This is a genomic window from Marinobacter salarius (assembly GCF_032922745.1).
GTDB lineage: Bacteria > Pseudomonadota > Gammaproteobacteria > Pseudomonadales > Oleiphilaceae > Marinobacter.
The window spans coordinates 4,303,250-4,359,892 of the sequence record NZ_CP136693.1; the positions used below are offsets into that span (position 1 = coordinate 4,303,250).

57 protein-coding genes and 1 tRNA gene (2 of these 58 only partly in view) are annotated in these 56,643 nt (G+C 57.8%); 24 read left to right on the forward strand and 34 right to left on the reverse strand.

Annotated features, from left to right (window positions below; translation table 11 throughout):
- Positions 1-86, forward strand: the end of a protein-coding gene (ylqF, locus tag R1T46_RS20025) for a ribosome biogenesis GTPase YlqF (RefSeq protein ID WP_041333456.1). 802 nt of this gene lie to the left of the window's left edge; only the last 86 of its 888 coding nucleotides appear in the window; its start codon lies off the left edge, out of view; it ends in the stop codon at positions 84-86.
- On the opposite strand, the gene R1T46_RS20030 is transcribed toward ylqF, so the two are convergent.
- Together R1T46_RS20030 and R1T46_RS20035 are read right to left on the reverse strand one after the other, a co-directional pair.
- On the reverse strand, positions 59-880 hold the full coding sequence (locus R1T46_RS20030; protein WP_278366785.1) for a helix-turn-helix transcriptional regulator: 822 nt from the start codon (positions 878-880) through the stop codon (positions 59-61). The two genes, ylqF and R1T46_RS20030, sit on opposite strands and share 28 nt — an antisense overlap.
- Positions 881-920: 40 nt before the next feature.
- Positions 921-1,445, reverse strand: a complete 525-nt coding sequence (locus R1T46_RS20035; protein WP_278366784.1) for a DUF962 domain-containing protein — start codon at positions 1,443-1,445, stop codon at positions 921-923.
- Positions 1,446-1,663: 218 nt separating this feature from the next.
- On the opposite strand from R1T46_RS20035, the gene fabB reads away from it, so the two are divergent.
- On the forward strand, positions 1,664-2,872 hold the full coding sequence (gene fabB / locus R1T46_RS20040; protein ID WP_075194951.1) for a beta-ketoacyl-ACP synthase I: 1,209 nt from the start codon (positions 1,664-1,666) through the stop codon (positions 2,870-2,872).
- Between the two features lie 13 nt (positions 2,873-2,885).
- On the opposite strand, the gene R1T46_RS20045 is transcribed toward fabB, so the two are convergent.
- Entirely contained in the window at positions 2,886-3,764 is an 879-nt protein-coding gene (locus R1T46_RS20045) for a sugar nucleotide-binding protein (RefSeq protein ID WP_041333454.1), read from the reverse strand.
- Between the two features lie 253 nt (positions 3,765-4,017).
- On the opposite strand from R1T46_RS20045, the gene R1T46_RS20050 reads away from it, so the two are divergent.
- The gene (locus tag R1T46_RS20050; protein ID WP_041333451.1) at positions 4,018-4,377 is read left to right on the forward strand and encodes a hypothetical protein; all 360 of its coding nucleotides are present in this window, start codon (positions 4,018-4,020) and stop codon (positions 4,375-4,377) included.
- 4 nt (positions 4,378-4,381) lie between these two features.
- Here the strand turns inward: R1T46_RS20050 and alr are convergent, their stop codons facing one another.
- The 8 genes from alr to rnr all read right to left on the reverse strand — a co-directional run bounded on the left by alr (position 4,382) and on the right by rnr (position 12,687).
- A complete protein-coding gene (gene alr, locus R1T46_RS20055; protein WP_317306769.1) occupies positions 4,382-5,482 on the reverse strand; it encodes an alanine racemase in 1,101 nt (366 codons plus the stop codon).
- Entirely contained in the window at positions 5,482-6,879 is a 1,398-nt protein-coding gene (gene dnaB, locus R1T46_RS20060) for a replicative DNA helicase (RefSeq protein WP_199448260.1), read from the reverse strand. Before dnaB ends, alr begins: the two co-directional genes overlap by 1 nt.
- A gap of 184 nt (positions 6,880-7,063) precedes the next feature.
- A complete protein-coding gene (gene rplI, locus R1T46_RS20065; protein ID WP_041333449.1) occupies positions 7,064-7,510 on the reverse strand; it encodes a 50S ribosomal protein L9 in 447 nt (148 codons plus the stop codon).
- Between the two features lie 20 nt (positions 7,511-7,530).
- Positions 7,531-8,397: a hypothetical protein gene (locus tag R1T46_RS20070; RefSeq protein ID WP_036203901.1), complete on the reverse strand. Its 867-nt coding sequence runs from the start codon at positions 8,395-8,397 to the stop codon at positions 7,531-7,533.
- A gap of 27 nt (positions 8,398-8,424) precedes the next feature.
- The gene (rpsR, locus tag R1T46_RS20075; RefSeq protein WP_007154918.1) at positions 8,425-8,655 is read right to left on the reverse strand and encodes a 30S ribosomal protein S18; all 231 of its coding nucleotides are present in this window, start codon (positions 8,653-8,655) and stop codon (positions 8,425-8,427) included.
- A 29-nt stretch (positions 8,656-8,684) separates the two neighbouring features.
- Positions 8,685-9,101: a 30S ribosomal protein S6 gene (rpsF, locus tag R1T46_RS20080; RefSeq protein WP_036203898.1), complete on the reverse strand. Its 417-nt coding sequence runs from the start codon at positions 9,099-9,101 to the stop codon at positions 8,685-8,687.
- A 232-nt stretch (positions 9,102-9,333) separates the two neighbouring features.
- Positions 9,334-10,071 (reverse strand): 23S rRNA (guanosine(2251)-2'-O)-methyltransferase RlmB, encoded by a 738-nt coding sequence (gene rlmB, locus R1T46_RS20085; RefSeq protein WP_041333445.1) that lies wholly within the window; start codon positions 10,069-10,071, stop codon positions 9,334-9,336.
- A gap of 3 nt (positions 10,072-10,074) precedes the next feature.
- A complete protein-coding gene (rnr, locus tag R1T46_RS20090; protein WP_317306771.1) occupies positions 10,075-12,687 on the reverse strand; it encodes a ribonuclease R in 2,613 nt (870 codons plus the stop codon).
- Between the two features lie 273 nt (positions 12,688-12,960).
- Between rnr and R1T46_RS20095 the strand changes: the two genes are divergently transcribed.
- A tRNA-Leu gene (locus R1T46_RS20095) sits at positions 12,961-13,047 on the forward strand.
- Between the two features lie 123 nt (positions 13,048-13,170).
- On the opposite strand, the gene R1T46_RS20100 is transcribed toward R1T46_RS20095, so the two are convergent.
- The 4 genes from R1T46_RS20100 to mpl form a co-directional block, all read right to left on the reverse strand.
- Positions 13,171-15,024 carry a hypothetical protein gene (locus R1T46_RS20100; RefSeq protein ID WP_317306772.1) on the reverse strand — a complete coding sequence of 618 codons (1,854 nt, stop codon included), beginning with the start codon at positions 15,022-15,024 and terminating at the stop codon, positions 13,171-13,173.
- Positions 15,025-15,177: 153 nt separating this feature from the next.
- Positions 15,178-16,323: an acyl-CoA dehydrogenase family protein gene (locus tag R1T46_RS20105; protein WP_036203889.1), complete on the reverse strand. Its 1,146-nt coding sequence runs from the start codon at positions 16,321-16,323 to the stop codon at positions 15,178-15,180.
- 118 nt (positions 16,324-16,441) lie between these two features.
- Entirely contained in the window at positions 16,442-17,089 is a 648-nt protein-coding gene (locus tag R1T46_RS20110) for a flavin prenyltransferase UbiX (protein ID WP_036203886.1), read from the reverse strand.
- A 42-nt stretch (positions 17,090-17,131) separates the two neighbouring features.
- Positions 17,132-18,526, reverse strand: coding sequence for a UDP-N-acetylmuramate:L-alanyl-gamma-D-glutamyl-meso-diaminopimelate ligase (gene mpl, locus R1T46_RS20115; protein ID WP_075194946.1), 1,395 nt, complete (start codon positions 18,524-18,526; stop codon positions 17,132-17,134).
- A 154-nt stretch (positions 18,527-18,680) separates the two neighbouring features.
- On the opposite strand from mpl, the gene R1T46_RS20120 reads away from it, so the two are divergent.
- Positions 18,681-19,943, forward strand: a complete 1,263-nt coding sequence (locus R1T46_RS20120; RefSeq protein WP_036203882.1) for a 6-phosphofructokinase — start codon at positions 18,681-18,683, stop codon at positions 19,941-19,943.
- Between the two features lie 64 nt (positions 19,944-20,007).
- Here the strand turns inward: R1T46_RS20120 and R1T46_RS20125 are convergent, their stop codons facing one another.
- Both R1T46_RS20125 and R1T46_RS20130 read right to left on the reverse strand, forming a co-directional pair.
- Positions 20,008-20,259: a GrxA family glutaredoxin gene (locus R1T46_RS20125; protein ID WP_036203869.1), complete on the reverse strand. Its 252-nt coding sequence runs from the start codon at positions 20,257-20,259 to the stop codon at positions 20,008-20,010.
- A gap of 184 nt (positions 20,260-20,443) precedes the next feature.
- On the reverse strand, positions 20,444-22,570 hold the full coding sequence (locus R1T46_RS20130; RefSeq protein ID WP_317306776.1) for a methyl-accepting chemotaxis protein: 2,127 nt from the start codon (positions 22,568-22,570) through the stop codon (positions 20,444-20,446).
- 105 nt (positions 22,571-22,675) lie between these two features.
- Here R1T46_RS20130 and R1T46_RS20135 point away from each other — a divergent pair, with 105 nt between their 5' ends.
- The gene (locus tag R1T46_RS20135) at positions 22,676-23,116 is read left to right on the forward strand and encodes a YqaA family protein (RefSeq protein ID WP_041333438.1); all 441 of its coding nucleotides are present in this window, start codon (positions 22,676-22,678) and stop codon (positions 23,114-23,116) included.
- Here R1T46_RS20135 and R1T46_RS20140 read toward each other — a convergent pair.
- Positions 23,059-24,501 carry an ABC1 kinase family protein gene (locus R1T46_RS20140; RefSeq protein WP_041333436.1) on the reverse strand — a complete coding sequence of 481 codons (1,443 nt, stop codon included), beginning with the start codon at positions 24,499-24,501 and terminating at the stop codon, positions 23,059-23,061. The genes R1T46_RS20135 and R1T46_RS20140 overlap by 58 nt on opposite strands.
- A 259-nt stretch (positions 24,502-24,760) precedes the next feature.
- Here R1T46_RS20140 and R1T46_RS20145 point away from each other — a divergent pair, with 259 nt between their 5' ends.
- On the forward strand, positions 24,761-25,849 hold the full coding sequence (locus R1T46_RS20145) for a GGDEF domain-containing protein (protein ID WP_317306777.1): 1,089 nt from the start codon (positions 24,761-24,763) through the stop codon (positions 25,847-25,849).
- Between the two features lie 36 nt (positions 25,850-25,885).
- Here the strand turns inward: R1T46_RS20145 and lipB are convergent, their stop codons facing one another.
- The 11 genes from lipB to R1T46_RS20200 all read right to left on the reverse strand — a co-directional run bounded on the left by lipB (position 25,886) and on the right by R1T46_RS20200 (position 35,925).
- Positions 25,886-26,524 carry a lipoyl(octanoyl) transferase LipB gene (gene lipB, locus R1T46_RS20150; protein ID WP_126810550.1) on the reverse strand — a complete coding sequence of 213 codons (639 nt, stop codon included), beginning with the start codon at positions 26,522-26,524 and terminating at the stop codon, positions 25,886-25,888.
- Between the two features lie 4 nt (positions 26,525-26,528).
- The gene (locus R1T46_RS20155) at positions 26,529-26,798 is read right to left on the reverse strand and encodes a YbeD family protein (protein WP_036203854.1); all 270 of its coding nucleotides are present in this window, start codon (positions 26,796-26,798) and stop codon (positions 26,529-26,531) included.
- A gap of 32 nt (positions 26,799-26,830) precedes the next feature.
- The gene (locus tag R1T46_RS20160; protein ID WP_075194943.1) at positions 26,831-27,997 is read right to left on the reverse strand and encodes a D-alanyl-D-alanine carboxypeptidase family protein; all 1,167 of its coding nucleotides are present in this window, start codon (positions 27,995-27,997) and stop codon (positions 26,831-26,833) included.
- A gap of 31 nt (positions 27,998-28,028) precedes the next feature.
- Positions 28,029-28,898, reverse strand: coding sequence for a septal ring lytic transglycosylase RlpA family protein (locus R1T46_RS20165; RefSeq protein ID WP_317308345.1), 870 nt, complete (start codon positions 28,896-28,898; stop codon positions 28,029-28,031).
- Entirely contained in the window at positions 28,898-29,923 is a 1,026-nt protein-coding gene (gene mltB, locus R1T46_RS20170; RefSeq protein ID WP_317306781.1) for a lytic murein transglycosylase B, read from the reverse strand. The genes R1T46_RS20165 and mltB overlap by 1 nt, the downstream gene beginning before the upstream one ends.
- Before the next feature lie 145 nt (positions 29,924-30,068).
- Positions 30,069-31,211: a rod shape-determining protein RodA gene (rodA, locus tag R1T46_RS20175; RefSeq protein ID WP_036203842.1), complete on the reverse strand. Its 1,143-nt coding sequence runs from the start codon at positions 31,209-31,211 to the stop codon at positions 30,069-30,071.
- Complete coding sequence (mrdA, locus tag R1T46_RS20180; RefSeq protein ID WP_036203839.1) at positions 31,211-33,103, reverse strand: penicillin-binding protein 2; 1,893 nt, start codon at positions 33,101-33,103, stop codon at positions 31,211-31,213. The genes rodA and mrdA overlap by 1 nt, the downstream gene beginning before the upstream one ends.
- Before the next feature lie 14 nt (positions 33,104-33,117).
- Positions 33,118-33,588, reverse strand: coding sequence for a 23S rRNA (pseudouridine(1915)-N(3))-methyltransferase RlmH (rlmH, locus tag R1T46_RS20185; RefSeq protein ID WP_036203836.1), 471 nt, complete (start codon positions 33,586-33,588; stop codon positions 33,118-33,120).
- Positions 33,589-33,590: 2 nt separating this feature from the next.
- Positions 33,591-33,941 (reverse strand): ribosome silencing factor, encoded by a 351-nt coding sequence (rsfS, locus tag R1T46_RS20190; RefSeq protein ID WP_036203834.1) that lies wholly within the window; start codon positions 33,939-33,941, stop codon positions 33,591-33,593.
- An 88-nt stretch (positions 33,942-34,029) separates the two neighbouring features.
- Positions 34,030-34,662, reverse strand: a complete 633-nt coding sequence (gene nadD / locus R1T46_RS20195; protein WP_317306782.1) for a nicotinate-nucleotide adenylyltransferase — start codon at positions 34,660-34,662, stop codon at positions 34,030-34,032.
- Positions 34,663-34,668: 6 nt separating this feature from the next.
- Entirely contained in the window at positions 34,669-35,925 is a 1,257-nt protein-coding gene (locus R1T46_RS20200; protein WP_317306783.1) for a glutamate-5-semialdehyde dehydrogenase, read from the reverse strand.
- A gap of 179 nt (positions 35,926-36,104) precedes the next feature.
- On the opposite strand from R1T46_RS20200, the gene R1T46_RS20205 reads away from it, so the two are divergent.
- The 3 genes from R1T46_RS20205 to R1T46_RS20215 are packed head-to-tail and all read left to right on the forward strand — an operon-like array spanning position 36,105 to position 39,561.
- Positions 36,105-37,115: a GGDEF domain-containing protein gene (locus R1T46_RS20205; RefSeq protein WP_036203822.1), complete on the forward strand. Its 1,011-nt coding sequence runs from the start codon at positions 36,105-36,107 to the stop codon at positions 37,113-37,115.
- Positions 37,112-38,110, forward strand: coding sequence for a GGDEF domain-containing protein (locus R1T46_RS20210; RefSeq protein ID WP_075194936.1), 999 nt, complete (start codon positions 37,112-37,114; stop codon positions 38,108-38,110). Before R1T46_RS20205 ends, R1T46_RS20210 begins: the two co-directional genes overlap by 4 nt.
- Complete coding sequence (locus R1T46_RS20215) at positions 38,107-39,561, forward strand: bifunctional DedA family/phosphatase PAP2 family protein (RefSeq protein ID WP_317306786.1); 1,455 nt, start codon at positions 38,107-38,109, stop codon at positions 39,559-39,561. Before R1T46_RS20210 ends, R1T46_RS20215 begins: the two co-directional genes overlap by 4 nt.
- Positions 39,562-39,571: 10 nt before the next feature.
- Here R1T46_RS20215 and R1T46_RS20220 read toward each other — a convergent pair whose 3' ends face one another.
- Positions 39,572-40,150 carry an LON peptidase substrate-binding domain-containing protein gene (locus R1T46_RS20220; protein ID WP_317306788.1) on the reverse strand — a complete coding sequence of 193 codons (579 nt, stop codon included), beginning with the start codon at positions 40,148-40,150 and terminating at the stop codon, positions 39,572-39,574.
- A 56-nt stretch (positions 40,151-40,206) separates the two neighbouring features.
- Positions 40,207-41,463 (reverse strand): HDOD domain-containing protein, encoded by a 1,257-nt coding sequence (locus R1T46_RS20225; protein ID WP_286748490.1) that lies wholly within the window; start codon positions 41,461-41,463, stop codon positions 40,207-40,209.
- Positions 41,464-41,609: 146 nt separating this feature from the next.
- Here R1T46_RS20225 and ilvD point away from each other — a divergent pair, with 146 nt between their 5' ends.
- Complete coding sequence (ilvD, locus tag R1T46_RS20230; protein WP_317306789.1) at positions 41,610-43,445, forward strand: dihydroxy-acid dehydratase; 1,836 nt, start codon at positions 41,610-41,612, stop codon at positions 43,443-43,445.
- Positions 43,446-43,515: 70 nt separating this feature from the next.
- Here ilvD and R1T46_RS20235 read toward each other — a convergent pair whose 3' ends face one another.
- Both R1T46_RS20235 and R1T46_RS20240 read right to left on the reverse strand, forming a co-directional pair.
- The gene (locus R1T46_RS20235) at positions 43,516-43,938 is read right to left on the reverse strand and encodes a peptidoglycan-binding domain-containing protein (RefSeq protein WP_317306790.1); all 423 of its coding nucleotides are present in this window, start codon (positions 43,936-43,938) and stop codon (positions 43,516-43,518) included.
- An 81-nt stretch (positions 43,939-44,019) separates the two neighbouring features.
- A complete protein-coding gene (locus R1T46_RS20240; RefSeq protein WP_286748493.1) occupies positions 44,020-45,135 on the reverse strand; it encodes an AI-2E family transporter in 1,116 nt (371 codons plus the stop codon).
- Positions 45,136-45,285: 150 nt separating this feature from the next.
- Between R1T46_RS20240 and R1T46_RS20245 the strand changes: the two genes are divergently transcribed.
- The 3 genes from R1T46_RS20245 to R1T46_RS20255 all read left to right on the forward strand — a co-directional run bounded on the left by R1T46_RS20245 (position 45,286) and on the right by R1T46_RS20255 (position 47,038).
- On the forward strand, positions 45,286-45,630 hold the full coding sequence (locus R1T46_RS20245; protein ID WP_286748494.1) for a hypothetical protein: 345 nt from the start codon (positions 45,286-45,288) through the stop codon (positions 45,628-45,630).
- 137 nt (positions 45,631-45,767) lie between these two features.
- Positions 45,768-46,016 carry a hypothetical protein gene (locus R1T46_RS20250; protein ID WP_317306791.1) on the forward strand — a complete coding sequence of 83 codons (249 nt, stop codon included), beginning with the start codon at positions 45,768-45,770 and terminating at the stop codon, positions 46,014-46,016.
- 122 nt (positions 46,017-46,138) lie between these two features.
- The gene (locus tag R1T46_RS20255; protein ID WP_317306792.1) at positions 46,139-47,038 is read left to right on the forward strand and encodes a haloalkane dehalogenase; all 900 of its coding nucleotides are present in this window, start codon (positions 46,139-46,141) and stop codon (positions 47,036-47,038) included.
- Positions 47,039-47,078: 40 nt separating this feature from the next.
- Here R1T46_RS20255 and R1T46_RS20260 read toward each other — a convergent pair whose 3' ends face one another.
- Positions 47,079-47,672 carry a phenylacetic acid degradation protein PaaY gene (locus tag R1T46_RS20260; protein WP_317306793.1) on the reverse strand — a complete coding sequence of 198 codons (594 nt, stop codon included), beginning with the start codon at positions 47,670-47,672 and terminating at the stop codon, positions 47,079-47,081.
- A 404-nt stretch (positions 47,673-48,076) separates the two neighbouring features.
- On the opposite strand from R1T46_RS20260, the gene paaG reads away from it, so the two are divergent.
- From paaG to paaE, 10 genes are all read left to right on the forward strand, one after another.
- On the forward strand, positions 48,077-48,868 hold the full coding sequence (gene paaG, locus R1T46_RS20265; protein ID WP_317306794.1) for a 2-(1,2-epoxy-1,2-dihydrophenyl)acetyl-CoA isomerase PaaG: 792 nt from the start codon (positions 48,077-48,079) through the stop codon (positions 48,866-48,868).
- Between the two features lie 3 nt (positions 48,869-48,871).
- Positions 48,872-50,392 carry a 3-hydroxyacyl-CoA dehydrogenase PaaH gene (gene paaH / locus R1T46_RS20270; RefSeq protein ID WP_317306795.1) on the forward strand — a complete coding sequence of 507 codons (1,521 nt, stop codon included), beginning with the start codon at positions 48,872-48,874 and terminating at the stop codon, positions 50,390-50,392.
- Complete coding sequence (paaI, locus tag R1T46_RS20275; RefSeq protein ID WP_317306796.1) at positions 50,389-50,820, forward strand: hydroxyphenylacetyl-CoA thioesterase PaaI; 432 nt, start codon at positions 50,389-50,391, stop codon at positions 50,818-50,820. The genes paaH and paaI overlap by 4 nt, the downstream gene beginning before the upstream one ends.
- 29 nt (positions 50,821-50,849) lie before the next feature.
- The gene (pcaF, locus tag R1T46_RS20280) at positions 50,850-52,079 is read left to right on the forward strand and encodes a 3-oxoadipyl-CoA thiolase (protein WP_407070116.1); all 1,230 of its coding nucleotides are present in this window, start codon (positions 50,850-50,852) and stop codon (positions 52,077-52,079) included.
- Positions 52,080-52,140: 61 nt separating this feature from the next.
- Entirely contained in the window at positions 52,141-53,451 is a 1,311-nt protein-coding gene (paaK, locus tag R1T46_RS20285; protein WP_317306797.1) for a phenylacetate--CoA ligase PaaK, read from the forward strand.
- 305 nt (positions 53,452-53,756) lie between these two features.
- Entirely contained in the window at positions 53,757-54,749 is a 993-nt protein-coding gene (paaA, locus tag R1T46_RS20290; RefSeq protein WP_007155011.1) for a 1,2-phenylacetyl-CoA epoxidase subunit PaaA, read from the forward strand.
- A gap of 16 nt (positions 54,750-54,765) precedes the next feature.
- Entirely contained in the window at positions 54,766-55,047 is a 282-nt protein-coding gene (paaB, locus tag R1T46_RS20295) for a 1,2-phenylacetyl-CoA epoxidase subunit PaaB (protein ID WP_085681551.1), read from the forward strand.
- A gap of 12 nt (positions 55,048-55,059) precedes the next feature.
- Positions 55,060-55,824, forward strand: a complete 765-nt coding sequence (gene paaC, locus R1T46_RS20300) for a 1,2-phenylacetyl-CoA epoxidase subunit PaaC (protein WP_075194923.1) — start codon at positions 55,060-55,062, stop codon at positions 55,822-55,824.
- Positions 55,808-56,377, forward strand: a complete 570-nt coding sequence (paaD, locus tag R1T46_RS20305; RefSeq protein WP_317306803.1) for a 1,2-phenylacetyl-CoA epoxidase subunit PaaD — start codon at positions 55,808-55,810, stop codon at positions 56,375-56,377. The genes paaC and paaD overlap by 17 nt, the downstream gene beginning before the upstream one ends.
- A 13-nt stretch (positions 56,378-56,390) precedes the next feature.
- A protein-coding gene (gene paaE / locus R1T46_RS20310; RefSeq protein WP_075194921.1) for a 1,2-phenylacetyl-CoA epoxidase subunit PaaE crosses the window boundary here: on the forward strand, positions 56,391-56,643 show its beginning. 827 nt of this gene lie beyond the right edge of the window; only the first 253 of its 1,080 coding nucleotides appear in the window; it begins with the start codon at positions 56,391-56,393; its stop codon lies beyond the right edge, outside the window.

Genomic DNA, 56,643 nt, shown 5'->3' on the forward strand with positions numbered 1-56,643 from the left:
GAATTTCGCTGGAGACGCCCGCCATGGTCGAGCAGGAAGCCCGGGAAGAGGCTGAACGTCAACGCGAGAAATCCGACAAAGCCTGATCATCGATACCACAACGGCATACGTTGAACCATCCCGCCGCCACATAGGCGGACGGCAGTGCGTCGAACATATCACGTGCCGTGCGAACCAGATGGGGCTGATCGTAGAATCCGGCCTCCGTCGCCAACCGGGAGACGGATATACCCGGCTCCCAGAACGCCAATGCCCGGTTGATCTTCAGGTGCAGGAGAAAACGTCGCAGCGGCACGCCCGTTTCCTGGCGAAACAGATGCGTCAGCCGTGACGAAGACAGCCCGACACTTTGAGCCAGAGAGTTCAGTTCCAGGCGTTCCGGCAGTTCTGCCCTCAGCTTCCTGCAAATGCCCGCTATACGGTCGTCCAGCGCAACGGGCGCGTGCCCGCTCTGAGAGATCACTCTTGCCAGCGCGCAGGCCATGGCCTCGCAGTCTGTCTCCCCGGGATCAGGCAGACCCACACCGGTCAACGAAAGATCCGTGGAGGCCATGCCTGCCGTAACGGATTTCAGGGACCGCCAGCAAACGCTGTCGGGGTCGAGCTGGACGCTCCAGATTCTGGCCTCCCCAGGCTCCAGTGCCTGGGGAACGTCAGGGGCTACGATGGCGGCGCGGGTTTCCCGCCATTCACCGTCCACAGCCAGCCGAAAGGGACGGTCGAGCCCGACCAGCAAGGAAGCGCTTATGTGGCGGTGGGAGCGGTTGGGCATCAACTGTCCGAGTACCTGCCAGTGATCCTGCCACAAGAACAAGGTGCCCTTGTGGCCCTGACCGCTGGTTGGCGTTTTGAAGGGCGGTGCCTGCATGGTGTCACTCAACTCTGCATTTCCCTGCAAGCATACCTCAAGCAGCCTTGGTTCAGTGACTCTGAGGCTGGCGCCCACCGTCATGGCCACCCTGGGCATGAGGTACCGGTATGCCCAGCTTCGCCGCAAACTCAATGCTAACGAAGATCGGCCCGATCAGCAGGAACACCAGGTCTTCCACGAACGACGGCTTCTTGCCTTCAATTTTATGGCCGACCACCTGGACCGCCCAGGCAACGATCCAGACCACAAGACTGGTCCAGAACAGGGACAGACCACTGGCCAGCACACTCTGTATGGCCCACAAAGACAGTACAAACCAGCCCGCCATCAATACGAACACCCAAAGCGACAAGCGCAGATAGACGATACCCGACAAGCCCGCGAGAATCGTGGCGCCGTTGACCCAATAGGCCCCAGAGCCAGAAAGGCCAAGCCAACTGCCTACCGGTATCAGCCAGAACAATCCCAGTGTTGATATCAGGATTGCCGGAACGCAGGCAATATGGACCCACTGGTTGACGGTGTTCTGATGGCTGTCGCCGTAGTCATGCAGAAATTGAGACAGTGAACGCACGGTGAATCTCCCTCGGGTTATTGTTGACAAACGCCATCTTACCAACGTCCATGATCGCCGCCTTGTACGTAACGGCTATGCCAGCTCGCCTGGCCTCTTCTTGCACCTTACCAAGGTCAAATATCGCCGCAGCGCCAAAGCGCCTAGACTGATGGTTATAGTCAGAGACAGAGGGGACCGGCCCGGTTCGCGGTGCAGGCCCCGCTAAGGAGGAAAGTATGAGACGGGTTGTAGTTACCGGAATGGGCATTGTTTCCTGCCTCGGCAACTCCACGGATGCGGTGCTGGAAAGCCTCAAGGCCGGCAAATCGGGCATCCGGTTCAATGAAACCTATCGTGACATGGGCTTCCGCAGCCAGGTGGCAGGTTCTGTTGATGTGGATACGTCGGTCATCGACCGTAAAACCCGACGCTTCATGGGCCAGTCGGCGATGTACAGCTACCTCGCCATGGAGCAGGCCATTGCGTCCTCACGATTGACAGACGATCTGGTCTCCAATGACCGTACCGGCCTGATTGCCGGCTCCGGCGGCGCGTCCAGCGCCAGCCAGGTGGAGGCCGTCGACATCATGCGTGAAAAAGGTGTCAAACGCATCGGGCCCTACATGGTGCCACGGATCATGACCAGTACCGTGTCGGCCTGTCTGGCCACCGCGTTCAAAATTCGCGGCGTGAACTACTCCATGTCATCCGCCTGCGCCACCAGCGCCCACTGTATTGGCCACGCCGCGGAGCAGATCCAGTCTGGCAAGCAGGACATTGTATTCGCTGGCGGTGGCGAGGAAGAGGACTGGAGCCTGACCATGCTGTTCGACGCCATGGGCGCCTTGTCCACCAAGTATAACGATGCCCCGGAAACTGCATCCAGACCCTTCGACGCCGGCCGTGATGGATTCGTTATCGCAGGGGGTGGCGGCATGGTGGTAATGGAAGAGCTTGAGCATGCCCTCAAGCGCGGTGCCCCCATTATTGCCGAGCTGACCGGTTATGGCGCCACGTCCGACGGACACGACATGGTCGCCCCCTCTGGCGAAGGCGCCATGCGTTGCATGCAACAGGCGCTGTCCACGGTTGAGACACCGGTGGATTACATCAATGCACACGGCACCAGCACGCCGGTGGGCGATGTGGCGGAGATGAAGGCGGTACGGAACGTCTTCGGTGATAAAGTGCCGCAGATTTCGTCCACAAAGTCGCTATCCGGCCACTCTTTAGGCGCATCGGGTGTTCATGAAGCGATCTATTCCCTGATCATGCTGCAGAACGGATTTATTGCGGGCACTAAAAACCTGACAAACCTGGATGACACCATTGCCGGAATGCCGGTTGTGGGGCCTGATTCCAAAGCGGCGCCACTGAATACAGTGATGTCCAACAGCTTCGGGTTCGGCGGCACCAATGCCTCGCTGGTATTCGGAAAAGCCTGACTTCCTGACGAGCCTAGCTTGTGGGCTCGTCCGTGAGTTCCTTGCCGCCGTTCAGGGACAGTAGCTCCAGCTCCTCGGCCAACCCCGAACGCCACGGGAGCTGCTTGACGCCAAAGGTGTTGCGGATCTTGGTGCAGATCATGGTGGCGTTCGCGGGCTCCAGGGTTGCCCATGCGGGCGTTTCATCCACCACCCGGATACCATCGGGAATACCCCTCAAACCGGTGATTGCAAGCCCCAGCTCATAGAGAGAGATATCTTCCGCACCGGCATACTGATAGGTGCCCCACACCTCCGCACCACAGTCTATCTGCTGCACAATCGCGGTAATCACCCGGGCAAGATCACTGACAGTCACAGGTTGGCCACGGCATTTACCGGGTAACTTGATGGTGTCGGACCCTGCGGCAACGGACTGCACCTTGCGGACAAAGCGCCCCAGGCTCCAGCCCGTCCTCAGAATGATATGCCGCGGCAACAACGTTCTCAGCGCCTGTTCGCATTCCCACTGCCAGTTACCCAGCTCGTTACAGGGCTGACCGGGATTGGAGGCAATGTAGGCACTCTGCTTTCGGCCGTCGAACACATAGGAAGACGACAACTGCAGCAACGCGATATTGCGCTCACAGGCGTGCTCGGCCAGCGCCACGGGCAACGAAAACGACGCCTTGTGGGCCAATTCGGGGTTCCTCTCCGCACTTTCAGGGTCCGCCAGCCAAAGCGCATTCACGATCAAGTCGGTGTCGTCGGGAATCCAGCCTTCCAGCGCCGAAAGGTCCGCGGTTTCAAGCTCGCTGATCAGCAGCGGGCTGACGTGGAGCGAGGTGTCCCTCAGACGCTCCAGCAATACCCGCCCTAATGGGCCATAATCATGAACAACAAGAACGTGCACGAGCGCTCACCGCCTCCAATGTCTTTCTTCGCAACGGGTGACAGTACCGTTGCCGCTTAATCTGTATGCAGTTGTTTGTACACCTTAAACACACTGTAATCGTTCCCACAGTCTGTTGGAACGTATACACGGGATATCACTGATATGACGGACACCCGATAACGTTCGAGCCAATGGCACGCGAAGCACACCCCATAGAATACGTGTCGAAATACTGAGCAGACCTGACGAGCATACAACAACAGGATCACACATGCTGAAACAACAAAGCCATATCGTTGCACCCATACCGGATGAGCTCCGGACCCGCGCACTTTACACCGTCAATGAGCTGCGGGAGCGGGGAAAGGCGGATAAGGAAGCCATCGACAAACTGTTCGAACTGATTGCCGAGATGACCGACAACGGTCTGGATTTCTTTTTCCTGGAACCCCTGCGCCGACTCAACGCCAGCAGCATGCTGATGGGTATGGCCAGAATGGGCATCAGCAGCATGCTCAAAGGCAGCAAGATGGTCGTCCACAAAGTCCTGAAGAAACTGGACGACCGCAGCCTGGCCGCGATTCTCGACTTCATCGAGGAAATCATCCACGAGCCGGAACCCGCTTCCTGATCACCTACCCTGCTGCAGCGTTTCCCGAATTCTCGTACAGCCTGGGCACCCGGGCTGTAATACCCGTTAGCAGTTCGTAGCCAATGGTACCGGCGTGTTGCGCCACTTCATCCACACTGACATGCCGCCCCCAGAGCTCCACAGGGTCGCCAGGACAGGCGTCAGGGGCGCCCGTCAGGTCCACGGCCAGCATGTCCATGGACACCCTGCCAATCAGGCGTATGCGGTTACCGCCGACCCACGCCGGAGTGCCCGTACCGGCATGGCGAGGATAGCCATCACCATAGCCAATGGCCACAATCCCCATTCGTGTTTCCTGAGTCGCGGTCCAGTTGTAGCCATAGCCCACGGACTCTCCCGGCTTTAGCGTTCGCACTGCGGTCAAAGGGGCTTCCAGTGTCATCACCGCTTCCAGACCCAGTTCTGGGCCGGTCTTGCCCAAGGTCGGGGAGGCGCCATAAAGCATGATGCCGGGGCGGGTCCAGTCAAACGACGGCTGGGCGGGGAGAAAGTGGGCGGCAGAATTTGACGCGCTTTTCTCAAGTTTTGGCCAGTCCACCACTGCTTCACTGAATATCCGCGTCTGCTGGTCAGTGCCATCGCTGGAGATATCGTCCGCGCAGGCAAAGTGCGTTACGAAACCCGCCACCTTCTCCGCCGCAGCAATGGTACCCAGTCGTGCCATAACATCGGCCAACACGCCCGGCGCGAAACCAAGCCGATTCATGCCGGTATTCACTTTCACCCAGACCGTCGGCGTCTCACCAGCCTGCGCCAACCAGTCCAACTGATAACGACTGTGGACCACCACTTCAAAACCTTCGCGAACACACGTCGCGACATCCTCGGCACTGTGCATGCCCTGCAACAACACCACAGGATGGTCAACACCGGCCTCCCGGATCGCCAGGGCCTCTTCCAGACAGGCAACAGCAAACTTGGGTGCGTCGCTCGCCAGGGCCCGTGCGACTTCACGGATACCATGGCCATAGCCATCGGCCTTGATAACAGCCATTGCGCGGGCCGGGCTGGCCAGCCGGCAGGCGAGGCGATAGTTGTGGCGGAGGGCACGGGTATCAATACGGGCAACGGTCTTCCGTGGCATTAATAATCCCCTCCGTAATCGCCGTGGGCCAGATCCTCGAACTTGGTGTACTTGCCGATGAAGGCCAGTCGCACGGTGCCAATGGGGCCGTTACGTTGCTTACCGATGATGATTTCGGCAATGCCCTTGTCGGAGGTGTCTTCGTTGTAGACCTCATCCCGATAGACAAACATGATCACGTCCGCGTCCTGCTCGATGGCGCCGGATTCCCGCAAGTCAGAGTTTACCGGGCGCTTGTTCGGCCGCTGCTCCAGGCTCCGGTTCAGCTGCGAAAGCGCCACGACCGGGCAACTGAGCTCCTTGGCGATCCCTTTCAGGGAACGGGAGATCTCGGAAATCTCAGCGGTCCGGCCCTCGGTGTTACCGGGCACCCGCATCAACTGGAGGTAATCCACCATGATCAGACCAAGCTTGCCTTCGTTCTCCCGGGCAATACGGCGAGCCCGGGAACGCATTTCGGTTGGGCTCAGACCAGGCGTGTCGTCGATATAGAGCGGTTTGTCTTTCAGCAGACTCACCGCGGACGTCAGCCTGGGCCAATCGTCCTCTTCAAGCTTACCGCTACGAATCCGGCTCTGATCAATTCGCCCCAGGGACGACAGCATACGCATGACCAGCGCATCCGCCGGCATTTCCATGCTGAACACCAGAATCGGCGCGCCGGTGCTTATCAAGGCGTTCTCGACGATGTTCATGGCAAAGGTGGTCTTACCCATGGACGGTCGCCCCGCCACGATCAACAGATCCGAGGGCTGCATTCCCGACGTCCACTCATCCAGGTCCTTGAAGCCCGTTGTCAGACCCGTTGTAGTCTCGCCGGACTCGAACAGCTCCTCAATGCGACTGAGGGCCTTGGTGAGAATCGGGTTGATGGCCTGGGGACCGGAACCTTCCTTGACCCGCGATTCGGCGATCTGGAAGACGTTGCGCTCGGCTTCGTCCAGGATCTCGTTGCTGTTCCGGCCCTGGGGGTTAAACGCCGAATCGGATATCTGCCCGGACACCTGCACCAGTTGTCGCAGGATAGAGCGCTCCCGCACAATCTCGGCATAAGCGCGGATATTGGCGGCACCGGGGGTTTTCTCGGCCAGTTCTGCCAGATAGGAAAGCCCACCCGCGTCTTCGATATCACCGGCACGCTCCAGGAATTCAGTCAGTGTGACAACATCGAGCGGTTCGCTCTCGCCCGCCAGTCGCTCGGCAGCACCAAAAATGAGGCGGTGATCCTGACGGTAAAAGTCGCCAGCGGAAATGATCTCCGAGATCTCATCAAATCGGCGATTGTCCAGCATCAGGCCACCAAGCACCGCCTGTTCGGCCTCCACGGAATGAGGTGGAACCTTGATTCGGCTGGTCTCAGGGTCGCTGTTTACCGGTTTGAAATTCGGGTTGGCCATGGAAACGTCTTCGTCTAGGCATCACATCCGTGACAGTTTACGGGGATTGTCGATGCGATGGGAGAGCTACGGAAAACACAAATCATACACCAGAAAGCAACAGGCCCGGAATCCACCTGAATGGATTCCGGGCCTGTATGGCTGCCACCGGGTAGTAACCCGATGTTCAGACTAAACCGTCAATTTACTCGGCCACAACGGCCAGGTTAATGTGAACGGTTACGTCAGAGTGCAGCTGAAGCTCGATCTCGTACTCGCCAACCACACGCAGCGGGCCTTCGGGCAGACGAACTTCACTTTTCTCAACGTCGGTACCAGCGGCGGTAATCGCATCTGCGATGTCACGCACACCGATGGAGCCGAACAGCTTGCCTTCTTCACCAGCCTTGGAGGTAATGGTGACTGAGGCGCCTTCCAGAGCTTCGCCACGAGCCTGAGCTGCAGACAGCTTCTCAGCTGCCGCTTTTTCCAGCTCTGCACGGCGCTCTTCGAACGCTTTCAGGTTGTCAGCGGTTGCCGCAACAGCCTTGCCATAAGGCAGCAGAAAATTACGACCGTAACCGGCCTTTACCTTGACCTTGTCACCCAGTGAACCAAGGTTTGCTACTTTTTCGAGCAGAATAACATCCATCTCGTTAACCTCTTCGTGCTTTATTCAGCCGGGCCGGAGGGCTTCATTCGCCTCCGGATATCCAGCCAGCTATCCACAAAAGCCAGAACTACCAACAGAATCATCAGGCTTGGACCAAGCAGTACCAGCGCCAGGTAGAACAGCACCAACCACTGACCACTCAGATTCTTACGACCGACAACGCCATGAACCAGGGCCAGACCCGCCACAAACAGCGGCAAACCTCCAACCCAGCCCAGCAACATGGAATTCAACCCGAGAACGGGCCCTGCCACCATGGTAATCACACAAATAACCGCGATTGCCGGTGACAGCCGGAGCGAGTGAAACTCGGTCCGGAATCCGCCGGGGTTGTACAACCCGGCCTGCCAGGATCTTGCCAGCATGGTCATGCACACCCCGATTACCAGGTAGGTGCCCGCCATGCTCGCATTCATGGTTTGCCGAATGACTGTTTCCAGCTCACTGCCAAGACTACTGGCGATTTCGGCGTTGTACTCTTCGTAAAATCTCACCCCGGCCTGCACCAGATCGTTCAATAGATCCGGGTACACCAAGGGCAACATCAAGCCTGTCACAATCCCCAGGAAACTGCCTGCGAGCAGCGCTTTCTCCCAGGACAGGGTTATTCTCAGGATGGACGCCATTAACATTGCCTGAAGCAACACCACCAGTGCCGTCGGGTCCTGCCCGAACCAGCTCCAGCCGAGTGCCGGAAGCAATGCCCAGAGACCAATACTAAGCCCCTGGCTGATACCCAGTCTGAGAATGACCAGGCCAATAACCGCCGCACCTATCCAGAACAACAAGGGTATTGCAGTCGTAACTGCTGCCACCCCGCCTGCCTGCAGAGGACCGCGCATTACAAACTGTGCCAGTGCACGCATGGTCCCGGGTCCTGTTTATTCTGTTACTTAGTTATCGTGGCTGTCCGAATACGGCAGCAGTGCCAGGTAGCGGGCACGCTTGATAGCGGTAGCCAGCTGACGCTGATAGCGTGCCTTGGTGCCGGTAATACGGCTGGGCACGATCTTGCCGGTTTCAGTGATGTAACCTTTCAGGGTGTCCAGATCCTTGTAATCGATCTCTTTAACACCTTCTGCCGTGAAGCGGCAGAACTTACGACGTCTGAAAAAACGAGCCATAACTTAACTCCTCAACTCCGGTGATGGTTTTACTCTTCTTCGTCCTGGGTTTCAGCCTGCTGACGTGGCTCGTCAGATTCGGCTGAACGACGCGGACGATCATCGCCGCCACGACGGTCTTCACGGGACTCGGAAGCTTTCATCGGGGACAGTTCGATGTCGGCACCATCGCGGCGCAGGATCATGTCGCGGATGATGGCATCGTTGAAACGGAAGTTGTGAGTCAGCTCGTCCATCGCTGCCTGTGAACATTCAATGTTCATCAGAACGTAGTGAGCCTTGTGGATCTTGTTGATCGGATAAGCCAGGTGACGACGGCCCCAATCTTCCAGGCGATGTACCTTGCCGCCATCTTCATTGATGACGCCGGTATAGCGCTCGATCATCGCGGGCACCTGCTCGCTCTGATCCGGGTGTACCATAAATACGATTTCGTAGTGACGCATGAGTTCTCCCTACGGTTTGAACAGCCTCCAGCACAGGCGCCGGTTTCAACAAACAGGGCAAATGCAGGAAGCAAGGAGGTGGCAGGCAAAGCTGCCGGCTTCTTTTTGCTTTTACCAACAAGACATTACGTATAAAGCCTGTTCAAAAAGCCGATACTGATCACCAGGATTTCAGGCAATACAACACCGCCCCCTGAAAAGGGGGTCACGTATTCTAGGCGCGTGGCTGATACTATGCAAGCCGTTGACGCAAGGCTTCGTAAAGGCAGGCGCCGGTGGCCACCGACACATTGAGACTGTCCACGTGGCCAAGCATGGGGATATTGATCAACAGATCACAGTGTTCCCGCGTCAGGCGACGCATACCTTTGCCCTCGGCACCCATTACCAGAGCGACCGGGCCGGTAAAGTCCGCCTGATACAGGGTACTGCTCGCTTCGCCGGCGGTGCCAATGAGCCAGACACCCTCATCCCTGATCGTGCGCATAAACCGCGCAAGATTGGTGACACGTACCAGAGGCACGGTTTCAGCCGCACCACAGGCCACCTTCCTGACGGTCGGCGACAACGATGCGGATTTATCCTTGGGCACCACCACAGCCTGGACACCCACGGCATCAGCGGTTCGCAGGCAGGCGCCCAGGTTGTGGGGATCGGTCACACCATCCAGGATCAACAGAAACGGCGGCTTGTCAGACCCTGACAACATGGCCAGGAGATCATCTTCACTCCATTCACGGCTTTCAGAAACCGCGGCCACAATGCCCTGATGCACGCCGGCTACGCGCTGATCCAGTTCTTTGCGATGCACAACCTTCCAGCGCACCCCAAGCTCATTGAAGGCATCGGTGACGGTTTTGACCCGGCGGTCCTCGCGCCCCGTCTGAATCCACACTTGCTGTATACGTTCTGGCTCGCGCTTGAGAACCGCTTCAACCGCATGCCAGCCAAAAATGTACTCTTCAGACACGGCCTATTTTCCTGACTTGCGGGGCTTTCGTTTCTTGTCAGCACCGGTGGTTTTAGCCGGCGCCTTCTTGCTCTTGCCCTTACCCAGTGCAAGCTTGGCCGCTTCCGCCACCAGCTTGTCACGGGCCGACATCTCGCCATCATCATCGAACGTTGGCGTGACCGCGTCGGGTGCCCCTGATTTGCCAGAGGGTTTTGAGCCAGTCGCTTTCCTGCGGCGGGGTTTGGCGGCCGCATCACCAGCCTTCTCCCGGCCAGCTCCTGGGGCACGGCCAGCGGTGGTTTTGCCACCCTTACCTCGCCCCTTACCTTTGCCCTTGCCCTTATCCCGCGGCTCTCGCTTGGTGACTTCCAGCGCATCCCGGTCTGCCTGGCGATGCTGTGGCTCGCTCACCAGCTCCAGGTCCACCTTGCGGTCTTCCATGCCCACACGCATTACCTTCACGCGGACCTCGTCGCCCAACCGGAAGCTCATAGCGGTACGCTCGCCGATCAGGCGGTGTTTGGCAGCATCATGATGGAAGTAGTCACCACTGAGGGTAGACACGTGCACCAGGCCCTCAATGTAAACTCCGGAAAGCTCCACAAAGAACCCGAAAGGCACAACGGCTGCAATCACGCCATCGTACTCCTCGCCCACGTGATCCTTGAGGTATTCGCATTTGAGCCAGGCCATGACGTCCCGCGTTGCGTCGTCGGCGCGGCGCTCGGTCATCGAGCAGTGCTCACCCAGTTGATGCATTCTGGGCAGGTCATAAGGGTAATCCGCCAGTTCCGGGTCACGCTTGGGCGGCACCGACACGTCTTTGCTGTCGTCTTCGCCGTGAATCACGGACTTGATACCGCGATGCACGATCAGGTCCGGATAACGGCGGATCGGCGAGGTGAAGTGGGCATAACTGGTAAACCCCAGGCCGAAATGGCCACCCTCATCCGGGCTATAAACGGCCTGGCTCAAAGAGCGCAGCATCACCGTCTGGATGACATTGGCGTCGGAACGGTCTGCAATGCTGGACAACAGCGCCTGATAATCAGCGGAGGTTGGCTTGTCTCCACCCCCCAGCTGCAACCCCAGCTCGCCCAGGAAAAGCCGCACCGCATTGAGGCGCTCCTCGGATGGGCCATCGTGCACCCGGTACAGTGAAGGCACCTTGTGCTTTTTGAGGAATCGCGCCGTCGCCACGTTGGCGGCGAGCATACATTCCTCGACGATCTTGTGGGCGTCGTTGCGCTTAACCGGAACGATTTCCTCGATTTTGCGATTGGCGTCGAATATGACCCGGGTTTCCGTGGTCTCAAAATCGATGGCACCGCGCTCTGTCCGGGCTCTGCGCAGCAATTTGTAGAGGTTGTAGAGATTGTGCAGGTGCGGCAGCACGTGAGCGTACTGTTCTGACAACCGGTATCCCGGCTCGGAATCCGGCCGTTCAAGCATGTCACTGACCTTGTTATAGGTCAGTCGCGCGTGGCTGTGCATCACCGCCTGATAGAAGGTGTAGCCACTGACGCTGCCGTTGGCACTGATGGTCATGTCCGCCACCATGCAGAGCCGATCCACACCCGGGTTCAGGGAGCACAGGCCATTGGACAGCTTTTCCGGCAACATGGGCACCACGTGATCCGGAAAATACACTGAGTTGCCACGGTTAATCGCTTCTTCATCCAGCGGAGAGCCAGGACGCACATAATGAGATACGTCCGCAATCGCCACCAGCAGACGGTAGCCACCGCGCGGGCGCGGCTCACAATAGATCGCGTCGTCAAAGTCCCGGGCGGTTTCGTCATCAATGGTCACCAGGCGCAGATTGCGGATATCCACCCGATTCTGCTTGTCCTTTTCGGTCACCTCATCGGCAATGCCGGCAATCTGCTCGCCTAAGGCCGGCGGCCAACTGTGAGGGATATCGTAGGAACGGATGGCCACATCGATTTCCATACCCGGCGCCATGTGCTCGCCAAGCACTTCCACCACCTTTCCCGTCGGCTGGGTACGTACGGTAGGCTGACGTATAATGTCGACCACAACGTATTGGCCGTGCCGCGCGTCATTAATTTGCTCTGCGGGAATCAATACTTCGTGGTTGATACGGGCGTTCTCCGGAACCACAAAGGAGATGCCGCTTTCCTGAAACAGACGACCAACGGTTTGATGGGTGCGATACTCCAGCACTTCTACTATCACCCCTTCGCGACGACCACGATCATCCACCCGATCCACCCGGGCGGCAACGCGGTCACCGTGGAAGACTTGGCGCATCTGGCGAGCTGTCAGGAAAAGATCCGATCCGCCGTCATCCGGGATCAGAAAACCAAATCCATCCTTATGGCCAGTGACACGGCCGGTGACCAGATCCGCCTCTTCAATGGGCAGGTAGGCTCCCCGACGATTACAGATCAACTGTCCGTCCCGGCACATGGCAATCAGCCGGCGACGCAGGGCTTCGATGCCCTCCTCGGACTGCTGCCCCAACTCGCCACACAGAGTTTCGTGAGTGGCCGGCGCTCCCCGTTCCTTCAGATGGTCGAGAATGAATTCCCGGCTTTGAATCGGGTTGTCGTATTTGCTGGCCTCACGCTGCGCATGTGGGTCTTTGTCCGTCTTCTTTCTGGAAACCATTCGTATCCTTAGTCTGACTTCCCTGTTGGAAATCAATCGTTATATTACGTTTGCAAAGGAGTATAACGCCGCCAGCACCCACCTGCCTAACCGACCGCCTAAAATAGGCATAAAAACCGGCGCTGGCAGGACAAAAAATATTTGACAGGCTTTTTCCGAATGATTAAAGTACGCGCCATCGGTTGACGGCAATGCCCGAAGCTGCGGCAGAAAGCCCGGAAATTCAACGAAGTAAAACGTTTGAATGCCCACCGGAGAGACTGCAAATCACCTGCCGAGGTGGTGAAATTGGTAGACACGCTAGCTTCAGGTGCTAGTGGGGGCAACCCCGTGGAGGTTCAAGTCCTCTCCTCGGCACCACTTCCTCCCTCAGGAAGTGTTACGAATTCGACACCTTTATAAGCACATGTCGCAACAAACCTGCGCTCGCAAACGCATGACTCTGCACACGTTCGCGAATAGCCACCTCGCGCGCAACAGGCCCTACTCCACCAATCCCGACAAGTATTCCGAAAGTCGTTGATAGGTATAGCTCACCCGGGCATAGGCCGCAGAGGGCGCTCTTTCGAACTCCCGCCCGCAGGCCCGGCTGCCGCCATGGCGATTCAGGTAGGCGATGTTGATCAGGTTGGGCTGGTCCGCCACGAACTCGCTGGAATTGTCGAACGGGTAGTAGAACGCCCAGTCAAATCCTTCTGTATTGCTGACCCCTGGCGTGGAGCTCATTTCTTCATCCAAGAAGCCAAACCGTAGCGGCCGGAAACGGTCATTGCGAGTATCGAACTCCAGCGCCGGCGAGGTGAACTCGTCCGGTAGCGTGATACTGCCGGTGACCGTGAAAGGCTGCTGAGCAGACACCACCTGCGCCGCATCAACGTCCTCCGGATCAATATCCCCTTCGCAGGATTGGACGCTACTCGTGAGCGCCACAATCTCCTCGTTCAGGCCATCGACGGAACGCGTGAAACCGAAAAAGGCATCGTTGGCGAACTGATAGTCGGGGCGCAAAATTTCCGTCTTGCTATCGGAAGTTGCTGTCAGGGACTCGACCCGGGCATCCGCCATGGTCCACTCGTAACGGATCGCCGGCGGGCCACCCAATGCCGAGGACGACGCCAGTCCAGGATGGCAGGTGGTGGTGGTTTCGAACGTCGCGGTACGGTCCTGCCAGTTGAATGTCAGCCGCTCATCGGCCCCTTCAACCTCATGGTAGCTGGCACTCTCCTGGGACAATGATATCGAAGGCATCCACTGCACATCGGTATCGGCGATTCTGCCACGGGCATTGATCAAGCGGGCCATCTCTCTCATTGACGGCATCATGCACCCGTTTGCCGTCACGGCCGTTAACCGGCCATCTTCCGAGTAGTCGAACTCCAGTTCAGCGGACACGCTGAGGTTGGACATTGTGGCCGGCAACTCGCTCCCCTCCCCCCTGGCGAGAGCTGTCTGGCGCTCAAGGATAACCGGATCGTCCAGCTCAACCGGCACTTCCGGCAATTCCAGTTCATCAATGTTGATGTTCTCGTAATTGCCTTGGGAGGCAGCGGCATCAACCACCTGAACCACCTCCAGGGCATTGCGGGCAAAGGATACACCGAGAAGATAAACCGCCTCTTCACTCAGGTAGCGTTCACGTCCGTCACCATTGCGCAGGAGATTGGCGTACTCCGGCGGGAACTGGCTGGCCATGAAGCGTGCGAAGGCGCGGGCGTATGCGTGAGCACGGTGATCACCGGACCGGATATAGTTACTGACCAGGTTCACGTTGCCGAGAGCATCAGACAGATCGGTACTGATGACCGAAAGATCCTGCAACCCAATCAGGCGGCGCTGCCGCACCAGGTGGCTCAATGGCGTGACATTGCGCACGCCAGGTGGCGCACTAAGCAGGTAGGCGTCTTCCAGCACCACTTCCCCGATGCGGGTCTGCTCCATGGTCTGGCCAGGCAGCACCACGGCAAACAGCGGAAAGTCCCTGGGATCGATATCCGGGGATATGGACGGGTCCTGCACCAGTTCCGCAGTATCCAGCGAGAACACGCCACCTTCTCCCGTTAACGCGGTAGGCTCTCCGTCCCGCAGGGTTATTTCCGTGCCGGCGCTGTTTTCAAAGGTCATCGGGCCCGGCGTGTATTGGCTGTCACCGTCCATGTCCAGCCACACCCTGGCATTGCGCAGGTAGCCGTCAATCACCCGGCCTGTATAGGGCTCGGGCTCGCTGTAATCCTCGGCGTCAAAGTCACGGCCATCGACCGGTGACTTGTCGGATTCCTCGCCGCAACCGGCAAGGGCCAGCGTGAACAGGGCAACTGTAAAGGAGAGCAGACGTTTCATCGCGGCAACCATTGTCCTTGTTAGAGGTTGTGCCGCTACTGTAGGGGATGTTGCCGGGGGGAACCTTGATAGGTTTGGCAATTTGTAAACTTAGGTAACGAAAACGCGCCGCGGGAGCTGTCCCGGCGGCGCGCTAACGGGCACAAGCGCCTACTAGAACGAGCGCGCAACAATCTCTTTCATGATCTCATTGGTGCCGGCGTAGATACGCTGTACCCGCGAGTCCGCCCAGGCGCGGGCGATGGGATACTCCCACATGTAGCCGTAGCCGCCGTGAAGCTGCACGCACTCGTCCATGACTTTGCACTGCAGGTCGGTGGTATGCTGTTTCAGCATGGCTGCCGTTGGAATATCCAGCTTCTTTTCCAGGTGCAGTTCCAGACAACGGTCACAGAAGACGCGGGCAGCGGTGATTTCCGCCTTCATCTCCGCCATTTTGAAGCGGGTATTCTGGAACGCTATCACCGGTTTGCCGAACGCCTTGCGCTCCTTCACGTAATCCAGCGTCCACTCCCACGCGGCTTCCGCAGCAGCGACGGCGGTCAGGCCCACCTGCAGGCGCTCCGCCGGCAACTCCGCCATCAGTTGGAAGAAGCCCTGGCCTTCCATTGATCCCAAAAGCTTATCCGCAGGCACCTGAACGTCCTGGAAGAACAGCTCGGAGGTGTCCTGCGCTTTCATCCCCACCTTATTCAGGTTCTGCCCTTTCTCGAACCCTTCCCAGGCGGTTTCCACCAACAACAGGCTGGTGCCCTTGGCGCCTTCTTTCGGATCGGTTTTGGCCACCACGATCACCAGGTCCGCCAGCTGGCCGTTGGTAATAAAGGTCTTGGAGCCATTGAGTACGTAATGGTCGCCAGAAGCGTTTTTCACCGCCGTGGTTTTCACCCCCTGCAAGTCGGAACCTGCGCCCGGCTCGGTCATGGCGATGGCACCGATCATTTCGCCGGTTGCCAGTTTCGGCAGGTAATACTGTTTCTGTTCTTCGGAGCCGTAATTGAGGATATAGGGGGCAACGATGTCGGAATGCAATGTCCAGCCGATGCCGGACAGGCCCGCCCTGGACACCTCCTCCATGATGACAGCGCTGTAGCGGAAGTCCGCGCCTACGCCGCCGTATTCTTCCGGCATGGTCGGGCAGAGGAAACCAAGTTCGCCGGCCTTCTTCCAGAGCTCCCGGCTGACCTGGCCATCTTTCTCCCACTGTTCATGGTAGGGCGCCGCTTCCTGTTGCAGAAACTTGCGGACGGAATCCCGGAAGCCGTCAAGGTCGGCGTCAAAGACTGTGCGTGGAATCATGGTGTACCTCGGTGAATGACTGTGTTGTGGTTGTCGTTCACCAAGTCTCGGGGGCGCGGCGTTTTCGCTCAATGATGAAAAGCATCAATCGGGCTGACCAAAACCATCGCCCATCGGTTCAGTCGGGCTGTTTCGCCTTCGCCCTCTCCTCGCCCCAGCGCGGCATCAGATCCTGGGGCAGGCCCAGGTGATCCAGAAGTCGGGCAACGATGAAATCCACCAGGTCACTCACGGAATTCGGCCTATGATAGAACCCCGGACTGGCCGGCATGATGACCGCCCCCATGCGGGTCAGGCGCAGCATGTTTTCCAGGTGCACTTCCGAAAAGGGCGCTTCCCGGGGCACCAGGATCAATTGCCGCCGCTCTTTAAGGGCGACATCTCCGGCGCGCTCGATCAGGTTGTTACTGGCGCCGGTGGCCAGGGCAGACAGGGTGCCGGTACTGCAGGGACAAATCACCAACGGGGCTTTTTCACCCGAACCAGAAGCCGGCGGGGCGAACCAGTCTTCACGGCCGAACACCAGCACCTGCCCCGGACGGGCGCTGGCATAGCTGGCAAGCGCTTCCTGCATGGCGGCGGTGTTGCCCGGTAATTTCAGATCGGTTTCCGTGGCGATCACTACCTGTGCCGCCTTGCTGACCATCACATGCACCCGGCAGTTCGCCGCCACCAGGCACTGCAACAAACGCAAGCCGTACTGGGCGCCAGAGGCACCGGTAAAGGCCAGATTGATCACCCGCTGTTTTTCGGACGCTGCCGTCATAACTGAAGTTTCCTGATTGGATAGCGGAGGCAGGATGCCCCGTCAGCCGGATTCGCGTTCCAGTTCGGCAATCAGCTTCTGGTGAATACCGCCAAAACCGCCGTTACTCATAATGACAATATGGCAGGGACCGGATACCTGATCCAGAACCTGGCCGATCAGTTCCTCAACGCTGGCCCCGACACGATGGCGATCCGGTGTTGCCGACTCGGGACTACGGCCCTCAACTAATGCTGGCAACCAGTCCATGCCATTGAGATTGGCCCAGAATACCTGATTCGCCGCTGCAGCACTGGGCAGCAGGCTCTCCTGGTGAAAACCTTGCTGCATGGTGTTGGAGCGTGGCTCGATCAGCGCAAGGATGGTCTCATCGCCCACCTTGTGGCGTAGGCCCTCCAGCGTGGTAGCGATGGCCGTCGGATGATGGGCAAAGTCGTCGTAGACACAGACACCACCAACATCCGCAAGCAGCTCCATCCTGCGTTTGACGCCCGAAAAGCGGCACAGCGCCGCCACGGCATGGTCCGGGGTAACACCCACATGGCGGGCTGCTGCGATGGCCGCGAGGGCGTTGCGCACGTTGTGCAGGCCGGTTTGAGACCAACTGACTGAAGCCACCGGCTGTTCGTGGTGCACCACCATGAATCGACTGCCATCCTCAGCCAACAGCTCCGCCCGCCAGTCGGCCATATAGGGCACTTCGCTGCCCACAGAGGTAGCCTGCACGCTGCTCCAGCAGCCAAGTTCCAACGCCCGATCAAGATGGGCATCCAGGGCCGGGCGCACAATCAACCCACGGGACGGCACCGTTCTGACCAGATGATGGAACTGACGCTCGATGGCTTCAACGTTGTCAAAAATATCCGCGTGATCAAACTCGAGATTGTTGAGGATCAGGGTATGGGGACGATAGTGGACAAACTTGGAGCGCTTATCGAAGAAGGCGCTGTCGTATTCATCGGCCTCAATAACGAAAAAGTCGCTACTCCCCAACCGTGCCGAAACCGGGAAATCATTGGGGACCCCACCTATCAGATAGCCCGGTTCCAACCCGGCCTGCTCCAGGATCCACAACAACATGGCGGTTGTGGTGGTTTTGCCGTGGGTCCCGGCAACCGCCAGCACCCAGCGGTGACGCAGAACCTCTCGCGCCAGCCATTCCGGGCCGGACATGTAATCAATATTCTGGTTAAGAACCGCTTCCACCTCCGGGTTGCCCCGGGACATGGCGTTACCAACCAGAACCAGGTCCGGCTGAGGCTTGAGGTTGTCAGGATCGTAACCTTCCATTAACCCGATTCCCTGGGCCTCCAACTGGGTACTCATGGGCGGGTAAACCCCCTGATCGGAGCCCGTCACGGTGTGCCCGAGCTCCCTCGCCAGTACGGCCAGACTGCCCATGAAGGTGCCACAGATTCCCAGGATATGGATGTGCATTCGGTTATCGACCTCTTAAATGAAACCTGCAAAGCGTCCCGTATAGAATGCGGGTCGTCAAGCGTTCCTTATGACGTTTGATGTCATGAAAAAAAAAAGCGATTGGCGTATCATCTGCCGCACTTGATGAAACTGCAGGAGGCACCAGCCGGAAATGGCCACCAGAAACGCATTCTATGCCCAATCAGGCGGCGTGACCGCCGTCATTAACGCCAGTGCCTGCGGGGTTATCCAGACCGCCCGCAAGCACCCCGATCAGATCGGTAAGTTGTACGCCGGGCGTAACGGAATCATCGGCGCGCTCAAAGAGGAACTGATTGATACCAGCCTCGAAAGCGATGAGGATATCCAGGCGCTGATCCACACTCCGGGCGGTGCGTTCGGGTCATGCCGCCATAAACTGAAGAACTTTTCCGAGAATAAACGCGAGTACGAGCGCCTGATCGAGGTATTCCGCGCTCACGACATCGGCTATTTCTTCTACAACGGTGGCGGCGATTCCCAGGATACCGCGTACAAGGTGTCCCAACTTGCTGAAAAAATGGGCTACCCGATTACCTGCATCGGCGTACCCAAAACGGTGGATAACGACCTGCCCTTCACCGACTGCTGCCCCGGTTTCGGCTCGGTGGCCAAGTACATCGCCACCTCTACCCTGGAAGCCAGCCTGGACATTCGCTCCATGTGCGACACCTCCACCAAGGTGTTCATCCTGGAAGTGATGGGGCGCCACGCTGGCTGGATCGCGGCGTCTGGTGGCCTTGCCGGGAAAGGCGAAGGCGAGCCGCCTCACGTTATCCTGTTCCCGGAAGTGCCCTTCGAACGTGAGCGCTTCCTTGAACGTGTGGATTTCTGCGTCAAGGAGTACGGCTACTGCGTGGTCGTCGCCTCGGAAGGCGCCCAGTATGAAGACGGCCGCTTCCTGGCCGACGCTGGCGCCAAGGATGCCTTCGGTCATACCCAGCTCGGCGGCGTCGCGCCAGCGCTGGCCAATATGGTGCGCCAGGCCCTGGGCCACAAGTACCATTGGGCCGTAGCCGATTACCTACAGCGCAGCGCCCGCCACATTGCGTCCGCTACGGACGTGGAGCAGGCCTACTCCGTAGGCAAGGTGGCCGTGGAAATGGCGCTGGCTGGTAAACAGGCGCTGATGCCAACGATTGTGCGCGAACAGTCACGCCCCTATCGCTGGCACATTGGTGAGGCGCCGTTGAGCGAGGTCGCCAACCAGGAGAAGAAAATGCCGATCCATTACATCACGGATGACGGCTACGGCATCACGCAAGATTGCCGCGACTACCTGGAGCCACTGATTCACGGCGAGAGCTTCCCGCCGTTCGATGATGGTCTTCCGAGGGTCGCGAAGCTTAAGAATCAGCTGGTCGAGAAAAAACTGAAGGCCGACTTCCAGTTCTAAGCCGCTGACCTACAAAAAAGGCGCCACCGAATCATCGGCTGGCGCCTTTTTTTTGCAGAACCGTTTATCCACCGGCAGCTTCAAATCGCTGCACGTACTGCGAGAAATGGTCGAACCCGCCAACGTGTTCTTCGCCCACAAAGATCTGGGGCACCGTATGTACGGGCTTACCAATGGTTTTTTCCAGATCCGCCTTGCTGATGCCTTCCTCGATCATGTCCACGTAGCGGTAGGGAATATCCCTGATCTCGCAAAGTTGCCGGGCGCGCATACAAAAACCGCAGGATGCACGACCGTAGATGGTGACATGATCCATAAACTCACTCCTGTTCGAAACAATGGGCGACCCTGCGTATCGTGTTGCAGTCGTCGACAAGCTGTACCGTATGGTGGCACGCCCAATGAAAAAATAAAATTAATGAACTGAATGGCGCCGATAGCCTGAACTGATGCATCCAGCGCTACCGGGCCTCTCCGTGCAGCCGTACCCAACCGTGTGTTCAGGTTTTCAGGCGGCTCAACTCCGTCTCCAGCACTTTCACTTGCTCATCCAGTGTCTGCCCGCTGCCACTGACCCGTTGCGCCAACGCCCGAAGATCGTTGGCGGCGTCACCGATACGGGTGAGGTTGCGGTTGATCTCTTCACTGACAGAACTTTGCTCTTCCGCTGCCGTGGCCACATGGGTGACGTGTTCCACAATGGTTGCTATGCGCTCAACTACTGAGGCCAGAGAATGGTCCGCTTCACGGGTTCCCTCCACCGCTCTGGTGGCGCGATCAACGCCACCCTTGATCACGGTAACGGCTCCGCCCACGTCGCTTTGAAGGCCATCAATCATCTGACTGATCTCATCGGTGGACTCACGGGTACGGGACGCCAGTGTTCTGACCTCGTCTGCCACAACCGCAAAGCCACGCCCCTGCTCCCCCGCTCGCGCCGCTTCAATGGCGGCGTTCAGCGCCAGCAGGTTGGTCTGTTCCGCGATTCCCCGGATCACTTCGATAATACGGTTAATGTCCTCACTGCGAGTGGCAACCTGCCCTATCGCAGTGCTGGCCTCATCCATATCGCCCGCCAATGCACCCACGCCGTCCAGGGCAGACGTCAGCGTATCCTGGGTAAAACGGATGCCATCCTGGGCCATCTGCGCGTTTTCAGCTGCCTCACCCGCGAAACCTGCCACTTCACTGGCAGCGGCGGACATTTCGTTCATGGCGGTAACCACGCTTTCGATGTCCTGATGCTGGCTTTCGGTTTGCTCATCCGTTTCCTTGGCGATCACATCCACGTCTGCCGCCTGCTGGCTGACCTTGGCGTTGACATCTTTCAGGTCGTTGATCATTTCCCGTAACCGGCCCAGGAACTGATTGAACCCGCCGGCCAGCTCGATCAGCTCCGAGTGGGTATCAATGTTCAACTCACTGGTCAGATCCCCTTCAGCACTGGCCAGGTTCTTCATCCGGTCACGGATTTCGTTCAAGGGTTTGGTTACCGAGCGAACCAGCACCACCAGAATCAGGATCGCCACTACCGACACCAGTACACCCACCATGGTCTGACGCCCGGCGGTGGTATCCACCTCGCTGGACAGCAGGCCGGTGATTTCGGCAACATCAGCCAGCGCGGTCTGACGTGGTAATTCGATCAACAGTGACCACTGGGCATCCGGCAGGTCAATCTCGATGGGGTAAGACACGGCCAGCGTGTCGCCATCGTCGTAGGTACCGCCGTCATTGTGCAGGGAAGCGTATGTTTCAGCCTGCTCAGGCAATGCTTCTGACAACGGCCGGCCTAGATGTTCACTGTAGTGGCTGGATGCAGCAATCAGCCCCTTACTGCTCAGCAGGGTCACCCTTGATGCGCCGTCATAGAGGTTATCACTGACATTCTGGATCGCTTTCTGGAGCGTTGACAGGTTGAGGTCAACGCCGGCCACGCCCGCAAACTCGTTCCCGTTCATAATGGGCACGACCAGGCTGGTCATCAGTTCGGTATAGCCCTCTTCAATTTCGTATTCGTAAGGCTCCATGATGCAGGGCTCCCGGCTATCCCTGGAACACAGGTACCATTCCGCCTCGCGAATACCGAACTCATTCCGGTTGTCCAGGTACTTGGTCGAAGGATCCTCGGTGCGACTGAACACCACATCGCCCTCCAGAGAGCGGTAGTAATAGATTTCCAGGGTACCGTCATCGCTGCTGTGTTCTTCGACGCCACCGGTGAAGTAGCGGTCCTGGCCGTCGTAGGCGTCCGGTTCGAATTGGGCATAGATGGAACTCAGTCCCTCCTGCTCCTCCAGTACCGCACCCACCGTTTCCTGAAGGGCAACGCGGCTGATGCGGCCGGAACTATCCGCCTGTATATTCCGGCTGATGACGTTGCGGACGACTTCCGGTGTCCGATACGCTGTGGCAAACATGCCGCTGACAACCTCACCGTATTTCCCGGCGGTTGCGCTCAATCGGTCGACGGCAAGGCTGCGCACCGTGTCACGGGTTTCGGAGGTGATTCGCTGCTCCATCTGTCCCAGGGAAAGCTGGGCAGTCACCACAATACTGATTCCCATAACCAGCAGCAGCGTAATAACCAGGGCATAGAGTTTGAAACGCAGTGACAGTTTTTTCATTGGTACAGCAACCTGTCTCGATTGGAGTTCATTATCAGCTTGATGCCCTAAAAGGCATAGCTGCCATTAGAGCCTGATCGGCATTCACCTCAACAGGAGCGTCCATTGGCCTATCTCACCTTGTTCATGACCGCACTGGCCGCAGCAACGATACTCCCGGCCTATTCGGAGATTCTCCTTGGCGGCATGGTGACTCAAGGCTATTCGCTCTGGTGGATATGGTTCTGGGCGACAGCAGGCAACACCGCAGGCTCGGTTATTAATGGGGTTATCGGCCGGCAGGTGGATCGCTTTAAGCACAAACGCTGGTTTCCGATTTCCGAATCCCAGCTCGATAAAGCCCGCACCCGCTTCAACCGTTACGGGCAATGGTCGCTGCTTCTGGGGTGGCTGCCACTGGGCGGCGACGCACTGACCCTGGTTGGCGGGATCATGCGCGTGCCCTGGCTCAACTTCGTGATCCTGGTGGCCATTGGCAAGGGATTGCGCTACGGCTTGGTCATCTGGTTGGTGCTGGAAGCATCGGGGGTGCCGGGATCACCATAGAGGTATTCCCGGAGCAGATCCTCACCGTTGAATTCCGCATTCAGCACCGCGATGAACGTATAGACACCAATCAGCTTCCGGTTCAGGAATACGAATTCCTTCGGCGGCACCTTGAAATAGCGGCTGATGGCTGAGCGCGCTGCCTGGCGCGCCACCCGCGACGGCAGGTCACTTTGTTTCCAACGGTACTGGCCGCGGTCGTTCACTGCTTCACCGGGCCAGTTGCTACGGTCCCTGGAAAGTGGCTCCAATACCGACATGCAAACCTTGCCGAACGTGTCCAGAACGTCATCGGGCCAATCCTCGCTCATGAAACGCAACCGGATACCGCCGTCAATCACCTCTGTCAGGTCGCCCTCGTAGGAAGCCCGGATCATCTGAATGACCGGGTCCAGGAAGGTCGCTGAGTAAGCCTGTACCGCTCCAAAATCCAGCAGCACTATCTGGTCGGTTTCGCTGTTCGCGCCTTCCTCACCGGCGATGCGGATCCGGTAGTTGCCGAAATTGGGATCCGTCTGGATCTCACCCCAGATAAACAACTCACGGAAGAACAATTCCAGCGCGGCACGGCCCAACTCGCTACGACGATCCAGGGCCAGATCTCGTACCGCCACTGAACTCACTGAGTGGCCTGGCTCGTAGGTGGAGGCGATGACATGGGCCGTGCAGTACTCGTCGAGAACACGGGGCACCACAAAACGGGGATCGTCCAGCAACATCTGCCGGAATTTTTCAGTGGTACGGGCTTCGAGGCGGTAATCCACCTCTCGGTGCATCATGTCCCGCACCTCTTCCAGCCAGTCATTGAACTCGGGACCGAAGGAGACCAGGCGGGCAATCTTGAGCAGATGTGCCACTGCGTTAAGGTCACTGTCGACTGCTTCGTCAACGCCGGGGTACTGGACCTTGAGCACCAGTTCCAACCCGTCGCTACGCCGGCGCGCTCGATGAACCTGCCCCAGAGAAGCCGCGCCAATCGGGTCGGGATCCACGTCCAGTTCCGCCAAACGGTCAGCACCCAGTTCAGCCTTAAGCACCCGCTCGATCGACGGCCATTCCAGCCAGGTGGTCTGATCTTCCAGGGTATGCAGTGCTTCGGTTACTTCCTCAGGCAGGAAGTGCTCGCCATAGAGAGCCATCACCTGCCCGATCTTGACGACACTGCCCTTGAGCTTGCCCAACTCGTCCACCAGGAATTCCGCCTGGCTGGATAGCATGGCCCGGTGCCGGGCCTCCCGCTTGTCCTTGCTGCTGAACCAGTTGGTGGCCATATGGGAGGCCATCCGGGTGCCTGCGAAAAGCCCCGCCCTGGTGAGGGTAAGCCGACGCTCAAAGCTGCCGGTCTTGATACGTGCAACAGATGTGCTTTTGGGTCTGGATGCCATCAAAAACCTGCTCGGTTCTGTAAGTGTTGGCGCTATCAGCCTGTATGACCATTATACGGATACCCGGGCCCTCAAACCTAACCGGCGTGCCGTCGATTCATTGCTCTTGGGGCCAATGCAAACCGCCCCTTCTGTGTTTACTTCTGTGGTTGGCGAAAGGTTTTACGTTTTTACACAGACCCCACGTCCAAAGCGGTTTAGTATAAAAATGTGGTCGATAACCTCGCCACTGATGCCCAAAAACAACAAGACAGCAATAATGACTCAGACCACCAGCAGACCCTCCGACACCAAACTGTCACAGTTCCGGGTGAAGGGTGAAATTCCGGTTCCGATGTTGATCGGCTGGCTTACTCTGGCAGCGGTCCCCATCCTGCTGTTTTTTGCATGGCGATCCCTGGATCGCGGAATCCCCGGCTCTGCCACAACCCTGATCGTCTTTGCCGTGCTGCTCAGTGTCAATGGTATTGTTTATCTGCTCAGTCGCAACAGTACTCTGCAACGCCGCGGCTTTATTACCGCGATCACGATCCTCTTCACCTATCTGGCAGTCAATGCGGTGGAGGACGGCTCTGCCATTATCTGGCTGTTTGCCTATCCACCCATCATCTTCTACATCAGCGAAGCGAAAGTGGGCGTGCTTGCCTGTTCCGGCGGACTTGCGGGGGTTGCCTTGCTATTCAGCCCACTCGGGGACCTGGTATTCGATTCGCCGTACAGCACCAGCTTCCGACTCACCATGCTTGCGGTACTGGGGTTTGAGATGTCCACCTGCTACGTCCTGGACCAGAGCCGGCGGCGCAGCAAACTGGGGCTGCTGAAACTGGCTGCGGAGTTTGAATATGCGGCTAAACACGATGCGTTAACGGGGCTCGCCAATCGACGTGAAGCCCACGAGCAACTGGAAGCTGAGTATCAGCGTTACTTACGCAATTCGCGCGGTTTCTCGGTGTTGTTGATGGACATTGATCTGTTCAAGTCTGTCAACGACAACCATGGTCATCAGGTGGGGGATGAAACCATTGTGATGGTAGCCAGGACCTTGCGGGAACACAGCCGGAAGGTCGATACGCTGGCGCGCTGGGGAGGAGAAGAATACCTGGTATTGCTGCCTGAGACCGATACCGTTGAGGCCGTCCAGACGGCCAATCGCATACGCCAGACCATTGCATCAACGCCTATAGAGACCCAGGGCGGGAGCATCAACACCACTATCAGTGTCGGAGTCGCCACTATCCACGGCGCAGAGTCTGTGGACCGACTGCTACAGCGCGCCGACGAAGCACTTTATCGAGCCAAGACCCTGGGGCGTAACAAGGTGTGTGATTTCGAGGGTATACACGGCTAGCAAGGCAACCGCCTCAATCGGTACTTGGGCTTCGAGTTACCAGCCCGTTACCCGTCGAACAGCGCCACCCGCCAGGCCATTAACCAATTCATCCGACAGAGCAGGAGCAAGACCGGCAACGGTTGCCTCGGGGACGAAATCGCTGACCTGACACATCGCCATGCCAGCATAGCCACAGGGGTTGATCCGGCGAAACGGCTCCATGTCCATGGCCACGTTCAGGGCCAGACCGTGGAACGAACATCCTCGCCTTACACGCAGCCCCAGCGACGCAATCTTCGCTTGTTCCACATAGACACCCGGCGCATCCGGACGCGGCGCTGCCGCCACACCCATCCCCGCAAGGGTCCGGACAATGGCCTGCTCAATGACATCAACCAGGGAGCGAATTCCCAGGCGATGGCGAGTCAGGTCTATCATCAGGTAAACCACAAGCTGGCCAGGGCCGTGATACGTCACCTGGCCACCGCGATCCACCAGTATCACCGGGATATCACCGGGGGCCAGTATGTGCTCGGCTTTGCCGGCCTGCCCCTGGGTGTAGACCCTTGGGTGTTCCAGCAGCCAGAGTTCATCGGGCGTGGAGGCGTCTCGCGAGGCCGTGAACGATTTCATCGCCTCCCAGGTTTCCAGGTAGGGCTGTTCACCCAGGTCACGAACGATCAGCTCGGCCATCAGGTTACAGCACCATATGAACCCGGCCGCTGGCCTTGAGTTCCTCGAACAGAGCTTTCAACTGCGGCTCGCCCGTGGCAACGATCTTGAGGTTTACCGAGGCAAACCGACCGCCGCGACTGTCTTTCACCGTAACGTCATCGTTCGAAATGCCAGGTGCATGCTGCTCCACGACGCCCACCACAAACTCCACAAAGTCTGGCGCGGCGTCCCCGATAACCTTAATCACGTAGTCACAGGGAAACTCGATTTTGGGTGCCTTTGGTTCGCTCATCCCGGTTTATCTCCTACAGGCCACTCGCGCCCTTACTCAAAGAGCTGAACAAAGAATAGTTTGATGGCGTCCCAGATCCGCTTGAAGAAACCACCTTCCGGGATATCGCTGAGTGCCAGCACCGGCTGATCCACGACCACATCATCGCCGAGCTTGACGGTCACCCGGCCCAATTCGTCGCCCATGGAAATGGGCGCCTTGATCACTGAGTCGAGTTCAACGGTGGATTCCAGGGAATCCCTTGAGCCTCGGGGAATGGTGACGTAAACATCTTCTGTCAGTCCCACGGACAGGCTATCGCTTGCCCCGCCCCATACGCGCGCTTCCAGCAGTTCCTGGCCAGTGCGGAACAGGCGCTCGCTCTGGTAATAGCGGAAGCCGTAGTTCAGCATTTTCTGGACTTCCTGGGCGCGGGACGAGGTGCTGTCTGTTCCCATCACCACAGCAATCAGGCGGGTGTCATTGCGCTTGGCTGACGCCACCAGGCAGTAACCGGCTTCCTCGGTATGGCCGGTCTTCAGCCCATCAACACTGTCGTCACGCCACAAAAGGCTGTTCCGGTTTGGCTGACGGATATTGTTGTAAGTGAAGTGTTTCTGGGCATACAGCGGGTAGTTTTCCGGATAGTCGTTGATAATCGCCTTTGCCAAAAGGGCCAGATCGTAGGCAGTGGAGAAATGATCCGGGGCAGGCAAGCCGGTAGCATTGGCAAAACTGGACTCGTTCATCCCCAGTATCTGCGCCTGCTGGTTCATGATGTCGACGAACGCCCCTTCACTGCCGGCAATATACTCGGCCAGCGCCACTGAGGCATCGTTCCCAGACTGAATGATGACGCCCTTTAGCAGGTTCTCGACCGACACTTCCGTCCCTTCTTTAACGAAGGTCCGTGAACCCTCGGTTCGCCAGGCGTTCACGCTGATGGGCACCATGTCGGACAGGGAAATCCGACCCTCGTCCAGCTCCCGTTCCACGATATAGGCCGTCATCATTTTGGTCAGGCTGGCCGGGGGCAGACGCTCATGGCTGTTCTCTTCCATGATAATCCGTCCGGAAAGCGGGTCCATCAGGATATAGGAACTCGCCGCGATCTGCGGTGATGACGGAATCAGAACAGCCTGGGCCGCAACCGGCATAGCCGGAAGCAGAATCAGGAGCAGAACAGCAGAGAAGGCTCGGAACGCTTTATTTAGTGCCATGGGTCCATTCAGTTTCAAGTAAGTGACTGGTTCAATGAGTGTCGGTCAGAAGTATTGACTGACCAAATCCGTGATTTTCAAGCAGGCTCTGGGCTCTCAGGGCTTCATCCTCGTCCCTGAACGGCCCGACCTGAACGCGGTGAAAGCGGCCGGAAGCCGTTTCCACTTCTCTCACCCGCATTGGGTTTGCGACTGCACGCCGCGCCCTGTCCAGAAGGGCCTCGGCGGGGTTACGCTGGCTGAACGACCCCAATTGCACAAACAGGGCCTCGCTGCCTGCCCCGGGATCCTTCAGGCGTTCGGCATCCACCGGAGCCCCCGATTCCGGGAACGGCTTGCCGGCAAGGGTCATCGAGCCGTCACGATTCACCGTGATGGCGGCCACCTCTACCCTGGCCGTACCCCTGCCCTGATAACCCAGCTTTTTGGCCGCGGCATAGGAGAGGTCAATCAGGCGATCCCCGTGGAAGGGGCCACGGTCGTTGACCCTAACCACCACCGAGCGACCGTTATCGAGGTTGGTCACCCGGGCGTATCCTGGAATTCTCAGGCTCTTGTGCGCCGCGGACATCTCGTACATGTCAAAAACCTCTCCATTCGAGGTTTTGTGTCCATGGAACTTCTCACCATACCAGCTCGCGGTGCCGCGCTGAACATAGCCATCGTTACTGCCCAGGACGTGATACTCCTTACCCCAGACCTGGTAGGGTGATTTGTTTCCAGCGCGGCGCGGCTCCTCAAATCGAGGCGTGGCATCGGCAAGCCCCGATGCATCGAAATTGCCTGAGGGCGCACGATCCTGGCTCAGGGTGTAGCGGGAGGAGTGGTCAGGCTCGGGCGATGATGCGCACCCGGCCAGCACCAGTACCCCTAAAACCAGTAGTAGAACATGGCGTTTCATCACGAGTTGTTACTATCTCCATTGTTTTCGTTTGCCAGCGGCCGCATCCGCTCTTCGAGCGCACCTGCCAACTGGTGCACCGCCATGGCGTATAGATGACTGTGATTGTAGCGGGTTATCACGTAAAAGTTATGGTAGGTCAGCCATAGTTCAGAGCCCTCGTCCCCGACGAGACGGATCACTCTGGCTTTGGCGTCGCCGGGCACATCCATTTTCGGGACGATACCCGCCTGCCGATAGTCATTGACCGTCAACGTCGGCCGCAGTTCCCTGGTCAGCAATGGTGAGCTCTTTGGCAGACTGTCACTCACCCGTTCTGCCACAGGCTCACCCGTTTGCCAACGATGGGCGTGGAAATAATTGGCGACACTGCCGATGGCATCCACGGGATTGGTCAGGATGTCTGCAACGTCATCACCGTCAAAATCAAGCGCGTAATGCCGGTAGCTGCTGGAGATAAACTGACCGTACCCCATCGCCCCCGCATAGGAACCCGTCAACGCCATAGGGTCGAAGCCCTGTTCACGGGTCATCAGCAAATACTGGGCAAGCTCGCTGCGAAAAAAACGACTCCGGGGCGGATAGTCGAATGCCAGAGTGGCAAGGGCATCGAGCACCCGATACTTTCCTTTGTAGGTGCCATACCAGGTTTCGACGCCGATAATCGCCGCAACGATTGACGCCGGTACACCGTACTCACGTTCGGCGCGCTCAAAGGCTTCCTGATGTTTCCTGAAGAAACTGACGCCCTGCTCTATGCGTTCATCACGCATAAAGATCCGACGGTATTCGTGCCACTCAAGGGTTTTCTCAGCCGGTCGGCTGATGGCTTCCAATATCGAATCACGGCGCTGCGCGTTGGCCAGTATTGCAGACACACGTTCGGCCTCAAATCCGTAGCGTTCCGACATCTCACGAACAAATTCACGGCTTTCAGGTGTTTCATTGTAGGGACCGGCCTGTAAAGGGGAGGCAAAGCACACCATCACCCATCCGACACCTAACCAATACCTGACAGCTTTCATGAATCCCCTTGACTGGCTTCGACTCGAGAACCTTTTCAATGCAACGTCACCACAACTGCGGCCTGTCACCGCGGCCAAGATTACCATGGCAGCGGACCCGGCAACCATTACTCCCTGTCCATGGTCCATGGTCGGTGCCCAGTCATCACGCACTGATCATCCGTCTATGGGTATGAACCGACATCAACACCCCAAACGCCGCCATCAGCGTTACCCCTGACGTTCCACCATAGCTGACCAGCGGCAGGGGCACGCCCACCACTGGCAGAAGACCACTGACCATCCCCACATTGACGAAGACATAGATAAAAAACGTCATCGTCAGCGCCCCCGCCAACAGCCGGCTGAAGGAATCCTGTGCCGTCGACGCAATGTACAGGCACCGCAGAACAATCAGGAGATAGAGCACCAGAAGAACCAGCATGCCCACAAAGCCAAATTCTTCCGCCAGCACCGCAACGATGAAGTCGGTATGGCTCTCAGGAAGAAACTCAAGATGGGACTGTGTGCCCTGGAGCCACCCCTTGCCATCCATGCCCCCCGAGCCAATAGCGGTCTTGGACTGGATAATGTTCCAGCCGGCGCCAAGCGGATCGCTCTGAGGATCCAGCAAGGTCAGTACGCGCTGCTTCTGATACTCGCGCATCACGAAGAACCACATCAGTGGTGCCGCCACTGACACCATGGCAAGAAAGGCGCCGATCAGGCGCCAGCCCATACCGGCAAAGAACACCACGAATATCCCGGCGGCGCCAACCAGTAACGAGGTCCCCAGGTCCGGCTGCAAGATGATCATTGCCATGGGAGCCAACACAATGAGCAACGCCACCGCCACATGGCGGAGTCTTGGAGGCAGGTAATGGCGCGAAAGGTACCAGGCGGCCATCATCGGCACTACCAGCTTCATCAGCTCCGAAGGCTGGAAACGGGGCAACCCGGGAATGGCCAGCCAACGCTGCGCACCCTTGGCACCAACGCCAACCAGCAACACCGCCGCTAGTCCTATCAGGCCGGCAACAAACAGCCAGGGCGACCAACGCCGGAACACCGCCGGGTCGAGTTGGGCGAACACAAACATCACCACCAGAGCCACGCCCATCCGGATGCCCTGGGCCTTCACGACCTCCAGGTTGCGGTCGGCCCCGCTGTACAAAACGAACAGCCCCCCCGCAATAAGGGTCAGCAACAGGAACAGTAGAATCGGGTCAATATGCAACGCCGACCAGATCCCCCTCGGGCTAGACAGGGGGTGACGTGCTGACTGATTTAACAGGCTACCGGCGGGCATCAGTTGCTCCCTTCCCCGGGCGAGCCAGCCACGAGTTCACTGCCTGCCCCGGAGAGATCCAGCAACCAGGCATCAAACATGGCCCGTGCAACCGGCGCGGCGGTTCCGCTACCGCTACCACCGTTCTCAACGATAACGGCAACGGCGATCTTTGGGTCTTCCACGGGTGCAAAGCCGACAAACAGGGCGTGATCCCGCAGTCGCTCACGTATTTCCTCTTCGTCGTACTCTTCGTCCTCGGCCAGACTGAACACCTGCGCGGTACCGGTTTTGCCGGCCATCCGATAGGGCGCCCCCCTTGCTGCTCCCCGGGCCGTGCCTTTACTTCCGTGCATTACTTCGGCCATGGACTCCACAACAAACTCCCAGTCATCCGGATTTTCAAGTTCGATAGACTGGTGCGTCCCCGTCGGTAGCACCTCATCAATCGATTGATCCCCCTTGATGTCTTTCAGCAGCCGTGGCTCTGCCCAATGACCACGGTTGGCAATCACCGAGGTAGCGGTCGCCAATTGTAACGGCGTCGCCAACATGAACCCCTGCCCAATACCCAGGTTTACCGAGTCCCCGGGATACCAAGGCTCGCTATGAATAGCGCGTTTCCAGTCACTGGAGGGCAGCAGGCCGCTGAGGGCTCCGGCAACGTCCAGAGTGGCATCTTCTCCGAACCCGAAGTCGGAAAGGTATTTGTGCATGGTATCAACGCCCATGGTCACAGCCGCTTCGTAAAAATAGATATCACAGGACTGTGCCACCGCTGACTTCAGGTCTACCCATCCGTGGCCGCCCCGCTTCCAGTCGCGCCAGCGGCGGCCGCCGGAATTCAGCTGATAGTAGCCAGGATCCCAGATGGTCTTGTCCCGGGTAACGGCATTGCTGTCGAGCGCGGCGATAGCGAGCATAGGTTTGAGAGTTGAGCCTGGCGGGTATTGGCCCCGCAGGGCACGATTAAAGAGGGGCTTGTCCACGCTACTGCTAAGTGACCGATAGGCTTCGACACCTATGCCGGTGACGAACAGATTGGCGTCAAAGCCGGGCACACTGGCAAGAGCAAGGATGCCCCCGGTGGACGGCTCAATCGCAATAATGGCGCCACGCCGGCCATCGAGCAGGTCATGGGCCAGCCGCTGCAACCGCAAATCCATGTGCAACTGGACATCTTCCCCGGGCACCGGATTTTCTCGCTCCAGTACGCGCAGGGTTCGGCCTCGCGCATTGGTTTCCACGTGCTGGTAGCCGACCTGGCCGTGCAGGAGTTCTTCGTAGAAACGTTCCACCCCGGACTTGCCAATGTAGTTGGTGCCCGCGTAGTTCACCGGATCAATTCTCTGCAATTCCTGACGGTTGATACGCCCCACGTAGCCAAGGGCGTGGGCAGTCAGTGTACTGTGTGGGTAATACCGAACCAGTTCCGCAGATACCTCGACACCAGGCAATTCATGGCGGTGAACCGCCAGACGTGCGATTTCCTGTTCGTTCAGATCGTAACGCAGGGGCAATTCCTGGAACGGACGACGAGGCTCAAGCAGCCGACGCTGGAAGCGCTCCATATCCTCCTCGGAAATGCTCAGAATGCCCTGGAGCTTTGCGAGGGTTTGCTCCATATCACCAACTCGCTCGGGTACCAGCGTCACACTGAAAACCGGGCGGTTCTCCGCCAGCAAGACATCGTTGCGGTCATAAACCAGCCCGCGGGGAGGCGCTACGGACTGTACCTGAACACGGTTTTTGTCGGAAAGCGTGGTGTAGATGTCGTGTTCTACAACCTGCAGCTGATACATCCGGGCAATCAACACGCCCAGCAATACAAAGACCAGTAACAGCATGACGAATGCACGACGCTGGAACAGGCGCCGTTCGGCTGCGATGTCTTTGAACTCTCCCCAGGGCATATTGGCTTGGCTTCCTAGGCCCGGTGATAAGGATGGTTGCGAGTGACGGACCAGGCGCGGTAGAGCTGCTCGGCTAGAAGGATCCGCACCAATGGATGCGGCAGAGTCAAGGCAGACAGCGACCACAGCTGATCAGCCCTGTCCCGGCAGATGTCGGCGAGACCATCCGGCCCGCCGACAAGAAAGCTGACGTCGCGACCATCCAACTGCCAGTTCTCAAGCTGACCGGCCAATTTTTCAGTGGACCAGTTGCGGCCGCCAACTTCCAGGGCAATCACCCGGTCACGAGGGCCCAACGCCGACAGGATTGCGTCCCCCTCACGCTGCATCAGCCTGGGAATATCCGGATTCTTGCCACGATGGGCCAAGGGAATTTCCACCAGATCAAGGGACAACTCCGACGGCATCCGGCGGGCATACTCATTATACCCCTGGCTGACCCACTCGGGCATTTTCTGCCCTACACAGACCAGGCGTAACCGCATGATTATTCGCTACCCGCAACACCCAGATCGGGAGCATCACGCCAGAGGCGTTCGAGGTCATAGAACTCTCGGGTTGCCGGCATCATGACGTGAACCACCACGTCGCCGAGATCAACCAGAATCCAGTCACTCGCATTGGCGCCTTCCACATTGCTGGCACGAACCCCCTGCTCCTTCGCTTCGGACAACACCGAATCCGCCAGGGATTTCACATGCCGATTGGAGGTCCCACACGCAAGGACCATGTAGTCCGTTACGCTGGTTCTCCCCCTGACATCAATGATGCTTACGTCCTGCGCTTTGACGTCCTCAAGCGCACCCACGACCAGTTCTTTCAGTTGCTCTGCCTGCATAATCACCCTGTTGGACGGGCAGCGGCGAAGGCAGCCACCCGAAAAGTCATATTCAGACGGGATTGTAGCACTAAAAGTTCCCGTCCGGTCATGCGCCGTATAGTCTCTGGCGTTGAATTTCCCGCCACACCGGGTCGGGCAGCAGGTAACGGGGAGAATGGCCGGAAAGAATCCGATCGCGAATACCGGTCGCAGAGATATCAAGCAACGGTGGGTCGAGTTGCAAAATATGGCCACAAGGCGCGCGAAACAAGGCCTCTACCCGCTCGACTGACCGCTGGCTCAATAATTTCGCCGGCACACCGTCCGGTGCCAGACCTGGCCCCGGACGTTGCACGACGACAATGTGAGCCAGTTCGGGAATCCGCTCCCACTCCTGCCAGCGGTCGAAACCGGCGAAGGAATCCGTACCCAAAACCATGGCGAGCGGCTCGTCGGGGCCGATCTCCGCCCTCAGTTGCGTCAACGTCTCCGCGGTGTAGGACGCGCCTTCCCGCCCCAACTCGCGGTCATCCAGAGTCAGCCCGGGCTCGCCAGCAATGGCCAGTTCCAGCAAGGCCAGACGCTGTGCGCTCGTAGCACCCGGCACATCACGGTGAGGAGGCACGTGACAGGGCATCAAAGCCACTTTCGCCACCCCCAACCGCTCCCTTAGCTCGACTGCAAGCCGCAGGTGGCCGTGATGTATCGGGTCGAAGGTGCCACCATAGATCACATGCATGCGCAATCAGGTCCGGATGTGACCGTCGCCAAACACCACGTATTTCTGTGATGTCAGACCTTCAAGGCCAACCGGCCCACGGGCGTGAATCTTGTCTGTGGAGATGCCGATTTCCGCACCGAGGCCATACTCGAAACCGTCCGCAAAACGGGTCGAAGCATTGACCATGACGGAGCTGGAATCCACTTCCGTCAGGAATCGGCGGGCCCGGGTATAGTTTTCCGTGACAATGCTGTCTGTATGCTGAGAACTATAACGATTGATGTGTTCAATCGCGCCATCAAGCCCATCGATCACCTTTACTGCAAGCACCGGGGCCAGGTATTCCGTGCCCCAGTCGTCCTCGGTGGCACGAACAACATCAGGGAGAATGTCCATTGTCTGCGGGCAGCCTCTGAGCTCCACACCTTTGTCCCGGAAGGCGTCCGCCAGCAACGGCAGAATATCAGCCGCGATTTCCTGGTCCACCAGCAGTGTCTCCATGGTATTGCAGGTGCCGTACCGCTGGGTCTTGGAGTTCACCGCTATGCTCAGGGCTTTTTCGGGATCAGCATGGCTGTCGATATACACGTGACAGATACCATCGAGGTGCTTGATCACAGGTACGCGCGCATCACGGCTGATGCGCTCGATCAGACCTTTACCACCCCTTGGGACAATCACATCCACAAACCGGGGCATGGTAATCAGTTCGCCGACAGCGGCCCTGTCGGTGGTTTTCACAACCTGTACGGCACTTTCTGGCAGACCTGATTCCTTCAACCCCTTTGCCAGGCAGGCTGCGATGGCCTGATTGGAATGAATGGCCTCGGAACCCCCGCGCAATATGGTGGCGTTTCCGGACTTCAGGCACAGACTGGCAGCCTCTACGGTCACGTTGGGCCGGGATTCGTAGATAATACCGATAACACCCAACGGCACACGCATGCGACCAACCTGTATTCCGGAGGGTCGATACGTCATATCGGTAATTTCGCCAATCGGATCCGGCAACGAGGCCACCTGGCGCAGCCCTTCAATCATTGCATCGATGCGCGCCGGGGTCAGCTCCAGCCGGTCCAGCATCGCTGCTTCCAGACCGTTGGCACGGCCACCCTCCAGGTCCCTGGCATTGGCTGCGGCAAGCTCATCGCGCGCAGCGTCCAGAGCCTCGGCTGTTGCCAGCAACGCCTGGTTGCGAACAGCCGTTGTGGAGCGGGCCACAGCCCTCGCGGCCTGCCGTGCCTGCTGTCCTACCTCCGCCATATAAGCTGCAATATCCATCCGATTACCTTTCAATGTTAATACCGATTGTGCGAATCAGGGCCTAACTTTACCTTTCCCGTTTCAAGTACGCATCCCAAGCGATTATTATACCGGCCTGAGACACTTTATTCCGCGGGTCATTGAACAAAACCTGCTGTATGCTTTAAACCACGGACGCCCGGGAGAGGACGGATACCATGGCCCAGATGGCCGAAAAATTCCTGTTAAGCCGCCTGTCGAGAACTGGATTCCTGATCCTGATCGCCATTGCCGCATTTTCAGTGATCCAACGGGAGACACTGACAGCAATCACCGCTATTGTCGCCGCAGCACTGGTCTTCAGCGGCAACACCTTCCACCCCGGACGCTCTCGACAACCCTGGCCGGCGATTCACCGACTCCTGTTTGTGGCGCTGTTGTCGCTTTTGGCCACCAGCCTATGGACAGGGCCCTGGAGCCTGACCCACTGGCTCTACGTCGCACCACTGGTCGGCTTTGCACTGCTGCCCGTCACCTGGGCAGCGGCGATTACCGCACTCTGCGCCGTTCTTGCGATGTCTGCCACCCATTGGTCTGCCGGCCTGCCCGAACGCCACCAGATGCTTAGCGCACTGCTGCTGACCGTTATGCTCTCAGGCCTGCTGGTTTTCCTGCGTGAGTACAAGTCGCGACAACTTGCGCCCCTGCGCCGGACCGACGAACTGACCCAGGCCGCAAGCCGCGAATACCTGACGGCTGATCTCCACAAGGAGATCCAGCGCAGTGAACGGGAAGGCACCGATATGTCGGTGATCATGATCGGCCTGGACACCCACCTGAGCGACAGCGACCCGGATGCCGACATACGCTCCATACTGCCACGGATCGGCCGTTATCTGCACTCCCAGCTACGGGATTTCGACACCTACTATCGGGTAGCAGATCTGCAATTCCTGGTCATCCTGCCAGGCATCCCCACGGCAGAAGCGGCATCACAGGCCGAGACGATCCGAAAGGGATTACGCACCCTGCTTGCCTCACACCAACTGCATCTGACGGTCAGTGCGGGAATCGCCGGCCTGAATATCGGCGATGACGCAGACAGTTTGCAGCAATCCGCTGCCAATGCGTTGCGGCGCGCCCAGCAACAAGGGGGCGACCGCGCCCAGTCCTACAGTACCTGGACACACACATCGCCCCCACCCAGAACGGAGGGGCCGGCGTTATGACTGAAACCCGCTTGAGAAGTTTTACCCATCTGGCCGGTTATGCGTTTGCCAGTCTTTTCATTGCAAGCCTGGCATTCCAGAACCTTCGCTACGGATTCTATGACCTGTTCTTCCTGGCTGCCGGAATGGCGTTGCTGACGGTCGCAGGCGCTGGCTATACCTTCATATGTCGCCGCCGCCAGTTGTCGGCACCGGGGCATCTCCTTATTCTTACAGCGCTGAACAGTGGGTTGGTGGCGGCCATGTTTGCCCTTGACCCTCCCGGCATCAGTCATTGGGTTATGCCCCTGGTTGTACTGAATCTGCTGATCCTTCCGCTACGACAGGGGCTGATCCTTTCCCTGTTATTGCTGGTCGCACTGGCACTCTTTCTACTCCTGTCATCGCCCCTGATGTACGCCATAACCATCAGTGCCGGGGTGTTTGCTCTGGTCGCGGTGGCCGCGCTGTATATCTGGCACTACGACCACATGGCACAATCGGCAGAGGATCTGGCCATTACCGACCCGGTGACCGGCGCCCACAATGCACGCTTCCTGGACGAAACCCTGCAAAAGGAAATTTCCCGGGCCATTGTCATGTCACACTCCCTGTCGGTGATTTCCCTGGCCATTGATTACGCCGAGGAAGCCGAAGATCTGCACGGCCAGGCCGGCATGCAGCGACTGCTCAGGGACCTCACCCAGCACCTGTTTGACGTTATCCGTGCTGGCGACACCCTTTACACGCTTGAAGACGGCGAGTTTTTCCTGATCCTGCCCTTCACACCGGAAGAAGGCGTACGCGTCATCGCCGAACGAATTCGGCGGACCATCGCGGAACAGAACTGGCCTCTGGCCGGAAAAGTGACTGTCAGCCTTGGCTGCACCACTCGCGCCAGTACCGACATCCGCACGGCGGACCTGCGAAAACGGGTTAGGCATGCATTGGAGGAAGCCCGTAAACGTGGTGCCGATTCGGTCTGGTACAGCCAGGGAGATGTTCGCCCATCATGATGCCGGAGTGGCTACAGTCACTGACCGACTGGCTGGCAACCAACCCGGGCTGGCTGTCAGCGGCGCTGTTCCTCACAGCATTCCTCGAGTCCCTAGCCTTTGCGGGCATCCTGATCCCCGGGGTTGCCATCCTGTTCGCCGTGGCGGTGCTGGCTGGCCAGGTGGCCATACCGGTGGCCGAAGTCCTGCTGTGGGCCGGCGCCGGAGCCGTTGCTGGCGACGGCATCAGCTTCGCCCTCGGCAGACTGTTTCAGGGACGCCTGGACAGGCTTTGGCCACTGAATCGTTTCCCGGGATTTATCGGCAAAGGCGAGGCTTTCTTCCATCGTCACGGCGGTAAAAGCGTCGTTATCGGACGCTTTGTGGGCCCGATTCGACCAATCATTCCGCTCATCGCCGGCGCATTTCTGATGCCATGGCGACGGTTCCTGGCCTTCAACCTGTCATCGGCAGTGGCCTGGGCACCAGTCTATGTATTGCCGGGGTATCTGGTTGGTAGCGCCCTGGCCAGCGAATTCGAACCACCCGCTCACTTTTACCCTGTGATCGCAATCAGCGCCGCAATACTGCTGGTGATTTACCTGTTGCTTTTCCGCTTCCAGTTAGGTCTTGGGCATGGCAGCCAGCTCTACCTGTGGTTGTCGCGCCTCACGGCCCGCTACGATTCGACCCACCGCTTCTGGCGCCTGTATACCAGCCAGCGACCCGCGCAGGCTGGCGAGTTCCCACTACCGTCCTTGTCGCTGGCACTGGGAGCTGGCACCCTGTTTATGATATGGGGCCAATTGGCCACCGCCACCCAACTGCTGGCGCCGTTTGATGACCTGACCCTGCGGTGGTTTTCTCAGCTGCGGACCCCTTTGCTGGATCCGGTAATGATCCTGCTGACACTTCTGGGGGACCCACCGGTCCTTCTGGCAGCCGCTACATTGAGCGCACTGGCCCTTTTCTTTCGCGGTTACTATGCCGCTGCGATCCATGTAGCAGGGGCGGCACTGCTAACGACTGTGTTGGTCTGGGGCTTCAAATCCCTGACCGCCATACCAAGGCCAGATGTTGTCCTCGGGCCTCCAGATTCGGGTGCTTTCCCCAGTGGCCACGCAACCGGCGTCACCGTTCTCTCTACCCTGGCGGCAAGCTTTATAGCCAGGGAAATCCGGCATATCAGGCGCTGGCGCTACTATCTGCTTTTCAGTATCCCCATTGTCCTTGGTGCGCTAAGCCGGCTTTACCTGGGCGTTCACTGGTTTACCGATGTCGTGGCGGGGGTATTTCTAGGACTCTCCATCTGCGGGTTCGTAAGGGCCAGCTATAGCCGCTACGACAACGTCCCACTGGCAAGGGATGGAACGCTATTGATTGCTGGGTGGGGATGGCTCGCCTTCGTGGCCTGGTATGTAACGACACAATGGTCAAACGCGGTTCTGCTCTACAGTGTCACCGCTCCGTAGCAATCGTTTTTCAGCTTTCTTCCAATGCTTCCAGCAACCCCAGCAGACGCTCCAGGCGCTCCAAAGGCGCCTGGAGTTCCACCAGCCGCTGCTTTTCCTGCTTATCCAGCGGCAGTAGCTCGGTCAGCCGCCAGCCCACGTCCCTGGCGTCGTCGTAATCTACGTCCATGTCCAGTTCGCGGACGACCGGATGGCGGAACAGCGCCTTCAACACAGAGGGGAGCTCCGCGAAACGTTCAGGAATCAGCTGCTCCTCCTCCGCCAGCAAGCACTCCACGTCCCCGACATTCAATCCATCTGGCTGTTGCCAGGATCGTACCACCGTTACTTTGTCCTTACCTTCAACCGTAATACCCAGCAAACCATTATCCATCTGCTGGAAATCAATGATGCGGACATAGGTACCAATATCGTAAAAGGCCGCTGATCTACCGGTTTCCAGACCGTCCCGGAGCAGGACGACCACAAATCCCCGATCTTCCTTGAGGCAACGGGGGAGCATATCGATGTATCTGGGTTCGAATAGCTGCAGGGGAATCCGCCCCCCGGGCAGCACAACAGAGTTCAGCGGGAAAAGAGGTACATTCATTGTTAGTACTGTCACCAGCAAACACGCTCTGGAGGAATGACCACCGTGTCATATCCTCAATGAATTGAAAGCAGGCGATGGACTTCGTCCACCCTTGCACGGGCTTCCGTCAGCAATTGCAGGCTTCGGGACGCATTCAGCTCAAGCTCACCAAGACGGCGATAGGAAGGCACCTCGTCAAACGGTGGCAGGGTACTGTTCTGACTGGACCCAATCATCGCATGCAACTGGGCAACTATCACAATATCCACCAGCTGGGGCGAGGCTTCCCGGCACTCATACCCCCAGTCTTCCGCATGCCTTGTCGCCTCCAGAAAGCCCGTAGGGAACGACCAGCTTTCCAGGATAGCGGTTCCCACATCGGCCCTGAGCTCACCGATGGCATGCTCAAGGTTGGCCTGATCGGCAAACAGATTTACGTGATGCTCCGCCTGCACCAGCACCGGCACCACTCCGATATCGTGCAACAGCCCTGCGAGCAACGCCTCCTCCGGATTAATGGAGGTAGCGCTATCCGCGAGCACCCAGCACAGCGCCGCCATCTCACGGGAATGGCGCCAGAGTTTGTCCATTTCCTTTTGCAGCGAAGCCTGCCTGGTTTTGAACACCTCACGCATCGAAAACACCGTAACCAACTGGCGCGTGGTGCGCATACCCAACCGGATAACGGCCTCGCGGACATTGCGAACATCGCTGAATCCACGGTACAGGGGACTATTGCAGGCCCGAACCAGTTTGGCGGCCATCGACGGGTCCGCCGAGATGGCACTGGCAACCTGATCCGCCGTGGAGTCTTCTCGGTCCACGGTTCTGCGCACCTTCCAGGCCACATCCGGCACGCTTGGCAGGGTCACTTGATTGGAGCGTAGCTCGGCATAAAATTCCATCAGCAGATGGTGTTCTTCGCTGCTTTCGTCGCCAACCCCGTCACCGGAATCCATTTCCACCTGTGGCACCGGTGCGGCCCGCAATAGCTGGTTGAGGATGTCCTGCTGAATAACCAGAAATTCGCTCGCCTTGATGGCGGTCACGTTGTACATCCGGGGCTGCAGCCGGGCAATGGGGTTAATCGCCTTTTCGGTATCGGCCTCGATGGTGGACTTGCGGCCGTCAATGGACTCCAGTTCTACGCTGCCGTGGATCAGGAATATGTCCAGACCATCCCGCACGCCACGCTCCACCACTCGCTGGCCCGGACCATGGGTTCTTCTTTCAGCCCGACTTGCGAGCAAAACCAGCTGGTCATCAGTTAGCCGATTCAGCGGCTGAAATTGCTTGAGACGACGCAGAGGCAGGCTTTCCTGGCCAGCCATAGGGCTACTCCTTGATAAATCATTCATCGACTTTGTTACACATTGTAAGCGCGTCTCGTCAAAACAACCATCCGATCAAGGGGTAATCTGGTATCCTCTTGCGCTCCCCCTATTGACCAAGCTACAGAAAGAGAGACCAGACAACCATGCCCCAGTATCGTTCGCGGACATCCACCGCAGGTCGTAATATGGCTGGCGCACGTGCTCTTTGGCGCGCCACCGGCATGAAGAACGAAGATTTCGGCAAACCCATCATCGCCGTCGCCAACTCTTTTACACAGTTCGTGCCCGGCCATGTACATCTCAAAGACCTGGGGCAACTGGTATGCCGGGAAATCGAAGATGCTGGAGGTGTCGCCAAGGAATTCAACACCATTGCCGTGGACGACGGCATTGCCATGGGACACGACGGGATGCTGTATTCCCTTCCCTCCCGAGAAATCATAGCTGATTCCGTGGAATACATGGTCAACGCCCACTGCGCAGATGCCCTGGTCTGCATCTCCAATTGCGACAAGATCACCCCGGGCATGTTTATGGCCGCCATGCGCCTGAACATCCCCACGATCTTTGTGTCCGGTGGCCCGATGGAAGCCGGCAAAACCAAACTCTCGGAGCACAAGCTCGACCTGGTGGATGCCATGGTCATCGCTGCTGACCCGAACGCTGATGACGAAACGGTCGCAGAGTACGAACGCAGTGCCTGCCCCACCTGCGGCTCCTGTTCCGGCATGTTCACAGCCAACTCCATGAACTGCCTCACCGAAGCCATTGGCCTGGCTTTGCCCGGGAACGGCTCAATGCTCGCTACCCACTCGGACCGCGAAGCCCTGTTCCGGAAAGCCGGAAGACAGATTGTGGAGAATGCCCGCCGCTATTACGAAAATGACGACGCCAGTGTGTTGCCTCTGAGCATTGCCTCCATGGAAGCGTTCGAGAACGCCATGGTGATGGACGTCGCCATGGGCGGCTCCACCAACACCATCCTGCATTTGCTGGCAGCGGCCCAGGAAGGCGGCGTGCCGTTTACTCTCAATGAGATTGACCAGTTGTCCCGCCGGGTCCCCCAGCTTTGCAAGGTAGCGCCGAACTCCCCCAAGTATCATATGGAGGACGTTCACCGCGCAGGCGGCATCATGGGCATCCTCGGCGAGCTGGAACGGGGCGGATTGATCAACACCGACCTGCCCACCGTGCACAGCAAAACCATGCGTGAGGCCCTGAAAACCTGGGACATCATGCAGGAGCCCACGCCCGAAGTGGTCGAATTCTACAGGGCTGGCCCTGCCGGCATTCCTACCCAGACGGCCTTTAGCCAGAGCACACGCTGGCCCTCCCTTGATGGCGACCGTGAGACAGGCTGTATTCGTTCCGTTGAAAACGCTTACTCCTCTGAAGGCGGCCTGGCCGTTCTCTTCGGCAATATTGCTCTGGACGGCTGCGTGGTCAAGACGGCCGGCGTAGACGAAAGCATCTACGTATTTGAAGGCAATGCACGAGTATTCGAAAGCCAGGACACCGCGGTCGAAGGTATCCTCAATGATGAGGTCCAGCCTGGCGAGGTGGTCATTATCCGCTACGAAGGCCCCCAGGGCGGCCCCGGCATGCAGGAAATGCTGTATCCCACCAGTTACCTGAAATCGAAGGGGCTGGGTAAAGAGTGTGCCCTACTGACTGACGGCCGCTTCTCCGGCGGCACCTCGGGTCTTTCCATTGGCCATGCCTCACCCGAGGCGGCGGCGGGTGGCGCCATTGGGTTAATTGAGAACGGTGACCTGATCCGTATCGACATTCCCAACCGGTCCATCAATATGGAGATAGACCAGAACGAACTCGATCGGCGACGTGAGGAGCGGGATAAGAAAGGCTGGAAGCCCGAGTTGTCGCGACCGCGTAAAGTCTCGGCCGCGCTGAAGGCTTATGCGTTGCTGGCAACCAGCGCCGACAAAGGCGCGGTCAGAAATCTGGAAAAATTGGGTTGAAAGCACGCGGGCCCGGCGGAGAGACTACGCCGGGCCCGACTTCAGAATGGGAAAAACAAGGTTGTTAAATCTAGAAGAAGGACCACCCACCGTCATCGTCTTCCTCGATATCACCTTCTTCCGCCTGCTCTGCCGGCTGTTCTCTTTCCGTCTCTGCGGCTGCACTGGAAGTGCCTGCATTCTGTGACGCCCCGGTGTTGGACGAACTCGCCGCCGCAACCTGAACGTGAACCATACCCAGCGCTTTCTTTGTGGCGTCATCCAGTACACCAGAGGCGTTCAAATCCTGATCCTTTTGAAATGCGGTCAACGCCGAGCGCGTGGTGTCATCCATTTGCGGACTGACATTGTTAATGTCATAACCCGCCGCATAAAGGGCATTTTTAAGCGCCACGGTATCGTTTGCTGACGCAGCGGGCGCCGCTGCCAGGGCCACTGCCCCCGCAAGGATAGCAGCCAACATACGAACGTGAGTGAATATCTGCCTAGCCATGATCTACTCCAGTTACCTGTCGTTTTTTATTGTGTCGCCAGTCCCTACAGGGTGGACATTACGGCCAAAGGCTACCATATTTTAAGCACTGCCGGACCGATCCGATTGTTGTGATTCTGTAGCGGAGACAGGCACACTCCCTGACAGGGCCTCGGCCGACTCCCCGAACTCACGTATGAAAATACCCCAGAACGCCATAAACAGCGCCGCGACCAATGGGCCCATCACAAATCCATTAATACCGAACATCACTATCCCACCCAAGGTAGAGAGCAAAACAATGTAGTCCGGCAGTTTGGTATCCCGGCCAACGAAAACTGGCCGGAGCAGATTGTCCGCAAGCCCAATCACGATCACTCCGAAAGCCGTCAGCACAATCGCGGAGACCATTTCTCCTGTCGCGGCAAGATAAAGAGCCGCAGGCACCCAGACCAGAGCCGCACCAACGGCGGGAAGCAGGGACACAATCGCCATCACCACACCCCAGAGAAGCGCACCCTGAATCCCCAGAAGCCAGAAAATACCACCCCCGAGCGCGCCCTGGATAACGGCGATCAACAAGTTACCTTTGACCGTGGCCCGCGTCACCTCTGCAAACTTGGCAAACAACAGACGCTCGCGCTCATCTCCAAGGGGCAACGCCCGAATCAGCAGGTCAACCAGTTTGCTGCCATCACGGAGTAGGAAAAACGCCAGGTAGATCATCAGCGCCAGTCCCAGAAAGAACTGGAAGGTGTTCTGGCCAAAACCGAGCGCCTGTTTCGCCAGGAACTGACTGCCCCCCACGAAAACACTGACCACGCGGTCTCTCACCTCGGCAAAGTCCATACCGAACTGGGCGAAAAACGACTCAATAGCTGGAAACGACTGGATAACCCGGTCAATGTAGTCGCCGGGGCGTAGTTGCCCCTCCTGGATTCGCTGATACAGGGACAATCCCTCTGCCACCAGCGACGTCACCAGCGCCAACACAGGTATAACCACGATCACCATGCAGATCAGTAGCGTTAGCAGGGCAATGGTATTGGGACGGTCACCTAACCGCCGCGCCAGGTACTCACGAACCGGATGAAAAATCAGCGCGATGGCCACAGCCCAGAAAATAGGGCCAAAAAAAGGCTTCATCAGAAGAATGAACGCCAGGGAAACCCCAACCAGCATGGCCAGAAAGGTCCGTGTCTCTAGTTTTCCGTACATAGTGCAATTCCCTGAACCTGTGTGCAGTCGTCTCACGGTGGATGGGCTGCGGATCTGAATGGGCCTAGACTACCACGCCATCGTGGCCAGTCTAGCGGCTTTCAGGTTATAGTGGACGGTTATTGGTCATTCGTTAAACAGGTCGCGACGTTGGATAACGAAGAGTTTGATATTGAAACGGCGCTGGATGCGGTCGCTGCTCTCAATCGTGTGCTGGCAGCCAGAACGCACCGCCGCAAAGTGATGGGCCAGGAAGTGCTGATACCGGGCCAGCTAGGCGAAGCCCTGCAGTTGCCGCAGATCCTACGGCGCCTGCAGAGCAAACAGGCACGCCAACGGGAGCAGGGCCTGGAAGACTTTCAGGAACTGTGGCCAACGCTATCGCCTGCCACACGGGAAAAGGTCCTCGACAGAATCGGATGGTACGACCCGAAATCCCTGGACTGGGAAGACAAACGCTCGAATCGTCGCCCGATTGCCGACCCGGATCATTGAAGCCGTCCTGATAATGAAGTCGTCCTGACAAATGAGCCCTTTCGGGCACTCTTTCGTAGTTCTTGCCCTATTTCTCGCGGAACTGACTTTGAATTGTCACAGTTCGCCCTTACGTTGGAGCTAATGGAGGTTTTTTTATGCAACAAACAGAACATTACAACGCCATCGCTTCGGAAAGCAGTGCCGTACCCACTTTACTGTGCGGACATTGTCGCTCCACCCTGTCCCGTAGCCGAATTTTCCGCAACGAAGAAATGCAGTCCCATGGCGGCCACTGCCAGACTCTTGCCCTGTGCTCGGCAGACGACTGTGGTGCCCTGAATTGCTGCGACGCAGCATTGGCGCGGCTTGACGACCCAGACGAACTCTTCAGCAAAGCATCCTGATTCAAACAGCCAACGCACTGTTACTTAAACCAAACACACAGAATTTCCATCTGATTTATCCTGACTCCTGAAGGCTGCGGTAACACCAGCCACGCAACCACTCAGTCAGGACAGTCGATGGCATGCGTATTCTGAGAACCGATGAAGCCCGCTTCGCAGGTCTTCCGGATTACCCTTTTTCCCCTCATTATCTGGACGTAGAACCAGGCCTGAGAATGCACTATGTAGACGAAGGCCCGAGGGACGCATCGCCCGTGCTGATGCTGCACGGCGAGCCGTCGTGGTCATACCTTTATCGTCACATGATCCCACTGGTGGCAGAAGCGGGACATCGGGTACTGGCTCCCGACCTGATCGGGTTCGGTAAATCCGACAAGCCAGCCGATGTAAGCGACTACAGTTACGAGCGCCACATGGCGTGGCTGTCCGAGTGGCTTAAGGCCCAGGGCCTAAAGAACATCACTCTGGTTTGCCAGAACTGGGGCTCGCTCCTGGGCCTTCGATTGGCGGCCGAACACCCGCAGCTCTTCCGCCGGATCATTGTCGGCAACGGCATGCTGCCGACCGGGGACACCCCAGTGCCCGCCGTATTCACGCTGTGGAAAACCTTTGCCACCCACAGCCCGTGGTTTCCAGTCGGACGGATTGTTCAGCTTGGAACGGAAAGGGCCTTGAGCAAGGCCGAGATTGCAGCCTATGAAGCACCATTCCCATCCGCAGAATTCAAGGCGGGTGCCCGTGCATTCCCGAAACTGGTTCCCGTTTCCGCCGAAGACCCCTCAAGCGATGCCAACAAGGCAGCCTGGCGCATTCTGGAAACCTGGAAAAAGCCGTTTATTACCTGCTTCAGTAGCGGCGACCCTATTACCCGGGGTGGAGACCGATACATGCAACGCCGCATCCCCGGCGCCCATGGCCAGCCACACATCACGTTGCGCGGCGGGCATTTCCTACAGGAAGATTCTCCTGACGATTTTGCACGCATCATTATTGATGCCTGCAAGTCTGAAATGGCGGCCTAAGGCCGCCAATCGTTGCGCTGACTCCCCAACCATGACGACATCAAGACTGGTGCTTGGGCTGGAAATCGCCAGCATCAACCCTGGGTCGGTCACTGTCCGCCTCTGTTAACGGCCGACACTCCTGAAGGCTTGCATGACATCGCATAGTCAGCCGTCTGTATTCCTCCGTGCCCTTGGCTTTCCAAGCCACCTCACTGTCACTTAACGTCCGAATAACCCGGGCTGGTGCCCCAACAACCAAAGAGGCTGGCTCACACTGAAAACCTGCCTTAACTAGAGCGCAGGCGCCAACGATGGAGCGGGGAGCAATCACTGCTTCATCCATGACCACCGCATTCATACCAATCATTGCATCCTCCCCAACAGTGCAGCCGTGGAGAATCGCGCCGTGTCCAACATGGCCACTCTTCTCAATCACGGTGTCCATGCCAGGAAACGCATGCATGACGCAATTGTCCTGGATATTCGAACCCTCCTTGAGCACAACCCGGCCGAAATCACCACGCAAGGAAGCGGCCGGCCCCACGTAGCAATCGGGTCCGATCCACACATCTCCGATCAATATCGCGGTTGGGTGTACGTATGCAGATGGATGAACGACAGGTTGAACGCCTTCAATGCTGTAACTCGGCATGCATCTCTCCTCTCTCAGAAGCTCAAAGTTCGTCAAAATTTCTGATTCACTTTCTTAAATTCACCAACCATTTTCCGACATTATACCGAAGAAATATAGATAAAAATTCGGCAAAATATCCGCAAATCCTCACGAAATAAACATTGAAAACCCAATAATATTGTTTATTTTCAGTATATTATACCGATAGCGCGCAGCAATCATAATGTGATACACAATGTGCATTCACAAAACCTTGACCGGTATCAATTAATAGATATACTGATTTAGAAATTAGCCATCGTGCCATTAGAGCGTCACATTATCGCGACTCAGGGTATTGGCCTGCTCGTTTCGTCCAGACAAAAACAGGGCAAAGAATCTTTATCGATAACCACCCATCACTCCACCTATAGGACACCGCCATGACTCAGCCGAGCATTCTTCTGGAAATCGATCAGGGTGTGGCCCAGCTTACCCTTAACCGTCCAGACAACCTGAACAGCTTCAATGTTGATATGCACGAGCGGATGCGAGATGCCATCAGCCAGGTCCGCAAAGACAGCTCTGTTCGTGTCCTGGTTATTACCGGCGCTGGCCGGGGCTTCTGCGCCGGCCAGGACCTGTCTGATCGTAGTGTTGCGCCAGACCAGGACGCCCCTGACCTGGGCGAATCCCTGGAAAAGTACTACAACCCCATGATGCGAAACCTGAGAGATCTGCCGATGCCGGTCCTCTGTGCCGTGAACGGTGTTGCCGCCGGCGCTGGTGCCAACATTGCGCTGGCCTGCGACATCACCCTGGCCGCGCGTTCAGCGAGCTTTGTCCAAGCCTTCTGCAAACTGGGACTGGTGCCCGATTCCGGTGGTACCTGGACCCTGCCTCGGGTTGCCGGGATGGCTCGCGCCAAAGGCATGGCTTTGCTTGGCGACAAAATCAGTGCTGAGCAGGCCGAAAACTGGGGCATGATCTGGCGCTGCGTTGATAACGAAACGCTGATGGAAGAGACCATGAAACTGGCGCGGCACTTTGCCACTCAGCCCACGAAAGGCCTTGCCCTTATCAAACGGGCCTTGCACGCCAGCTCCAGCAACACCTTTGAAGAGCAGCTCAATCTCGAGCGGGACCTCCAGCGCATGGCCGGCCGTTCCGAGGATTACCGTGAAGGTGTTGCCGCTTTTATGGAAAAACGCACGCCGGCCTTCAAGGGGAAGTAATCCATGCAGGCACTTGATACCCAGACCACGATTGCCGTCATCGGCGCCGGTGCCATGGGTTCCGGCATCGCCCAGGTGGCCGCCCAGGCAGGTCACAAGGTCTATCTTCACGACCAACGCGATGGCGCCGCCAGCGCAGGCCGGGATGGCGTCGCAAAACAACTTCAGCGTCGGGTGGACAAAGGCAAGATGGAACAACAAGCCGTCGACGCCATTGTCGGTCGCATTCATCCCGTCAGCGCCCTTTCGGAAGTCGCCGACAGCAGAATGGTCATTGAGGCTATTATTGAAGATCTCGAGATCAAGCACTCGCTGCTGGCAGACCTCGAAGAACTGTGCGGCAAAAAAACCATTCTCGCCACCAACACCTCGTCGATCTCGGTGACCGCCCTTGGCGCCAAACTCCGCCATCCCGAGCGGCTGGTCGGCATGCACTTCTTTAACCCGGCCCCGTTGATGGCGCTGGTGGAAGTCGTCAAAGGCCTGGCTACGGATCATTCAGTAGCGGAGATTGTCCACGCTACCGCGACCAACTGGGGCAAGAAACCCGTATTCGCCACCTCGACACCCGGATTCATTGTTAACCGCGTAGCACGACCGTTTTATGCCGAAAGCCTTCGATTGCTCCAGGAAGGCGCTGCCGACCCGGCAACTCTGGACGCCATTGTCCGGGAGGCAGGAAACTTCCGGATGGGCCCGTTTGAGTTAACCGACCTGATCGGCCATGACGTCAACTACGCGGTAACCAATTCGGTCTTCAACGCCTACTACCAGGACGCCCGTTTTCTCCCCTCCCTGATCCAGAAGGAACTGGTGGAGGCCGGCCGCCTGGGCCGCAAGAGCGGGCATGGCTTCTATAGCTATACCGAAGGAAGCAAACGCCCGGAACCAGACACCGAACCTTCCCGACTGAGTGACGACACAACACTGATCGTTAAAGGCGATCTGGGGCCGGCTTCCGCACTGATTAACCGCTTCCGCGACGCCGGCCTCGACATAGTCGAGCGTGATGGCCCTGGGCAGCTTCGATTCGGAGATGCCGTGTTGGCACTCACCGACGGCCGGATGGCAACCGAGCGCGCCCAGGTCGAAGGCACAGCCGATCTTGCGTTATTTGACCTGGCATTCGACTTCGGAAAAGCGGCAAGGCTGGCCATTTGTTTCGCAGATCAGGCCTCAGAACAGTCACGTCACGATGCCGTGGCCCTGCTTCAGAAAACGAATATCGCCGTAAGCGCCGTGAAAGACCGCCCTGGCCTGGTGATCATGCGCACGGTGGCCACGCTGGCAAACGAGGCAGCCGATGCTGAGCTGCATGGCGTTGCAACGAAAGAGGACATTGACCTGGCCATGAAAGCAGGTCTGAACTACCCGGAAGGTCCGCTGAGCTGGAGCGATCGACTGGGCAATGGCCGGGTGTTCCAGGTTCTTACCAACATTCAGAACAGCTATGGCGAGGACCGCTACCGGCCAGCACTGCTACTCCGGAAAAACCATCACGCCGGGAAGGGATTTTACAAATGAGCGAAAACACCCCACAAGAACTGGCCGAAAATTGCGCCAAGGCCATGTTTGCCCGTGACCGGGCGAGTCAGAAACTTGGCATGAAAATCGAGTCTATCGCTCCGGGCCGGGCGGTACTGAGCATGGCCGTCACCGAAGACATGATCCAGGGGCATGGCTCATGCCATGGGGGCTACCTGTTTACCCTCGCCGACTCGGCCTTCGCCTTTAGCTGCAATACCTACGACAAAGCAACCGTCGCCTCCGGATGCAGCATCGACTATATGTATGGCGCCAAGGCTGGCGACGTACTGACCGCCACCGCTGAGGAGCAATCCCGTGGTGGGCGAACCGGCGTCTACGACATTACTTTAACCAATCAGGATGGCCGCACCGTTGCCCTCTTCCGCGGAAAGTCCTACCAGGTCCGCGGCACTGTCATTAATTAGGAGCCACAGTCATGACCACTAGCAATCTCTTGCAAGACGCCTACATCGTTGACGCCATACGCACCCCTATCGGCCGTTACGGTGGCGCCCTGGCATCCGTTCGGGCCGACGACCTCGGGGCCATCCCGATGAAAGCCATGATGGAACGGAACCCGAGCGTGGATTGGTCGAAGATTGATGACGTTCTTTATGGCTGCGCTAACCAGGCTGGGGAAGACAACCGCGACGTTGCCCGGATGTCGCTGTTGTTAGCCGGCATTCCCATCGACGTTCCCGGCAGCACAATTAATCGCCTCTGCGGGTCAGGCATGGACGCAATCGGAAGCGCAGCACGGGCAATCCGCACTGGCGAAGCCAGTCTGATGCTGGCAGGCGGCGTCGAATCCATGTCCCGCGCACCGTTTGTTATGGGCAAATCTGAAAGCCCTTTCAGTCGGAAAGCGGAAATTTTCGATACCACGATTGGCTGGCGCTTCGTCAATCCAGTACTGAAGAAACAGTACGGTATCGACTCCATGCCTGAAACCGCCGAGAACGTTGCAGAGCAGTTTGGTATTTCCCGGGAAGATCAGGATGCGTTCGCCGCGCGAAGCCAACAGCGGACAGCTGAAGCCCAGTCCGCCGGCCGACTCGCAAGCGAGATCACGCCGGTCAGCGTTCCACGCCGCAAGCAGGACCCGCTGGTGGTTGACACCGATGAACACCCCCGGGAAACCAGCGTAGAGAAGCTGGCATCACTGCCGACCCCCTTCCGTGAAAACGGCTCCGTGACAGCAGGCAACGCCTCTGGCGTCAACGATGGTGCGTGCGCACTCTTACTCGCCAATGCCGATGCCATAAAGCAGTACACCCTGAAACCACGGGCCCGCGTCGTTGCCATGGCAACAGTGGGGGTTGAGCCACGCATTATGGGCTTCGGCCCCGCTCCGGCTACCCGAAAGGTACTGAAGACGGCCGGACTGGAGCTGGCGGACATGGACGTCATCGAATTGAACGAGGCCTTTGCCGCTCAGGCACTTGCCGTCACTCGCGATCTCGGTTTGCCCGACGACGCTGAACACGTCAACCCGAATGGCGGGGCCATCGCCCTGGGACACCCCCTTGGAATGAGTGGCGCGCGCCTGGTCACGACCGCCGTGAACGAACTCGAACGCCGCCACAAGCAGGGGCTGAAGGCCCGTTATGCCCTTTGCACCATGTGCATCGGCGTTGGGCAGGGCATCGCTTTGATCATTGAGAGGGTGGAGAACGTTGCCTGAACGATCAGGTGCAGCGCCCGCTAAGTACAAACGTTAAGCACAATAAGCGCAGGACGAACCTATGAACCTACCATCACAAAAACTCGGCAACCTAGACCGAATGGAGACCGCCAGCATTGACGAGCTTCGCCACGAACAACTCCAGCGCCTGCGCTGGAGCGTGGCTCATGCCTATACCAATGTCCCCTTCTATCGCAAAGCATTTGATGAGATCGGCCTCAAACCAATGGACATCAAATCGCTGGACGATCTGGCGAAAATTCCGTTCACCAACAAGTCAGATCTTCGGGACAATTACCCATTTGGCATGTTCGCCACCCCAATGGATGAAGTCGTTCGCGTTCATGCCTCCAGCGGCACAACGGGTAAGCCCACAGTGGTCGGCTACACCCAGAGCGATATCGACACCTGGGCCGATATTGTTGCCCGCTGCATTCGAGCCGGTGGTGGCTCCCGCGGCGACAAAGTACACGTTGCCTACGGTTACGGCCTGTTCACGGGTGGTCTGGGAGCCCATTACGGTGCCGAACGCCTGGGCTGTACCGTCATCCCCATGTCTGGAGGGCAGACGGAGAAACAGGTTCAGCTGATCACCGATTTCCAGCCTGACATCATCATGGTGACGCCGTCCTACATACTCAACATCGCCGACGAAATGGAGCGGCAAGGCATTGACCCTCACAAGCTACGTTTGCGCCTGGGCATTTTCGGCGCAGAGCCCTGGACAAACGCCATGCGTACCGAAATTGAGGAACGCCTGGGCATTCAGGCGCTGGATATTTACGGTTTGTCCGAAGTGATGGGTCCGGGTGTGGGGATGGAGTGCCTGGAAACCAAAGATGGCCCCACCATCTGGGAGGACCACTTCTATCCCGAAATCATCGACCCGGCGACCGGAGACGTTCTGCCTGACGGTGAGTATGGCGAACTTGTGTTTACGTCCTTGACCAAGGTGGCGCTACCAATCATGCGTTACCGCACCCGTGACCTGACCCGCCTGCTGCCAGGGACTGCACGCCCAATGCGCCGTATCGACAAGATCACCGGCCGCAGCGATGACATGCTGATCATCCGTGGCGTAAACGTGTTCCCGAGCCAGATCGAAGAGCAGGTTCTGAAGTGCAGCGCATTAGCACCACACTATGAAATCGAGGTCTACAAAGAGGGCAACCTGGACTGCGTCGACATACGTACGGAATTGAAACCCGGCACTTCTGACAGTTCAGAGATCCGCGCTGCGGCAGCCAAAGAGCTGGCCCATCACATCAAGTCGTACATCGGTATCAGCACCCGCATCCACGTGGTTGAGGCAAACAGCATTGCGCGCTCCGAAGGCAAGGCCAAACGGGTTTTCGACCGTCGCAATCCGTAAGTTCCTTTCGCACCAGAGCGTGACCGGGTCGCGGCCCGATCACGCTCTTCACGGCTAACTGATTTCTTATATTTTTTGTTTTTATTATTTCTGGTGATTTTAAAAATCACCTTAGTTTTAAAATTTTATATTTATAACAGTCAGTTAGATTAAATAACGCTTAACAAAAAACAAAACATGACACACAAAGATGATTCTTGATTTTTATTCAGTGTCATATACTATAAGGGTAACGCTCTGAAACGACCGACGGGCCTCATACGCCCGGAAGCAGCAGAACGACAAGCCCGATTCGGAGGTAAGATATGTACGCCCAGCTCGTTGAAACTGGCAGCAAACGCCTTAAAACGAAAGAAGAGATGTCGCCCCAGGAGCGCGAATTTCAGGAAAAGGTCGACGCTGAAATCAAGATCGAAGCCAAGAACTGGATGCCTGAAGGCTATCGCAAAACCCTGGTTCGCCAGATCTCCCAGCACGCCCACTCTGAAGTCGTTGGCATGCTCCCGGAAGGCAACTGGGTTACCCGCGCGCCCACCCTTAAACGCAAGCTCCAACTGATGGCCAAGATCCAGGACGAGGCAGGGCATGGGCTGTACCTATACAGCGCTATGGAAACCCTCGGTGCTGATCGAGATGAAGAGATCGAAAAGCTGCACCAAGGGAAGGCCAAATACTCCAGCATCTTTAACTACCCAACCCTGAACTGGGCTGACATGGGTGCCGTTGGCTGGCTGGTTGATGGCGCTGCCATCGTCAATCAGGTGGTGCTTCAGCGCACATCCTACGGCCCCTACTCGCGCGCCATGGTCCGCATCTGTAAAGAAGAGAGCTTCCACCAGCGCCAGGGCTATCAGATTCTGTTGGACCTGATGCGTGAAGGTACAGACGAACAGAAGGCCATGGTGCAGGACGCGATTAACCGCCTGTGGTGGCCGTCTCTGATGATGTTCGGCCCGCACGACGATGAGTCCCCGAACTCACAGCAATCCCTGGCCTGGAAGATCAAGCGCAAGGGCAACGACGAACTCCGCCAGATGTTCATTGACCAGACCGTTCCCCAGCTCGAGTTCCTCGGGTGCACCGCGCCGGATCCGGACCTGAAGTGGAACGAAGAGACCGGCCATTACGATTTTGGCGAGATCAACTGGCAGGAATTCTACGACGTTCTCAAGGGCAACGGCCCTTGCAACCGCGAGCGCATCAACACACGCAAAAAAGCAATTGACGAGGGCAGATGGGTTCGTGAAGCGGCCGTCGCCTATGCCAAAAAACAAAAACAGCGCACACAAGCCGCTTGATACCGGAGGAATACACATGTCTGAATGGCGCCTTTATGAAGTTTTTGTACGGTCGAAGCACGGCCTGAACCACAAGCACGTGGGCAGCGTTCATGCCTCTGACGACGAGATGGCTATGGAAAACGCCCGCGAGCTCTACACACGCCGCAGCGAAGGCGTGAGCATCTGGGTTGTACCCTCGGACACCATCACAGCCTCCGCATCCGACGAGAAAGAAGTACTTTTCGACCCGGCGGAAGACAAGATTTACCGGCACGCTTCTTTTTACGAGCTGCCCGATGAAGTCGGACACATGTAAGGAGCTGTTCCAATGACACAAGCAGAAGCATTACAGGAATACCTGTTGCGCCTGGCAGATTCCGACATGATCCTGGGCCAGCGATTGTGTGAGCTGTGTGGCAAGGCCCCGGCGCTGGAAGAAGAACTGGCGCTGATGAACGTTGCCCTTGACCTCGTTGGTCAGGCCCGCAACTGGTACGAATACGCCGCAGAGTTGATTGACGATGGTAACGATGCCGACAAACTGGCGTTCCGCCGCGATGCCCATAATTACCGTAATCTGCTGCTGACCGAGCAGCCTAATGAAGATTATGCAGTCACCATGGGTCGTCAGTTCTTCTTTGACGCATGGCATTACTTGACGCTCAAGAGCTTGGTCGAATCCAGCGATGAACGCGTTGCCGGTGTTGCTGCGAAGGCATTGAAAGAAGCCACCTATCACCTGCGCCGGTCTTCGGAGTGGATCAAACGTCTGGGAGATGGTACCGAGGAAAGCCATCGCCGTATGCAGGACGCCGTGGATATCCTCTGGCGTTTCACGGGCGAACTGATTACCCCGGACGATACAGATCACGTCATGGCCAAGGCGGGCATTGGCCCAGAGCCAGACCAGCTCGCCAAAAACTGGCGCGAAATGGTCAACGAAGTGCTTACCCAAGCGACCCTGACACCGGGTGCCGATGACGCCTGGATGTACATGGGCGGCAAGCACGGCGAGCACACCGAGCACCTTGGCTTTATTCTGGCAGAAATGCAGTTCCTGCAAAGGGCCTATCCCGATGCCACAACCTGGTAACTCAGGCAACCGGTCAGCCGTCGACATTCTGATTGCCAGCGATCGGGTACCGGCAAATTCCCGCCCCGATCTGCTGACCGAGAATGACATATGGGCACTTCTCGAAGAGGTCAAGGATCCTGAGGTGCCGGCGGTAAGCGTCGTGGAGCTCGGGATTGTCCGTGCCGTGAGGTGGGATGGCAAAGAACTGTCCATTGATGTCACGCCAACCTACTCCGGCTGCCCGGCTACCGAGTTGATTGAAGAGCTGATCATCGAAGCCATGCGTGCCGCAGGCTTCCGGGCCCCGAAAATCAACCAGGTGCTGACCCCGGCCTGGACCACCGACTGGATCACAGCCGAAGGCAAAGAAAAGCTTCGGGCGTTCGGAATCGCTCCACCCGAAGGCAGCTCCAGCAAACTGAGTCTGCTGGGAGAGCCGGACATTATTGCCTGCCCTCACTGTGGCAGCACGGATACGGAACAGCTCAGTGAGTTTGGATCAACCGCCTGCAAAGCCCTTTATCGCTGCACGGAATGCCTTGAGCCCTTCGACTATTTCAAATGCATCTAGAGCCGATACGATCATGAATAAATTTTACTCACTGACCCTCAAAGAGGTCAGACCTGAAACAAGAAACGCCGTATCACTTGCTTTTGATCTGCCTAAGGATCTGGCAGACACGTTCAACTACAAACAGGGCCAGCACCTGATTGTCAGAACGCAGCTGGATGGAGAGGAAGTGCGACGCTCCTATTCAATCTGCCGCAGTGTTAACGACCAGGAACTTCGCATTGCGGTCAAACAGGTTCCGGGCGGCCGTTTCTCCACGTTTGCCA

Bases quoted from the DNA above. Each gene is read 5' to 3' on its own strand.
- fabB (WP_075194951.1), top strand. From the start codon at position 1,664: ATGAGACGGGTTGTAGTTACCGGAATGGGCATTGTTTCCTGCCTCGGC.
- R1T46_RS20050 (WP_041333451.1), top strand. From the start codon at position 4,018: ATGCTGAAACAACAAAGCCATATCGTTGCACCCATACCGGATGAGCTC.
- alr (WP_317306769.1), bottom strand. From the start codon at position 5,482: ATGCCACGGAAGACCGTTGCCCGTATTGATACCCGTGCCCTCCGCCAC.
- dnaB (WP_199448260.1), bottom strand. From the start codon at position 6,879: ATGGCCAACCCGAATTTCAAACCGGTAAACAGCGACCCTGAGACCAGC.
- rplI (WP_041333449.1), bottom strand. From the start codon at position 7,510: ATGGATGTTATTCTGCTCGAAAAAGTAGCAAACCTTGGTTCACTGGGT.
- R1T46_RS20070 (WP_036203901.1), bottom strand. From the start codon at position 8,397: ATGCGTGCACTGGCACAGTTTGTAATGCGCGGTCCTCTGCAGGCAGGC.
- rpsR (WP_007154918.1), bottom strand. From the start codon at position 8,655: ATGGCTCGTTTTTTCAGACGTCGTAAGTTCTGCCGCTTCACGGCAGAA.
- rpsF (WP_036203898.1), bottom strand. From the start codon at position 9,101: ATGCGTCACTACGAAATCGTATTTATGGTACACCCGGATCAGAGCGAG.
- rnr (WP_317306771.1), bottom strand. From the start codon at position 12,687: ATGGTTTCCAGAAAGAAGACGGACAAAGACCCACATGCGCAGCGTGAG.
- R1T46_RS20100 (WP_317306772.1), bottom strand. From the start codon at position 15,024: ATGAAACGTCTGCTCTCCTTTACAGTTGCCCTGTTCACGCTGGCCCTT.
- R1T46_RS20105 (WP_036203889.1), bottom strand. From the start codon at position 16,323: ATGATTCCACGCACAGTCTTTGACGCCGACCTTGACGGCTTCCGGGAT.
- R1T46_RS20110 (WP_036203886.1), bottom strand. From the start codon at position 17,089: ATGACGGCAGCGTCCGAAAAACAGCGGGTGATCAATCTGGCCTTTACC.
- mpl (WP_075194946.1), bottom strand. From the start codon at position 18,526: ATGCACATCCATATCCTGGGAATCTGTGGCACCTTCATGGGCAGTCTG.
- R1T46_RS20120 (WP_036203882.1), top strand. From the start codon at position 18,681: ATGGCCACCAGAAACGCATTCTATGCCCAATCAGGCGGCGTGACCGCC.
- R1T46_RS20125 (WP_036203869.1), bottom strand. From the start codon at position 20,259: ATGGATCATGTCACCATCTACGGTCGTGCATCCTGCGGTTTTTGTATG.
- R1T46_RS20130 (WP_317306776.1), bottom strand. From the start codon at position 22,570: ATGAAAAAACTGTCACTGCGTTTCAAACTCTATGCCCTGGTTATTACG.
- R1T46_RS20140 (WP_041333436.1), bottom strand. From the start codon at position 24,501: ATGGCATCCAGACCCAAAAGCACATCTGTTGCACGTATCAAGACCGGC.
- R1T46_RS20145 (WP_317306777.1), top strand. From the start codon at position 24,761: ATGACTCAGACCACCAGCAGACCCTCCGACACCAAACTGTCACAGTTC.
- lipB (WP_126810550.1), bottom strand. From the start codon at position 26,524: ATGGCCGAGCTGATCGTTCGTGACCTGGGTGAACAGCCCTACCTGGAA.
- R1T46_RS20155 (WP_036203854.1), bottom strand. From the start codon at position 26,798: ATGAGCGAACCAAAGGCACCCAAAATCGAGTTTCCCTGTGACTACGTG.
- R1T46_RS20160 (WP_075194943.1), bottom strand. From the start codon at position 27,997: ATGGCACTAAATAAAGCGTTCCGAGCCTTCTCTGCTGTTCTGCTCCTG.
- R1T46_RS20165 (WP_317308345.1), bottom strand. From the start codon at position 28,898: ATGAAACGCCATGTTCTACTACTGGTTTTAGGGGTACTGGTGCTGGCC.
- mltB (WP_317306781.1), bottom strand. From the start codon at position 29,923: ATGAAAGCTGTCAGGTATTGGTTAGGTGTCGGATGGGTGATGGTGTGC.
- rodA (WP_036203842.1), bottom strand. From the start codon at position 31,211: ATGCCCGCCGGTAGCCTGTTAAATCAGTCAGCACGTCACCCCCTGTCT.
- mrdA (WP_036203839.1), bottom strand. From the start codon at position 33,103: ATGCCCTGGGGAGAGTTCAAAGACATCGCAGCCGAACGGCGCCTGTTC.
- rlmH (WP_036203836.1), bottom strand. From the start codon at position 33,588: ATGCGGTTACGCCTGGTCTGTGTAGGGCAGAAAATGCCCGAGTGGGTC.
- rsfS (WP_036203834.1), bottom strand. From the start codon at position 33,941: ATGCAGGCAGAGCAACTGAAAGAACTGGTCGTGGGTGCGCTTGAGGAC.
- nadD (WP_317306782.1), bottom strand. From the start codon at position 34,662: ATGCATGTGATCTATGGTGGCACCTTCGACCCGATACATCACGGCCAC.
- R1T46_RS20200 (WP_317306783.1), bottom strand. From the start codon at position 35,925: ATGGATATTGCAGCTTATATGGCGGAGGTAGGACAGCAGGCACGGCAG.
- R1T46_RS20205 (WP_036203822.1), top strand. From the start codon at position 36,105: ATGGCCCAGATGGCCGAAAAATTCCTGTTAAGCCGCCTGTCGAGAACT.
- R1T46_RS20210 (WP_075194936.1), top strand. From the start codon at position 37,112: ATGACTGAAACCCGCTTGAGAAGTTTTACCCATCTGGCCGGTTATGCG.
- R1T46_RS20215 (WP_317306786.1), top strand. From the start codon at position 38,107: ATGATGCCGGAGTGGCTACAGTCACTGACCGACTGGCTGGCAACCAAC.
- R1T46_RS20220 (WP_317306788.1), bottom strand. From the start codon at position 40,150: ATGAATGTACCTCTTTTCCCGCTGAACTCTGTTGTGCTGCCCGGGGGG.
- R1T46_RS20225 (WP_286748490.1), bottom strand. From the start codon at position 41,463: ATGGCTGGCCAGGAAAGCCTGCCTCTGCGTCGTCTCAAGCAATTTCAG.
- ilvD (WP_317306789.1), top strand. From the start codon at position 41,610: ATGCCCCAGTATCGTTCGCGGACATCCACCGCAGGTCGTAATATGGCT.
- R1T46_RS20235 (WP_317306790.1), bottom strand. From the start codon at position 43,938: ATGGCTAGGCAGATATTCACTCACGTTCGTATGTTGGCTGCTATCCTT.
- R1T46_RS20240 (WP_286748493.1), bottom strand. From the start codon at position 45,135: ATGTACGGAAAACTAGAGACACGGACCTTTCTGGCCATGCTGGTTGGG.
- R1T46_RS20250 (WP_317306791.1), top strand. From the start codon at position 45,768: ATGCAACAAACAGAACATTACAACGCCATCGCTTCGGAAAGCAGTGCC.
- R1T46_RS20255 (WP_317306792.1), top strand. From the start codon at position 46,139: ATGCGTATTCTGAGAACCGATGAAGCCCGCTTCGCAGGTCTTCCGGAT.
- R1T46_RS20260 (WP_317306793.1), bottom strand. From the start codon at position 47,672: ATGCCGAGTTACAGCATTGAAGGCGTTCAACCTGTCGTTCATCCATCT.
- paaG (WP_317306794.1), top strand. From the start codon at position 48,077: ATGACTCAGCCGAGCATTCTTCTGGAAATCGATCAGGGTGTGGCCCAG.
- paaH (WP_317306795.1), top strand. From the start codon at position 48,872: ATGCAGGCACTTGATACCCAGACCACGATTGCCGTCATCGGCGCCGGT.
- paaI (WP_317306796.1), top strand. From the start codon at position 50,389: ATGAGCGAAAACACCCCACAAGAACTGGCCGAAAATTGCGCCAAGGCC.
- paaK (WP_317306797.1), top strand. From the start codon at position 52,141: ATGAACCTACCATCACAAAAACTCGGCAACCTAGACCGAATGGAGACC.
- paaA (WP_007155011.1), top strand. From the start codon at position 53,757: ATGTACGCCCAGCTCGTTGAAACTGGCAGCAAACGCCTTAAAACGAAA.
- paaB (WP_085681551.1), top strand. From the start codon at position 54,766: ATGTCTGAATGGCGCCTTTATGAAGTTTTTGTACGGTCGAAGCACGGC.
- paaC (WP_075194923.1), top strand. From the start codon at position 55,060: ATGACACAAGCAGAAGCATTACAGGAATACCTGTTGCGCCTGGCAGAT.
- paaD (WP_317306803.1), top strand. From the start codon at position 55,808: ATGCCACAACCTGGTAACTCAGGCAACCGGTCAGCCGTCGACATTCTG.